This window comes from Brevundimonas sp. GW822-FHT03E11, assembly GCF_058801445.1.
The window spans coordinates 1-45,652 of the sequence record NZ_JBXANG010000008.1 but is presented as its reverse complement, the minus strand read 5'-3'; the positions used below and the strand labels follow the sequence as shown (position 1 = coordinate 45,652).

The 45,652-nt window shown below is 68.5% G+C and carries 50 protein-coding genes; 34 read left to right on the top strand and 16 right to left on the bottom strand.

The window, feature by feature from the left end:
• Window positions 1-90 precede the first annotated feature (90 nt).
• Both AC1RKE_RS12880 and AC1RKE_RS12875 read left to right on the top strand, forming a co-directional pair.
• Entirely contained in the window at window positions 91-429 is a 339-nt protein-coding gene (locus AC1RKE_RS12880) for a hypothetical protein (protein ID WP_191558619.1), read from the top strand.
• Window positions 429-1,010, top strand: coding sequence for a DUF805 domain-containing protein (locus AC1RKE_RS12875; RefSeq protein WP_152949755.1), 582 nt, complete (start codon window positions 429-431; stop codon window positions 1,008-1,010). The genes AC1RKE_RS12880 and AC1RKE_RS12875 overlap by 1 nt, the downstream gene beginning before the upstream one ends.
• Here the strand turns inward: AC1RKE_RS12875 and AC1RKE_RS12870 are convergent.
• Both AC1RKE_RS12870 and AC1RKE_RS12865 read right to left on the bottom strand, forming a co-directional pair.
• On the bottom strand, window positions 1,007-2,455 hold the full coding sequence (locus AC1RKE_RS12870; RefSeq protein WP_348683493.1) for a sigma-54-dependent transcriptional regulator: 1,449 nt from the start codon (window positions 2,453-2,455) through the stop codon (window positions 1,007-1,009). The two genes, AC1RKE_RS12875 and AC1RKE_RS12870, sit on opposite strands and share 4 nt — an antisense overlap.
• Window positions 2,456-2,569: 114 nt before the next feature.
• Window positions 2,570-4,339 carry an FG-GAP repeat domain-containing protein gene (locus tag AC1RKE_RS12865; RefSeq protein ID WP_348683492.1) on the bottom strand — a complete coding sequence of 590 codons (1,770 nt, stop codon included), beginning with the start codon at window positions 4,337-4,339 and terminating at the stop codon, window positions 2,570-2,572.
• Window positions 4,340-4,439: 100 nt separating this feature from the next.
• Here AC1RKE_RS12865 and AC1RKE_RS12860 point away from each other — a divergent pair, with 100 nt between their 5' ends.
• The 7 genes from AC1RKE_RS12860 (at window position 4,440) to AC1RKE_RS12830 (ending at window position 10,063) form a co-directional block, all read left to right on the top strand.
• A complete protein-coding gene (locus AC1RKE_RS12860) occupies window positions 4,440-6,236 on the top strand; it encodes a M3 family oligoendopeptidase (RefSeq protein WP_348683491.1) in 1,797 nt (598 codons plus the stop codon).
• A 68-nt stretch (window positions 6,237-6,304) separates the two neighbouring features.
• Window positions 6,305-6,577 carry an aa3-type cytochrome c oxidase subunit IV gene (locus tag AC1RKE_RS12855; protein ID WP_182714700.1) on the top strand — a complete coding sequence of 91 codons (273 nt, stop codon included), beginning with the start codon at window positions 6,305-6,307 and terminating at the stop codon, window positions 6,575-6,577.
• 83 nt (window positions 6,578-6,660) lie between these two features.
• The gene (locus AC1RKE_RS12850; protein ID WP_348683490.1) at window positions 6,661-7,794 is read left to right on the top strand and encodes a Re/Si-specific NAD(P)(+) transhydrogenase subunit alpha; all 1,134 of its coding nucleotides are present in this window, start codon (window positions 6,661-6,663) and stop codon (window positions 7,792-7,794) included.
• Window positions 7,791-8,030 (top strand): hypothetical protein, encoded by a 240-nt coding sequence (locus tag AC1RKE_RS12845; protein WP_191555357.1) that lies wholly within the window; start codon window positions 7,791-7,793, stop codon window positions 8,028-8,030. Before AC1RKE_RS12850 ends, AC1RKE_RS12845 begins: the two co-directional genes overlap by 4 nt.
• Window positions 8,030-8,365, top strand: coding sequence for an NAD(P) transhydrogenase subunit alpha part 2 (locus AC1RKE_RS12840; RefSeq protein ID WP_182714697.1), 336 nt, complete (start codon window positions 8,030-8,032; stop codon window positions 8,363-8,365). Before AC1RKE_RS12845 ends, AC1RKE_RS12840 begins: the two co-directional genes overlap by 1 nt.
• Window positions 8,362-8,628, top strand: coding sequence for a hypothetical protein (locus AC1RKE_RS12835; RefSeq protein ID WP_054765066.1), 267 nt, complete (start codon window positions 8,362-8,364; stop codon window positions 8,626-8,628). The genes AC1RKE_RS12840 and AC1RKE_RS12835 overlap by 4 nt, the downstream gene beginning before the upstream one ends.
• 13 nt (window positions 8,629-8,641) lie before the next feature.
• Window positions 8,642-10,063 (top strand): NAD(P)(+) transhydrogenase (Re/Si-specific) subunit beta, encoded by a 1,422-nt coding sequence (locus tag AC1RKE_RS12830; protein ID WP_348683488.1) that lies wholly within the window; start codon window positions 8,642-8,644, stop codon window positions 10,061-10,063.
• A gap of 147 nt (window positions 10,064-10,210) precedes the next feature.
• Here the strand turns inward: AC1RKE_RS12830 and AC1RKE_RS12825 are convergent, their stop codons facing one another.
• Entirely contained in the window at window positions 10,211-10,492 is a 282-nt protein-coding gene (locus tag AC1RKE_RS12825; protein ID WP_228186297.1) for a DUF2442 domain-containing protein, read from the bottom strand.
• Between the two features lie 90 nt (window positions 10,493-10,582).
• The gene (locus AC1RKE_RS12820; RefSeq protein WP_348683486.1) at window positions 10,583-10,750 is read right to left on the bottom strand and encodes a DUF4160 domain-containing protein; all 168 of its coding nucleotides are present in this window, start codon (window positions 10,748-10,750) and stop codon (window positions 10,583-10,585) included.
• An 82-nt stretch (window positions 10,751-10,832) separates the two neighbouring features.
• Here AC1RKE_RS12820 and AC1RKE_RS12815 point away from each other — a divergent pair, with 82 nt between their 5' ends.
• Window positions 10,833-11,942 (top strand): acyltransferase family protein, encoded by a 1,110-nt coding sequence (locus AC1RKE_RS12815; RefSeq protein WP_348683484.1) that lies wholly within the window; start codon window positions 10,833-10,835, stop codon window positions 11,940-11,942.
• A gap of 16 nt (window positions 11,943-11,958) precedes the next feature.
• Here AC1RKE_RS12815 and AC1RKE_RS12810 read toward each other — a convergent pair whose 3' ends face one another.
• On the bottom strand, window positions 11,959-12,198 hold the full coding sequence (locus AC1RKE_RS12810) for a hypothetical protein (RefSeq protein WP_054765069.1): 240 nt from the start codon (window positions 12,196-12,198) through the stop codon (window positions 11,959-11,961).
• Between the two features lie 94 nt (window positions 12,199-12,292).
• On the opposite strand from AC1RKE_RS12810, the gene AC1RKE_RS12805 reads away from it, so the two are divergent.
• The 3 genes from AC1RKE_RS12805 to AC1RKE_RS12795 all read left to right on the top strand — a co-directional run bounded on the left by AC1RKE_RS12805 (window position 12,293) and on the right by AC1RKE_RS12795 (window position 15,698).
• A complete protein-coding gene (locus tag AC1RKE_RS12805) occupies window positions 12,293-13,282 on the top strand; it encodes a helix-turn-helix transcriptional regulator (RefSeq protein ID WP_395942057.1) in 990 nt (329 codons plus the stop codon).
• 65 nt (window positions 13,283-13,347) lie between these two features.
• Window positions 13,348-14,796 (top strand): hypothetical protein, encoded by a 1,449-nt coding sequence (locus tag AC1RKE_RS12800; RefSeq protein WP_287396741.1) that lies wholly within the window; start codon window positions 13,348-13,350, stop codon window positions 14,794-14,796.
• A gap of 71 nt (window positions 14,797-14,867) precedes the next feature.
• Window positions 14,868-15,698, top strand: a complete 831-nt coding sequence (locus AC1RKE_RS12795; protein ID WP_492897202.1) for a universal stress protein — start codon at window positions 14,868-14,870, stop codon at window positions 15,696-15,698.
• A gap of 4 nt (window positions 15,699-15,702) precedes the next feature.
• On the opposite strand, the gene AC1RKE_RS12790 is transcribed toward AC1RKE_RS12795, so the two are convergent.
• From AC1RKE_RS12790 to AC1RKE_RS12780, 3 genes are read right to left on the bottom strand one after another with little or no spacing between them, the layout of a single operon-like run.
• The gene (locus tag AC1RKE_RS12790) at window positions 15,703-15,975 is read right to left on the bottom strand and encodes a type II toxin-antitoxin system RelE/ParE family toxin (RefSeq protein ID WP_348685352.1); all 273 of its coding nucleotides are present in this window, start codon (window positions 15,973-15,975) and stop codon (window positions 15,703-15,705) included.
• A complete protein-coding gene (locus AC1RKE_RS12785) occupies window positions 15,972-16,319 on the bottom strand; it encodes a hypothetical protein (protein WP_348685354.1) in 348 nt (115 codons plus the stop codon). The genes AC1RKE_RS12790 and AC1RKE_RS12785 overlap by 4 nt, the downstream gene beginning before the upstream one ends.
• 36 nt (window positions 16,320-16,355) lie before the next feature.
• Window positions 16,356-17,801, bottom strand: a complete 1,446-nt coding sequence (locus tag AC1RKE_RS12780; RefSeq protein ID WP_395942086.1) for a helix-turn-helix domain-containing protein — start codon at window positions 17,799-17,801, stop codon at window positions 16,356-16,358.
• A gap of 157 nt (window positions 17,802-17,958) precedes the next feature.
• Here AC1RKE_RS12780 and aceA point away from each other — a divergent pair, with 157 nt between their 5' ends.
• Both aceA and AC1RKE_RS12770 read left to right on the top strand, forming a co-directional pair.
• Entirely contained in the window at window positions 17,959-19,239 is a 1,281-nt protein-coding gene (aceA, locus tag AC1RKE_RS12775; protein ID WP_054765076.1) for an isocitrate lyase, read from the top strand.
• Window positions 19,240-19,253: 14 nt separating this feature from the next.
• Window positions 19,254-19,463, top strand: a complete 210-nt coding sequence (locus AC1RKE_RS12770; RefSeq protein ID WP_054765077.1) for a hypothetical protein — start codon at window positions 19,254-19,256, stop codon at window positions 19,461-19,463.
• A gap of 90 nt (window positions 19,464-19,553) precedes the next feature.
• On the opposite strand, the gene AC1RKE_RS12765 is transcribed toward AC1RKE_RS12770, so the two are convergent.
• Together AC1RKE_RS12765 and AC1RKE_RS12760 are read right to left on the bottom strand one after the other, a co-directional pair.
• The gene (locus AC1RKE_RS12765; RefSeq protein ID WP_395942085.1) at window positions 19,554-20,663 is read right to left on the bottom strand and encodes a hypothetical protein; all 1,110 of its coding nucleotides are present in this window, start codon (window positions 20,661-20,663) and stop codon (window positions 19,554-19,556) included.
• 88 nt (window positions 20,664-20,751) lie between these two features.
• Entirely contained in the window at window positions 20,752-21,687 is a 936-nt protein-coding gene (locus tag AC1RKE_RS12760) for a ribose-phosphate pyrophosphokinase (RefSeq protein ID WP_054765079.1), read from the bottom strand.
• A gap of 192 nt (window positions 21,688-21,879) precedes the next feature.
• Between AC1RKE_RS12760 and AC1RKE_RS12755 the strand changes: the two genes are divergently transcribed.
• Both AC1RKE_RS12755 and recN read left to right on the top strand, forming a co-directional pair.
• Entirely contained in the window at window positions 21,880-22,734 is an 855-nt protein-coding gene (locus AC1RKE_RS12755) for an outer membrane protein assembly factor BamD (protein WP_348683372.1), read from the top strand.
• Window positions 22,735-22,831: 97 nt separating this feature from the next.
• On the top strand, window positions 22,832-24,529 hold the full coding sequence (recN, locus tag AC1RKE_RS12750; protein WP_348683371.1) for a DNA repair protein RecN: 1,698 nt from the start codon (window positions 22,832-22,834) through the stop codon (window positions 24,527-24,529).
• A gap of 18 nt (window positions 24,530-24,547) precedes the next feature.
• On the opposite strand, the gene AC1RKE_RS12745 is transcribed toward recN, so the two are convergent.
• The gene (locus AC1RKE_RS12745; protein WP_333895975.1) at window positions 24,548-26,629 is read right to left on the bottom strand and encodes a glycoside hydrolase family 65 protein; all 2,082 of its coding nucleotides are present in this window, start codon (window positions 26,627-26,629) and stop codon (window positions 24,548-24,550) included.
• A gap of 254 nt (window positions 26,630-26,883) precedes the next feature.
• Here AC1RKE_RS12745 and AC1RKE_RS12740 point away from each other — a divergent pair, with 254 nt between their 5' ends.
• Window positions 26,884-28,089 carry a saccharopine dehydrogenase family protein gene (locus AC1RKE_RS12740; RefSeq protein ID WP_152949769.1) on the top strand — a complete coding sequence of 402 codons (1,206 nt, stop codon included), beginning with the start codon at window positions 26,884-26,886 and terminating at the stop codon, window positions 28,087-28,089.
• Between the two features lie 11 nt (window positions 28,090-28,100).
• Window positions 28,101-29,279: a carboxynorspermidine decarboxylase gene (locus AC1RKE_RS12735; RefSeq protein WP_321208151.1), complete on the top strand. Its 1,179-nt coding sequence runs from the start codon at window positions 28,101-28,103 to the stop codon at window positions 29,277-29,279.
• A 12-nt stretch (window positions 29,280-29,291) separates the two neighbouring features.
• Here the strand turns inward: AC1RKE_RS12735 and AC1RKE_RS12730 are convergent, their stop codons facing one another.
• The 4 genes from AC1RKE_RS12730 to AC1RKE_RS12715 form a co-directional block, all read right to left on the bottom strand.
• Window positions 29,292-30,197: a cobalamin biosynthesis protein CbiG gene (locus AC1RKE_RS12730; RefSeq protein WP_348683369.1), complete on the bottom strand. Its 906-nt coding sequence runs from the start codon at window positions 30,195-30,197 to the stop codon at window positions 29,292-29,294.
• 80 nt (window positions 30,198-30,277) lie between these two features.
• Window positions 30,278-30,793: a hypothetical protein gene (locus AC1RKE_RS12725; protein WP_348683367.1), complete on the bottom strand. Its 516-nt coding sequence runs from the start codon at window positions 30,791-30,793 to the stop codon at window positions 30,278-30,280.
• Window positions 30,794-30,796: 3 nt separating this feature from the next.
• Window positions 30,797-31,594 (bottom strand): exodeoxyribonuclease III, encoded by a 798-nt coding sequence (gene xth, locus AC1RKE_RS12720; protein WP_348683366.1) that lies wholly within the window; start codon window positions 31,592-31,594, stop codon window positions 30,797-30,799.
• 101 nt (window positions 31,595-31,695) lie between these two features.
• Window positions 31,696-32,625: a hypothetical protein gene (locus AC1RKE_RS12715; RefSeq protein WP_348683365.1), complete on the bottom strand. Its 930-nt coding sequence runs from the start codon at window positions 32,623-32,625 to the stop codon at window positions 31,696-31,698.
• Between the two features lie 125 nt (window positions 32,626-32,750).
• Between AC1RKE_RS12715 and AC1RKE_RS12710 the strand changes: the two genes are divergently transcribed.
• The 6 genes from AC1RKE_RS12710 to AC1RKE_RS12685 all read left to right on the top strand — a co-directional run bounded on the left by AC1RKE_RS12710 (window position 32,751) and on the right by AC1RKE_RS12685 (window position 38,218).
• A complete protein-coding gene (locus AC1RKE_RS12710; RefSeq protein ID WP_348683364.1) occupies window positions 32,751-33,836 on the top strand; it encodes an MBL fold metallo-hydrolase in 1,086 nt (361 codons plus the stop codon).
• Window positions 33,833-34,606, top strand: coding sequence for an enoyl-CoA hydratase (locus tag AC1RKE_RS12705; RefSeq protein ID WP_348683363.1), 774 nt, complete (start codon window positions 33,833-33,835; stop codon window positions 34,604-34,606). Before AC1RKE_RS12710 ends, AC1RKE_RS12705 begins: the two co-directional genes overlap by 4 nt.
• A 72-nt stretch (window positions 34,607-34,678) precedes the next feature.
• Window positions 34,679-35,185, top strand: coding sequence for a GNAT family N-acetyltransferase (locus AC1RKE_RS12700; protein WP_348683362.1), 507 nt, complete (start codon window positions 34,679-34,681; stop codon window positions 35,183-35,185).
• Between the two features lie 608 nt (window positions 35,186-35,793).
• Window positions 35,794-36,348 (top strand): DUF1285 domain-containing protein, encoded by a 555-nt coding sequence (locus tag AC1RKE_RS12695; RefSeq protein WP_054765090.1) that lies wholly within the window; start codon window positions 35,794-35,796, stop codon window positions 36,346-36,348.
• Complete coding sequence (locus AC1RKE_RS12690) at window positions 36,345-37,019, top strand: CoA pyrophosphatase (protein WP_348683360.1); 675 nt, start codon at window positions 36,345-36,347, stop codon at window positions 37,017-37,019. The genes AC1RKE_RS12695 and AC1RKE_RS12690 overlap by 4 nt, the downstream gene beginning before the upstream one ends.
• The gene (locus AC1RKE_RS12685; protein WP_395942083.1) at window positions 37,016-38,218 is read left to right on the top strand and encodes a CCA tRNA nucleotidyltransferase; all 1,203 of its coding nucleotides are present in this window, start codon (window positions 37,016-37,018) and stop codon (window positions 38,216-38,218) included. The genes AC1RKE_RS12690 and AC1RKE_RS12685 overlap by 4 nt, the downstream gene beginning before the upstream one ends.
• A gap of 9 nt (window positions 38,219-38,227) precedes the next feature.
• Here AC1RKE_RS12685 and AC1RKE_RS12680 read toward each other — a convergent pair whose 3' ends face one another.
• On the bottom strand, window positions 38,228-39,181 hold the full coding sequence (locus AC1RKE_RS12680) for an endonuclease/exonuclease/phosphatase family protein (RefSeq protein ID WP_395942082.1): 954 nt from the start codon (window positions 39,179-39,181) through the stop codon (window positions 38,228-38,230).
• A 67-nt stretch (window positions 39,182-39,248) separates the two neighbouring features.
• On the opposite strand from AC1RKE_RS12680, the gene AC1RKE_RS12675 reads away from it, so the two are divergent.
• The 9 genes from AC1RKE_RS12675 to AC1RKE_RS12635 form a co-directional block, all read left to right on the top strand.
• A complete protein-coding gene (locus tag AC1RKE_RS12675; protein WP_287396315.1) occupies window positions 39,249-39,710 on the top strand; it encodes a DUF4112 domain-containing protein in 462 nt (153 codons plus the stop codon).
• 142 nt (window positions 39,711-39,852) lie between these two features.
• Window positions 39,853-41,334 (top strand): DUF2793 domain-containing protein, encoded by a 1,482-nt coding sequence (locus AC1RKE_RS12670; RefSeq protein ID WP_492897193.1) that lies wholly within the window; start codon window positions 39,853-39,855, stop codon window positions 41,332-41,334.
• Complete coding sequence (locus tag AC1RKE_RS12665; protein WP_152949778.1) at window positions 41,331-41,486, top strand: hypothetical protein; 156 nt, start codon at window positions 41,331-41,333, stop codon at window positions 41,484-41,486. Before AC1RKE_RS12670 ends, AC1RKE_RS12665 begins: the two co-directional genes overlap by 4 nt.
• Window positions 41,483-41,770, top strand: coding sequence for a hypothetical protein (locus AC1RKE_RS12660; RefSeq protein ID WP_152949779.1), 288 nt, complete (start codon window positions 41,483-41,485; stop codon window positions 41,768-41,770). The genes AC1RKE_RS12665 and AC1RKE_RS12660 overlap by 4 nt, the downstream gene beginning before the upstream one ends.
• Window positions 41,767-42,150, top strand: a complete 384-nt coding sequence (locus AC1RKE_RS12655; RefSeq protein WP_228186262.1) for a M15 family metallopeptidase — start codon at window positions 41,767-41,769, stop codon at window positions 42,148-42,150. The genes AC1RKE_RS12660 and AC1RKE_RS12655 overlap by 4 nt, the downstream gene beginning before the upstream one ends.
• Complete coding sequence (locus AC1RKE_RS12650) at window positions 42,147-42,641, top strand: hypothetical protein (RefSeq protein ID WP_348685180.1); 495 nt, start codon at window positions 42,147-42,149, stop codon at window positions 42,639-42,641. Before AC1RKE_RS12655 ends, AC1RKE_RS12650 begins: the two co-directional genes overlap by 4 nt.
• 357 nt (window positions 42,642-42,998) lie before the next feature.
• A complete protein-coding gene (locus AC1RKE_RS12645; protein WP_054765098.1) occupies window positions 42,999-43,811 on the top strand; it encodes a flagellin in 813 nt (270 codons plus the stop codon).
• Window positions 43,812-44,109: 298 nt separating this feature from the next.
• Window positions 44,110-44,853, top strand: a complete 744-nt coding sequence (locus AC1RKE_RS12640; protein WP_054765099.1) for a flagellin — start codon at window positions 44,110-44,112, stop codon at window positions 44,851-44,853.
• A 110-nt stretch (window positions 44,854-44,963) separates the two neighbouring features.
• A partial coding sequence (locus tag AC1RKE_RS12635) for a flagellin (RefSeq protein WP_492897189.1) occupies window positions 44,964-45,652 on the top strand: 689 nt, incomplete at its 3' end.

Below are 45,652 nucleotides of genomic sequence, written 5' to 3'. Positions count from 1 at the left end.
CCTCTGTCGCGCTCAAGCAGCCCGAAGGGCGGTAGCGCCCCTCTGTCGCGCTCAAGCAGCCCGAAGGGCGGTAGCGCCCCAAAAAAGGAGCTGCTGAGCCCTTGGGATCAGCAGCGCAAGGCCGCCCAGCGGTCTGCGCTCAATGCTCTCAAACGCGCCCGCCGCTCGGCCGAGAAGGCGGGCGTTTCCTTGTCGGAATGGGAGGGGGAGTTCCTCGATTCGGTCAGCGAGCGGGTCAAAACCCACGGCCGCGCCTTCGCCGACCCCGAAAAGGGCGCGCCGGGCCAGGCTTTGTCGGCCATGCAGGGCCGCAAGCTGAAGGAGATCGCCGCCAAGGCGAAGGGCGAAGAGCCGAAACGTTGGGGACGCAGCAAGACGTCTGGCTCGAATCGACCTCAGGATTACGGCAACACAACGGGGGAAGACTGATGTACGCTATCCTGGCCGGCTTTCGCCGCTTGGCGGATTTCAAAGGGCGGGACAGGCGATCGCAGTTCTGGCCGTATGCCCTGACCGTTGTCGGACTGTCTTTCGTCGGGCTTTGGTTGGGTATGATCCCGACGATGGCCGCCGTGTTTGAACAGGCGTCTGCGGCCGCAGCGACAAACCCCGAGGCGGCGACCGTTGTCAGCGGCCCGGGGCACTACTCGGTCGAAATCCACGATCCGACGTTCATGCCGGATATGGGCCCGTTTTTCCTGGTTCTGAGGATCGGCGTGGCAGCGGTTGTGATCCTTTTGGCCGCCGCCGTGACGCGCCGTCTGCATGACACCGGCCGGGCGGGCTATTGGGGTCTGCCGCCTGTGGTGTTTCTGACGATCGGCCTGACGGCGTTTCCCACTGTAATGACCAGCTTCATGCGGGAGAATGCGCCGGACATAGGCCTGTTCATGCTGCTGTTTCTCAACAACGTCCTCTACATGGCCAGCCTGATCGGTCTTGTTATCCTGCTTGTGCTGGACGGCAAGAAGACGGTGAACCGCTACGGTCCTCCGCCGGCTGGATCTTAGCCCGCCTCTTTCAGCTGCCCCTCCAGCCCCTGTTCGCGAACCTTGCGGTACAGGGTCGAGCGGCCGATGCCCAGGCGGCGGGCGATTTCGCTCATGTGGCCGGCGTAGACCTCGATGGCGTGCTGGATCAGGTCGCGTTCGATGTCTTCCAGCGTCCGCAGATGGCCGCGGTCGTCCAGGATGCGGATCGGTTGTTCCGGCAGGGGCGGCAGGTCGGCGTAGGACGGCGCGGCGGCGGGCGGCGTGGGCGTCGCATCGGGCAGGGGCGCGGCCACGCCCGAGATGGACGGGAAGTCATAGGGCTGGAGGAAGGGCGAGTCGGCCAGGACGATGGCGCGGAACACCGCATTCTCCAGCTGGCGCACATTGCCGGGCCAGTCATAGGCCTGGAGCAGGGCCAGGGTCTCAGGCGCGCAGCCGACGATCCGCCGGCCTTCCTCGGCGTTGAAGCGGGCGATGAAATGATCGACCAGGGCCGGAATGTCCTCGCGCCGGTCGCGTAAGGAAGGCGCCTCGATCGGGAAGACGTTCAGCCGATAGAACAGATCCTCGCGGAAGGCGCCGTCCTTAACCTGCTGAGCGGGGTCGCGATTGGTGGCCGAGACGATGCGGACGTCGATCTTGACCGGGCGCTTGCCGCCGACGGGGTCGATCTCGCCTTCCTGCAGGGCGCGCAGCAGCTTGACCTGAAGATCCAGCGGCAGTTCGCCGATCTCGTCCAGAAACAGGGTGCCGCCGTCGGCCTCGCGGAACTTGCCCAGGGTCTTGTCGACGGCCCCGGTGAAGGCGCCCTTCTCATGGCCGAACAGGATGGATTCCGCCAGATTGGCCGGCAGGGCGCCGCAGTTGACGGCGACGAAGGGCTTGCCGGCCCGCTCGCCGGCGCCGTGCAGGGCGCGGGCGATGACCTCCTTGCCGACGCCGCTCTCGCCGGTGATCAGGACGGGGATGGAGGACTTGGCCGCCCGGGCGCCGAGGGCCTTGACCATCCGCATGGGGGCGCTGTCGCCGATGATGTCGTCGAAGCTGGCGCGGCCTTGGACCCGCTTGGTCAGACGACCGACCTCGGTGGTCAGCTGCTCCAGCTTGAGGGCGTTGCGCACCCCGACCAGCAGGCGTTCGGGCCCGACCGGCTTGACGAAGAAGTCCTGGGCGCCGGCCTGCATGGCCTTGACCACGGTGTCGATGCCGCCGTTGGCCGTGAGCACGATGACCGGCGTGGTCAAGCCCCCGCTGCGCAGCTCGGCCAGACACTCCAGACCCGACATCTCGGGCATGATCATGTCCAGCAGGATGACGTCGGCGCCGCCGCCGCGCGTCATCCGGTCGATGGCCTCGCCGCCGCTTGCGGCATGGACCACGGCGTGACCGTCGCGTTCGAGCACAGCCTGCAACAGGCGGCGCTGGGTCGGATCGTCGTCGACCACCAGAACGGTCTTGGCCATGGGCGTCCCTTGTCATCACCGATGGGCCGCCCGTGGATCGGACTGGCCCGTTTCGGGACGACTTCTAAGGGCGACGAGGTGAAAAACGGGTGAGGGGGCGTGGTGACCGGGGGGTTAACGGGTGTTTGGCTCTTCGCATCGGATCTGCGGCTGGGCTTTCAGCGTCCGACCGCCCACGACCAGGTTGGGCAGGCTGGCGGGGGCGACCGTCACAGCCTCGGCGAAGGCGTTCAGCAGATCCTTCGGCGCCGCCGTCCCGCATACGGCGCTGTAGGACCCGGTTTGCGACCATTGTCCCCCGGCGTCCTGGGCGAAGGCCATGATGCTCCCCGGCGCCGCCAGCAGAACCTCGACCCGGCCGTCGCCGTCCAGGTCCAGGGTGCGCAGACGGCAGGGAGCCTCATTGTTGCAGGCGTACATGAGACTGTCTTGCCGGCTCAGTTGTGCGGTGAAGCTGGACGGCGTCGTCTGGCCGGCGACAGGTTGGATGCGGACGGCCGCCGCCCGTTCATTCCGGTCCTGGATGGAATAGGCCTCGCGATTTACGCGCACCCTGGCCTCGCGCGCCAATTCGGCGGTCTTCGCATCCGACGACCGCATAAGCCGGTCCAGAGCCGCCAGACCGGCCTTGCCGCTGTCAAAGCGCAGGAAGTCGAAGTCGAAATCCTGAGGTTTCACCGCCCCGCGCTCCAGCCGCGCCACCTGGTCCGCGACCGACAGGCGCGCGGGGTCCAGCAGGGGGCTGAACAGGGCCAGGACGGCGGCGACGGCCAGAACGCCTGCGGCGACATTGGTCGTCTCCAGCGGGCGCATCCAGCCGCCGGGCCGCACGGCCGCGATCAGATAGCCGACCGCATAGACGGCGCCGACGACCGCGCAGGCCAGGGCGATGATCCGATCCGGCGTCAGGCCGTGCTGGCCGATCCGCAGCGCCAGACCCCAGAAGGCCAAGCCAATCAGGGGCGCGACCAGAACCCCGGCGATCCGGGTGGCGATCCGCAGGGCCGCCGGCGGCAGATTGTCGGGCCGTCCGTCCTGATAGGCGGTGTTGATCAGGATGATGAGGGCGGCGGCCGCGGCCAGCACCAGGGCCGTGGCGCTGCCCGTGTCCCACAGGCGCTCCAGGCCGGTGAAGGGCAGGGCGGCCAGGAAGCCCGCCGTCAGCAGGGCGATGACGGGCAGCAGCCAGGACAGCAGCATCAGGGCCACGGTCCGCACGCCCCGGATCAGTCCGTCGCGCACATCGGTCAGCTGGACCGCCAGGGCGAAGGCCAGGCAGGTGACGGGTATGGCGAACCAGGCCTCGCCGATCAGGGAGCTGAGGGCCTTGACGCCGATGACGTGGAACAGGGCAGCGCCCAGTTGCAGCAGGAGCCAGAAGGCCAGGGTGAAGCCCAGGGACAGCGCCAGCTGCACGCCCGCTTTCCAGGCCACGTCGAAATAGGCGTGATAATCGGCCCGCCAGCGCCGTTCGCGGATCGCCGGCAGGATCAGGTGGTGGGCCACGAAGAGGGCGGCGGCGCTGAAGGCCAGGACGGGAACCTCAAGATAGGGGGCCTGGTCGTTTTCGGGGATCACCCGCCGCGCCACGTCGTGCCAGCCCATCAGGAACAGGGCCGTCGCCGCTGCGGCCGTCCACAGAGCCAGCGGCAGGGGCTTCAGCCGTCCAACCGCCGCCAGAAGCACGGCGGGCGCATAGCCGAAGGCCAGGGCCAGCCCGCCGAACACCTCGGGCCGGGTGTCGGGCCACATCCCGACCTCGGCCGCCCGGTACAGCAGATACAGGGCGCCGCCCTGAATCAAACCGGTCGCCAGGCGCGCGGCGAACAGCCGACCTTGCCCGTCCAGCCCCTTGCGTCCGCCGTCCTGCATCCACTCGTTCATGACGCTCGCCCCCGTGTTGCGGCCCAGTATGAGGCAGCTGGATACGGCAAGATAGCGGCGCGCGGTTGCGGCACGGCCGAACCTTCCCCAAAACAGGGGTATGAACGCCCCCTTCAAGACCCCCGACATCGACGCCCCCCTGTGGGACCTGTCCGACCTCTACGCCTCGCGGGACGACGCCCGGCTCGCCGACGACCTGACGCGGGCGCGCGCCCTGGTGGACGAGATGAACGGCCTGCGCGGGCGGCTGGCGGGGGCGTCGGGCGATCCGGCCGCCCTGGGGGCGGTGCTGGATCAGGCCATCAGCCTCTATGAGCAGGCCTCCGACATCCTGGGCGCGCTCGGCGCCTACGCCTTCCTGTCGGCCTCGACGGCGCGGGACGACGCGGGGGCGCAGGGGTTCGAGGCGGATGTGCGCGAAAAGATCACCGTCATCGCCACCCCGACCGTCTGGCTGACGCTGGAGATCAACCAGATCGACGACGCCGCCCTGGAGGCCGCGCTTCAGGCCCACGCGGGGGCCGCGCGCTGGCGGCCGTGGCTGCGGCGGGTGCGGGCCATGAAGCCGCATGAACTGTCCAGCGAGCTGGAGACCTTCATCGCCGAACGCGGGCCGATCACGGCCCAGTGGCCGCGCCTGTTCGACGAACAGCTGGCGGCGCTGCGCGCCAAGGCAGGGAATGAGAGCCTGACCCTGGCCGAGGCGCTGAACCGCCTGTCCGATCCCAAGCCCGCGCGGCGCAAGGCCGCCGCCGAGGGCCTGTCGGAGGCTTTAGCCGCCCGCGCCCCGACCCTGGCCCTGGTGCTGAACACCGTCGCCGCCGACAAGGCGATGGAGGATCGCTGGCGCGGCTTCAAACGCCCCGCCGACAGCCGACACCTGGCCAATGAGGTCGACGGCGAGGCGGTGGACGCCATGGCCGAGGCCGTCGCCGAAGCCTATCCGCGCCTGTCCCACCGCTATTACGCCCTGAAGGCCAAGGCCATGGGCAAGGCGCGGCTGGATCACTGGGACCGCAACGCCCCGATCGAGACCACCGCCCCGCGCGCCTTCACCTGGAGCCAGGGCCGGGAGATCGTTCTGGACAGTTTCTCGGACCTGGGGGCCGAGTTCGCCGAACGCGCCGCCGGCTTCTTCGACCGGCCCTGGATCGACGGCCGCGCCCGGCCGGGCAAACAATCGGGCGCCTATGCCCATCCGGTCACCGCCGACCGCCACCCCTATGTCTTTCTGAATTGGATGGGCGAGCGGCGCGACGTCCTGACCCTGGCCCACGAACTGGGCCACGGGGTGCACCAGACCCTGGCGGCGGACCAGGGCACGCTTCTGGCCGACACCCCTCTGACCCTGGCCGAGACCGCCTCCATCTTCGCCGAGGGCCTGACCTTCGACCGTCTGCTGGCGACGGCGCCCAGGCGCGAGCAGCGCGGCCTCTTGGCCGGGCGGATCGAGGACGGGCTGAACACCGTGGTGCGACAGATCGCCTTCCACCGGTTCGAGACCCGTTTCCACGACGAGCGGCAGAAGGGCGAGGTCTCGCAGCAGCGGATCAATGAACTGTGGCTGACCGAGATGGGCGCGTCCCTGGGGCCGGCCGTCAGCCTGAACCCCGGCTATGAGCACTGGTGGTCCTATGTCAGCCACTTCGTCCACTCGCCCTTCTATGTCTACGCCTACGCCTTCGGCGACCTGCTGGTGGCGGCCCTGATGGAGGCGCGGCGGGCCGATCCAAAGGGCTTCACCCCCCTGTACCGCGACCTGCTGGCTGGGGGCGGGGCCAAGACCTATGTCGAGGCCCTGAAGCCCTTCGGCCTCAATCCGCGCGACCCGGCCTTCTGGAGCGTGGGCTGCAAGCGTCTGGAGCGGCTGGTGGATCAGTTCGAGGCGCTGGGGTGAGGGTGTGTGCTTGAGCGGCGTCGAACCCGCGCTATAGTCGCGCCAACGACAAGACCGAGGGAGCTCTCATGGCCAAGGCCAAAAACCCCGCCACCGCCCAGGCCGACGCCGATGCGAGCGCCTATGTCCGAGGCGGGATGCAGATCAATGAACAGGTCTCGACCTTCCACCTGTTCATGGGCCTGACCAAATGGGGCGCCCTGGCCGTGGCCTGCGTGCTCGTGTTCCTGACCCTGTGGTTCCATCCGGGCGGAACCTTCGTCGCGGGCTTCATAGGGGCTGCGGCTCTGGCCGTCGTCGGCTTTTGGGCTCTCAAGCCCAAGGGCGGCGCAGGCCACTGATCCGTTCGCCCGACACGGGTCTTTGACGGCGTCGGTGGAACCGGCCTAGGCTCGTCTCCCAGCTTCAATGAGAGGGGATTCGCTTGGCCGTCGTTATCGCCGCCACCCGTGAACGTCGCGAAGGCGAGACGCGCTGCGCCGTCACGCCTGAAACGGTCAAGAAGCTGATCGCGCTCGGCGCCGCCGTCTCGGTCGAGGCTGGGACCGGCCTGGGCTCGTCCATTCCCGACGCCGACTACGCCGCCGCCGGCGCCACGGTGAAGCCTGACACCCGCGCCGTGCTGGACGGCGCCGACGTCGTGCTGAAGGTGCGCGGCCCCACGGCCCAGGAAATCAGCGCGCTCAAGCCCGGTGCGATCGTGATCGCCATGCTGGACGCCTGGCGCGACAAGGCCACGGTCGAGGCCCTGAAGGGGGCGAACGCCACCGCCTTCGCCATGGAGTTCGTGCCCCGCATCACCCGCGCCCAGGTGATGGACGTCCTGTCGTCCCAGGCCAATCTGGCCGGCTACCGGGCGGTGATCGAGGCGGCCTACGCCTATGGCAAGGGCTTCCCGATGATGATGACGGCGGCCGGCACGGTCGCCGCCGCCAAATGTTTCGTCATGGGCGTGGGCGTCGCCGGGCTTCAGGCCATCGCCACGGCGCGGCGTCTGGGCGCCGTCGTCACCGCCACCGACGTCCGCCCCGCCACCAAGGAACAGGTCGAAAGCCTGGGCGCCAAATTCCTGGCCGTCGAGGACGAGGAGTTCAGGAACGCCCAGACCGCCGGCGGCTACGCCAAGGAGATGTCGGCGGAGTACCAGGCCAAACAGGCCGAACTGACCGCATCTCACATCGTCAAACAGGATGTGGTGATCACCACCGCCCTGATCCCCGGCCGCCCGGCGCCGCGGCTGCTGACGGCGGCCCATGTGGCCTCGATGAAGCCGGGCTCGGTCATCGTCGATCTGGCGGTCGAGGCGGGCGGCAACGTCGAGGGCTCGAAGCTCAACGAGGTCGTGACCACCGCGAACGGCGTCACCATCGTCAGCTGGTCCAACCTGCCCGGCCGCATCGCCGCCGACGCCAGCGCCCTGTACGCCCGCAATCTGACGGCCTTTGTGGGGCTGATGATCAAGGACGGGGCTCTGGCGGTCGATCTCGAGGACGAGATTCTGAAGGCGGCCGTTGTGACGCACGGCGGGGCCGTGGTGCATGAAGGGGTGCGGGGATGATTACCGTCAAAGCCAGAAACGTTTTGAGGAAGTTCGCCCTCCTCGTCCTGCTGGCAGGACCGGTGTTTCACTCGGGCTTGGTCCTTAGCCTCGGCGTATCGCGTGGATTTTCGCAGGGGACCTTGATCCTGGGCGTGCTGAACGAAGTTCCCGCGATCCTCGTCAATATGGCGATAGCAGGCGTTCTTCTCGTTGCGCTCAGCATTGACGAACGCATTGAAAATAGAGGCGCTTGATGGAACACGTCGATCCCACCGTCTTCCGCCTGGCCATCTTCGTCCTGGCCATCTTCGTCGGCTATTACGTGGTCTGGAGCGTCACCCCGGCCCTGCACACGCCTCTGATGGCCGTGACCAATGCGGTGTCCAGCGTCATCATCGTCGGCGGCCTGATCGCGGCGGCGGCCGTGTCGGGCGATGCGACCGGCCCCAGCGCCTGGATCGCCAAGGGCGCGGGCGTGGCGGCCGTGACCCTGGCCAGCGTCAACATCTTCGGCGGCTTTATGGTCACCCGACGGATGCTGGCCATGTACAAGAAGAAGGAGCGGCCGGCTCAGAAGGGCGCGGCATGATCGACCCCGCCCAGATCGCCATAACCGGCTCCTGGATCGCCACCGGCGTCGGTTTCGGCCTGTGGCTTTACGGCTGGTTCGGGACCAAGGTTCCGATCAAGCGCCAGCGGCTGCACGACTGCGGCATCGCCCTGGTGTTTTCGGCCATTCTGGTCCGGGTCGTGACCCAGGACCGGCAGCTGGGCGTTTTCGAATGGGCCCTGTTCTTTATCGGTCCGTTGTTCATCGCCGCCGCCCTGTGGCGGCTGGCGCGCACATCTTGAGGGGAGGGGCGGGATGAACGCATCCTTGGCCGCGCTGGCCTATCTGGTTTCCGGCGTTCTGTTCATCCTGTCGCTGCGCGGCCTGTCCAGTCCCGAGACCAGCCGCCAGGGCAATACCTTCGGCATGATCGGCATGGCGCTGGCCATCGGCGTGACCCTGCTGACGCTCGGCGCCACGCGGGCCCTGGACCCCCTGACCCTGGGGCTGATCGCGGGCGGGGTCGTGGTCGGCGGCGGGATCGGCGCCCTGATCGCCCGGCGCGTGGCCATGACCGACATGCCCCAGCTGGTCGCGGCCTTCCACAGCCTGGTCGGCATGGCCGCCTGCCTGGTCGCCATCGGAGCGATCTATGCGCCCGAGGCCTTCGGCATCCTGGCCGAGGATGGGGCGGGCATCAAAACCCTGTCGATCGTCGAGCTCAGCCTGGGCGTCGCCATCGGGGCCATCACCTTCACCGGCTCGGTCATCGCCTTCGCCAAGCTGAACGGCAACATGTCGGGCGCGCCCATCCTCCTGCCGGCGCGGCACCTGATCAACGTCGGCCTGGGCCTGGCCCTGGTCTTCCTGATCGGGATTCTGATCGGCACGGGCGGCTCGGCCGTCTGGGCCTTCTGGGGCGTCTTCATCCTCAGCCTGGTGCTGGGCGCGACCCTGATCATCCCCATCGGCGGCGCCGACATGCCCGTGGTGGTGTCGATGCTGAACTCCTACTCCGGCTGGGCGGCGGCGGCCCTGGGCTTCACCCTGGAGAACATCGCCCTGATCATTACCGGCGCCCTGGTCGGCAGTTCCGGCGCCATCCTGAGCTACATCATGTGCAAAGGCATGAACCGCAGCTTCGTCAGCGTCATCCTGGGCGGCTTCGGCGGGGATGCGGCGGCGGCCGGCGCGGGCGGGGCCAGGGAGACGCGGCCGGTCAAACAGGGCTCGGCCGAGGACGCCGCCTTCATCATGAAGAATGCGTCCAAGGTCATCATCGTGCCCGGCTACGGCATGGCCGTGGCCCAGGCCCAGCACGCCCTGCGCGAAATGGCCGACAAGCTGAAGGAGGAAGGGGTCGAGGTGAAATACGCCATCCACCCCGTCGCCGGCCGCATGCCGGGCCATATGAACGTCCTGCTGGCCGAGGCCAACGTCCCCTATGACGAGGTGTTCGAGCTGGAGGACATCAACGCCGAGTTCGCCACCGCCGACGTCGCCTTCGTCATCGGCGCCAATGACGTCACCAACCCCGCCGCCAAGACCGACCCCCAGTCGCCGATCTACGGCATGCCGATCCTGGACGTGGAGAAGGCCGGTACGGTGCTGTTCATCAAGCGCGGCATGGGCTCGGGCTATGCGGGCGTCGAGAACGAGCTCTTCTTCCGCGACAACACCATGATGCTGTTCGCGGATGCGAAGAAGATGGTCGAGGGGATCGTGAAGGGGCTGTGAAGCCCCACGTTCGTCATCCTAGGGCTTGTCCCTAGGATCCAGACTCCCGGTGTTACGGGGTGCGACGGCTTTCGATACCGGGAGTCTGGATCCTGGGCACAAGGCCCAGGATGACGGGGTGGGAAAAGTGCGCGCCGACTTGAAGTGTCAGGCCGCCTCGCTCACCGGTCGCAGCGTCCCCGCCTCCCGCATCAGCCTGTGCGCATTGATCGGATCGATGTCGCAGCCGTTGGGCCAGGTCGGGACGCCCATCTCGACAAAGACGCGGGCGAAGAAGGCGGCGTCTTTCAAGGGCTCGGTCATCGGGCCCAGCGCCGTGAACTCGCTTAGATCGGTGACGCCCTGGGTGTCGTCATCGAACACGATCTCCAGTCGGTGGTCGGCCAACGCCCGAACGCGGCGGGCCCGGACCATCTTGATCTCAGTCATCCGACAGACCCTCGATCCTGAACGTCGGTTGTCCCGACACCGCTAAATCCCAATTTCGCATCAGATCGACGCGGTTCTTCACCAACCACTCTACCACATAACGGGTTCGCGTCGCGGCAGGCGACCCGCGATGGTCTTGCCGGCTCGAATATCGAACAAGGCTTCGTCATCTCCATAGGCGGCATGGAGATGTGGCGGCGCGTGGTCGAAGAAGTTGATGCGGATCACGATGCCGAAGAAGATCGAGATGATGGGCATGATGACGGCCTAGCCGGCCTCGCGCTTGTGCGGATCGCTGAAACCTCTATCGCGCAACCTTGACCGGCGCTATCACGCGACCGTGAACGTCCTGTCCAAACCCGCCCCCGCCGCCCATCGCCGGTTCGAAGCCCTGGATTCCCTGCGTGGGGTGTGCGCCGTTCTGGTGGTGATGTTCCACATGCCCGTGGCCAGCCATTGGCGGACCTGGGACTTCATCCAGCACGCCTATCTGTTCGTCGATTATTTCTTCGTCCTGTCGGGCTTCGTCATCGCCCACGCCTATGCCGAGCGGCTGAAGACGGCGCAGGACGCGGGCCGGTTCATGGTGCGGCGGTTCGGGCGGATCTGGCCGATGCACGTGCTGATGCTGGCCGCCTTCATCGGGCTGGAGGTGGCGCGGCTGGTCTTCCACTTCGATGGGGCCGAGCCCTTCACGCGCGATCGGTCGGTGGGGGCGATCTTCACCAATCTGGCCCTGGTTCAGGCCTGGCATGTCCATCCCTATCTGACCTGGAACGGGCCGTCGTGGACGCTCAGCGCCGAATGGGCCTGTTATCTGATCTTCGCCGGCCTGGTGCTGGTCGCACCCAAGCGATTCCGCTGGATCGGCCTGGTGCTGGCGATTATCGGCGGGGTTCTGGTGGTCAGCTACGCCCGGCGTTGGATGAACACCACCTATGACTTCGCCGTGCCGCGCGCGGTCTACGGCTTCTTCCTGGGCTGTCTGCTCCAGGGCCTATGGCTGAACATCCCCCGCTTGAAGGGGCTGGCCGCCACGGGGCTGGAGGTCGCCGCCGTCGCGGCCGTCTGCCTCTTCGTGGCCTGGGCCCAGGGACCGGTGACGGTGGCCGTCACCGTGGTCTTCGTCGTCCTGGTCTGGGTGTTTGCGGGCGAGGAGGGACGGGTGTCGCGCCTGCTGGACCATCCGGCCCTGGTCACGCTGGGTCGATGGTCCTTCTCCATCTACATGGTCCACATGTTCATCCTGACCGTGATGCTGATCATCGCGCGCAAGCTGGACTGGATGCCCGGCGGGCGGCGCGTCGATTTCGGCTCGGTCTGGCTGAACGACCTGTTCGCGCTCGGCCTGTTCGGCCTCATCGTCGGGGTCGCGGTGGTGGCGCACAATCGGGTCGAACGCCCGGCCCAGCGCCTGATCGACCGCTGGACCAAGCCGAAAGCCGCCTGATGAAGCCGGCCTGAGATCAGGCCGCCATCCGCCATTCCGGGGCGTCCCATTCCGACCGGGCCTCGTCCCACAGCATGTCCTCGTCCGAATAGCGGCTGCTGGCGGCGGCGGAGATGACGTCCACCACCTGCTCCTCCAGCCGATCCCAGATGACGGCCAGGTCCGACGATCCGTCGGCCTCGCACGGCACGATGATGTAGCGGTTGGCGTTGACGGCCTTGTGGGCCAGGGGGGCGGTCGGTTGGAACTGAGCCATCTGATGATCTCCTGAAGCGGTCGGCCTCTTGTCGATGATTGTGTTATGGCGCACTGACGCGTCAGAAACGGACGTATCATTTTCGAGGGCGACGGTGAGACACGACAAGGCGGCCATGGTGATCGACCTGGCGCGGCGCCTGGCCGCCAGCGCCGAGGGCCTGACCCTGGACGAGATGGCGCGCGACATGGGCGTCAGCCGCCGCACCGCCGAGCGGATGCGCGACGCCGTCTTCATGCTGTTCCCAACGGTTGAGGAGGTGTCAGACCCGCCGTCGAAACGCTGGCGCATTCGCGGCGGCCTGTCGGCCTTCGAACAGGCGCCGACCGCCACGGAGATGCTGGAGCTGACCAAGGCGGCGACGGCCCTGCGGGCGGCGGGCGAACCGGCGCGGGCGGCGGCGCTGGAGGCGCTCGAACGGAAACTGAAGGCGGCGATGCGCTCCACCACCCTGAACCGGATGGCGCCGGACCTGGAGGCCCTGGTCCGGGCCGAGACCATCGCCGTCCAGGCCGGGCCGCGCCCCTCGGCCGACGAGGCCATGCTGACCGCCATTCGCGGCGCCATATTGGCGCAACAGCCGCTGGGCTTCACCTATTCCCGGCCGGGCGCCGAGCCGCGCCGCCGCAGCGTCGCCCCTTGCGGGGTCATGTTCGGCCGCGCCAACTATCTGGTCGCCGCCGACCGCGAGACCGGCCGCATCCAGACCTTCCGCCTGGACCGGATGAGCCACGTCGCCGCTCAGGAGGGGGTGGCGATCCCGCCGCCCGACTTCGACCTGAACGTCTTCGCCAGCCAGTCCTTCGGCATCTATCAGGACGAGATCGAGGAGGTGGTGCTGCGCATCGCCCCGGAAGGCGCGGCCGAGGCCAGGGGCTGGCGCTGGCACCCGACCCAGACGTTCGAGGACCAGGCGGACGGCGGCGTGATCGTGCGGTTCCGGGCGTCCGGCATGCGCGAACTGGCCTGGCACCTGTTCACCTGGGGCGAACAGGCGGTGATTCTGGCGCCCGAACGGCTGAAGGCGGTCATGGCCGGGGAACTGGCGGCGGCCGGACGCGCTCTGGACGCGGCCCGCGGATGAACGAAGCTTAAGGTGACGCTGTCGCCGGCCGTCGCTATGGCCGCCATGACCTATCGGAGAGCTTCATGCGTCTGAAGACGGCCCTCATCTGTGCAGGCTTGATCGGACTTTCGGCCGTCACAGCCTGCGCCTCGCCCACCGTCGTTGCGGTTCAAGCTCCGGTCACGGCCGAGGACGGCCGCGTGGCCGTCACCGTCCAGCGCGACGGTGACCGGTGGACCGCCGACTATGTGCTGGACCGCGACGCGCCGGTCTGGGCCTTCTTCCGGTCGGCCCTGCTGCGCGAGAGCCGCCGGCCCTGGCGGCCGGACTGGTGGCGGGTGGAGACGCCGGGCGTCGTGCTGGAGCGGGTGGGGGACTATGACGTGCTGCGCTCGACCGACGGCGGTCCTGTGCCGCGCGACGTGCGCATAGTCATGACGCCGCGCCCCGGCGATCTTGAGGCCGAATATGATCCGGCTCTCGTCTTTTCGGACGGCACGGTGGCGCTGTTTTCCGGCCAGTTCGACGTCATTCCGCTGGAGTCCGTCGCCGCCGCCCGCGCCCTGCCGCGCGATCTGAACGGCGTCGAGGTGCCGGGCGGCCCGGCGGCCGTGACCTGGCGCGACCGGTCCGGGCCGATCCTGTTCAAGGGCGAGCGCAAGCCGGAGGCGACCGCCGTGGACGCCCAGACCTATGTCCTGTTCGGCGACGCCACGACGCGCCGGGGCGACGGGATCACCACCGTCATCGACCCTGGTCTGCCGCGCTGGCTGGGCGACCAACTGGCCGGTTTCACGCCCCAGGTCATGGCCTATTACGCCCGCCGTCTGGGCCCGGCCCAGGGCGAGCCCCCGACCCTGATGGTCAGCTGGACCGGCCCGACCAAATCCCTGTCCAGCATGGGCGGCAGCGTCCTGCCGGGTCTGATCTCGATGAATTTTGAAGGCGAGGGGGTGCTGGACCCCGACGCCCAGGCCCTGGCCCGCGCCCGCTGGTTCATCGGCCATGAGGCGGCGCATTTCTGGCTGGGCTCGCAGGGGCTCAGATATCAGTACGCCCGCGAAGCCTGGATCACCGAGGGCGGCGCCGACCTGATGGCCGTGCGCGCCCTGAAGGCCATCGACCCCGTCTATGACGATCGGGCCGAGCTTCAGCGCGAGGTGGACGACTGCGTTCGGCTGGCGGCGGGCAGGCCCCTGGCCTCGGCGGGCGATCGGGGCGACAACCGCGCCTATTACGCCTGCGGCGCAGTGTTCGGCCTGGTCATCGAAGGGGCCGAGCGGCGCGCGGGCGGGGGAGACTTCTTCGACGTGGTGGCGGACTTCCAGCGGCGGGACAATGACGACGGGATCCTCAGCCGCGACGAATGGCTGGGCGCCCTGACCCGCCTGTCGCGCGACCCCACCCTGGCCAATGACATCTCCACCCTGCTGGACCGGGGCGTGGCCGATCCGTCCGCCGTCATCGCCCGCCTGTTCCAGCGCACCGGCGTCGCCTTCCGCCTCGAGAACGGCCGGGTGGTGCTCAGTTGAAGGTTTGACGCGGATCAAGGCGGGACCGGCCCGGCGGGCGCATCCAGGCTCCGGAAACAAGGAGCATCGCCATGACCTATTCGAGCCTGATGGTCTATGTGGACGACGAGGCCGACAATGTCGCCCGGATTGGTTTTGCGCGCGATCTCGCGGTCGTCTTCGACGCGACCCTGATCGGCATATCCGTCAGCGAGCCGGAGCCGCCTTTGGTGGACGCCTATGTCGCCGGCGGCATGGCCGGCGAGATCCTGACCCTGAGGCGGGACCAGGCGGACGGCGAACTGTCCGCCGCCAAGGCCCGCTTTCTGGACGCGATGAAGGACACCGGCATCGCCCATGAATGGCGGGCCGAGACCGGCTATCCCGCCGCCTGCGTTTCGCACCAGGCGCGTGCGGCGGACCTGATCCTGGTGGGACGCGACGCCGGCCGTCTGCCCTATCGCGCGCCGGACGCGGGCGACCTGATCATGAATGTCGGCCGGCCCGTTCTGGTCGCTCCGCCGCGCGCCCAGGCCGCTCCGGTCGACGGCGTCGCCCTGGTGGCCTGGAAGGAGGGGCGCGAGGCCCAGCGCGCCGTCGCCGCCGCCCTGCCGCTGCTGAAACAGGCGCGCGAGGTCCAGGTGGTCGAGATCTGCGCCTCGGCCGACGCCGCGGCTGCGGCCGCCCGCGTCGCCGACGTCGCCGCCTGGCTGCGTCGCCACGGGGTGGTCGCCGAAAGCGAGGCGCGGGTCCGCGACGAACGTCCCGCCGGCGACCGCATCCTGGCCCTGGTCGAACAAACGGGCGCCAATCTGATCGTCGCCGGCGCCTGGGGCCATTCGCGGATGCGCGAATGGGTCCTGGGCGGCGTCACCCAGGCCCTGTTGAACCGCAGCCAGTCCTGGCTGCTGTTCAGCCACTGAGGCCTCAGCGGTCCTCGCGGGCGTGGAAGATGCGGGCGACGACGACGGCGTCCGCATCGACGCGGTACTGGACCACATAGCCGCTGTCGCCGAAGGGGATGTAGAGGTGGCGCAGACCGTCCAGGTCGATCCCGATCATCGGGGTGTCCGCCAGCCGGCCTATGGACCTGGTGATGATATGGCCTGCTCTTCGGGCGGCGTTTGGATTGACGCCCCGCAGAAATCCGATGACCCGTCGGCGATCCTGAACCGCATCGGGCGACAGCCGTATCTTCAAGCCTTGGCCTTCAACATGGCCTCGATCTCAGCTTCGAAATCCGCCGCCCAGTCCTCGAAATCGACGAACTTGCCGGTGCGGTCATACTCAGCCAGCCGACGTTTGGCCTCGGTGGCGTCATAGGGCGTGGTCGGAGGCCAAGGCTCTGGGTTGTCCACGATGAAGGCGGCGTCCGTCTCCCGAACTTCGAAGTCGCCGGAAGCGGCGTCACGCCCGCTTGCGAGCGCTCGATCCAGAACCGCGACGGCATAGGCTTCCGGCTCCATGCCCGCTGCGCGCGCAGCGGCCTTGAGCCGCTCAAGCGCCTCTTCGGTCAGGGGAAGGGTCAGGACGTGATCGGCCATAACCGCATCATCTCACAACTATGAGTGGTTGTGAACTCAAATCGCTGCGAACGGATAGGGGCTGACCGACTTGGCCCAGTCGTCCACGGCCAGGGGCCGGTCGATGGGGGCGGCGGCGCGCTCGGCGCAGGGGTGGCGGTGACACAGGCGGCAGGCGGGGCCGATGGGGGTGACCTCGGGCCGCTCCAGATCCAGACCGTGGGCATAGGCCAGCCGGTGCGCATGGCGCAGTTCGCAGCCCAGGCCGACGGCCAGGTCTTGGGCCTCGCCATAGCCGTCCCGGCCCTGGCGTTCGACGGTGCGGGCGAAGGTGAACCAGCGGCCGCCAGCCTTCCCGTCCTGGGCGGGCGTCTCGATGATCTGGGTGATGATCCGGCCCGGCGTGCGAAAGGCGCTGTGCAGGCGCCAACGCGGACAGGCGCCGCCGAAGCGCGAGAAGGGAAAGGCGCCCGCCGCATAGCGTTTGGAGATATTGCCCGCCTGATCGACCCGCATCAGGAAGAAGGGCACGCCCCGCGCCGTCGGCCGCGACAGGGTGGTCAGCCGGTGCGCCGCCTGTTCGTAGCTGACCCCGAACCGGGCCTGGAGCCGCGCCAGGTCATAGCCGGTCTCCTCGGCCGTCCGCTGGAAGGCGGCGTAGGGCATCAGGATCGCGGCGGCCAGGGTGTTGGTCAGGGCCACCTTCAGCAGGGAGCGCGTCGGTCCGTCCGGGGCGTTTGCGGCCTGGACCATGTCGTGAAGCGCCTGTCCGTGCTCGGCCAGGGCCAGCTGATAGGCGATGGCGAAGGCGCGAGACGACGGGCCCAGGGTCTCGGACAGCAGCAGACGGCGGCGGTGCAGATCATAGCGCCTGGTCCATTCCACCATGACCTCGGCCGGCAGGGTGCGGACCCCCAGGTCGTGTTTGGCCGCCAGCCGCTGGCGCGCGGCCGGTTCGAAACCGTCGGCATGGGCCGGCGCCTCGGCCGCCAGGACCTCGGCCAGGGCCTCGCCCATCTGGTCCAGTTCGGGAAAGTGGTTGCCGCGCGACTGGATATATTCGCGCACCCATTCGGCGGGACTGGCCTCGACCAGGCCTTCGCCGGTCTCGGCGGCGGCGCGGGCCTTGGCGCGGCCGTCGTCAAAGGCCCGATACAGGCGCAGCAGGGCGTCGGCCACGCCCGGCGCCTCTTCCAGCACCTGCACCAGTTCGTGACGGGGCAGGGCCAAGCCCTTGAACAGAGGATCGGCCAAGACTTCGCCCAGCCGCGCCTCATCGACGGCCCCGCCCTGGTTCAGGCTGCGCAGATCGACGTCATAGGTTTCGGCCAGACGCAGCAGCAACTGGGCCGACACCGGTCGCTGATTGCGCTCTATGTGGTTGAGATAGCTGGGGGAAACCCCCAGGTCGGCCGCCATGGCCGTCTGGGTCAGGGAAAGGTCGCGCCTCAGCCGCTTCAGCCGGGCCCCCAGAAACAGCTTGCGATCGGCGGCGGTGTCCATGGCTGAAGAATGTCACACTATGACTGGCTATGCAAAGTCATGATGTGACAAACTGACTTCATTGATCGGCGCGATCCTGTGTCATTCGTGACTTCTACGTGTTCTTGTCCCTGAGACGGCGGCTGCGGCCGCGCCCTTTCAGAAGACGAGTTCGACCATGACCACCTTCGCCGACCTGGTTCCTTCGCCCGCCGGCCGTTTCGACGGCATCGAGCGCCCCTATACGCCCGAAGACGTCCTGCGCCTGCGCGGCTCGGTGCCGATCACCCACACCCTGGCCGAGCGGGGCGCCAATCGCCTGTGGCAGCTGCTGCACGACGAGCCCTTCATCAACGCCCTGGGCGCCGTCACCGGCAACCAGGCCATGCAGATGGTCCGCGCCGGGTTGAAGGCCATCTATCTGTCGGGCTGGCAGGTCGCGGCCGACGCCAATACGGCCGGCGCCATGTATCCCGACCAGTCCCTGTACCCGGCCAACGCCGCGCCGGAACTGTGCCGCCGCATCAACCGCACCCTTCAGCGCGCCGATCAGATCGAGCACGCCGAGGGCGGCGCCAAGCGTGACTGGTTCGTCCCCATCGTCGCTGACGCCGAGGCCGGCTTCGGCGGGCCGCTGAACAGCTTCGAGATCATGAAGGCCTTCATCGAGGCGGGCGCCGCCGGCGTCCACTTCGAGGACCAGCTGGCCTCGGAGAAGAAGTGCGGCCACCTGGGCGGCAAGGTGCTGATCCCGACCCAGGCGCATGAACGCAATCTGGTCGCCGCGCGTCTGGCCGCCGACGTCATGGGCACGCCGACCATCACGGTCGCCCGCACCGACGCCGAAAGCGCGCAGCTGATCACCTCGGACATCGACGAGCGCGACCAGCCCTTCATCGACCGCGACAACCGGACGCCGGAGGGCTTCTTCCGCCTGAAGGAAGGCACGGGTCTGGACCACTGCATCGCGCGCGGCCTGTCCTACGCCAACATCGCCGACCTGCTGTGGTGGGAGACCTCGCATCCGGATCTGGACGACGCCAAGAAGTTCGCGGAAGCCGTCCAGAAGAAATATCCGGGCAAGCTGATGGCCTACAACTGCTCGCCCTCCTTCAACTGGAAGGCCAAGTTGGACGACGCCACCATCGCCAAGTTCCAGCGAGAGCTGGGGGCCATGGGCTACAAGTTCCAGTTCGTGACCCTGGCCGGCTTCCACGCCCTGAACAACTCGATGTTCGAGCTGGCGGACGGCTATCGCGACAACGGCATGGCGGCCTATTCCGAGCTGCAACAGCGCGAGTTCGCCAATGAGGCGCGCGGCTACACCGCCACCCGCCACCAGCGCGAAGTCGGCACCGGCTATTTCGACCAGGTCGCCACGGTCATCTCCAACGGCACGTCCTCGACCACGGCGCTGAAGGACTCGACCGAGACCGCCCAGTTCACCCACGCGGCTTAAGAAAGGGAACCGCCATGGAACCTCTGACCCAAACCGAAGCCATCATCGACTTCTGCCTGGCGCCCCTGGCGCTCGACGCCGGGACCGAGGCCGAACGCGAGGTGCGCCGCCGCCTGACTCACGTCCTGCGGACCTATCAGGCCAAGGTCGCCAGGCCGATCGCCGTGGACTTCTCGTCCATGCCGTCCCAGGTGATCAACGAGGCCGCCCACGGCTACGAATAGGCCGCGCACCTACCGCAAAGACAAGAGGCCCGCCCCGATCGCTCGGGGCGGGCCTTTTTATCGGGTCGTATCGGCGGGGGCTGCGGGGGCTCAGCGAGCGCCCGACGGCGGGGGCGCGGACGCCTGGGCTGAGGCGGCCGTCGGCGTCGGGGTCAGGGTGACGGGCACCGGCGTCTGGGCCGGGGGCGGGGGCGTGCCGGTCTCTTCCGGGGCGCCGACGGTGATGGTGGTGTTCAGCACCGCCTGGGTGGTGCAGGTGGCCAGGTCGCGGGTGATGTGGCGGCCCAGGCAGAACATGTCCTCATAGCTGGGGCGCGAGGCCGCCAGGCACTGGAACAGCATCAGCTTGGACATGTTCAGGCAGAATTCGTTGTTCGGCTCCACCACCAGGGCGTCCGTATTGGCCCGCGCCTCTTCGCCGGCGGCGCCCAGGGCGGCCAGGGCGGCGATGGCCAGGGACCGCACGACCGGCGGCGTATAGGGCGGCGCCTTGCGCGACGCCTCGACCCCTTCCAGGCCCGAACCCGAGTTGGCGGCGGCGAACAGTTTGGCCGATTCATCCGCCGAGGGCAGCATGGCGGCCGCCGACAGGGTCTTGGCGGTTTCCAGTCGAACCTCGCGGTTGGGGATGTGGGTGACGGCCCAGCGGCGGCGCGGGTCGTTGCGCTCCTGGATCGTATAGGCGTCGGCCTCGACCGCCTCGGCGATGCCGCGAATGACGACCGCGTCCTTGGCGATGGTCGCCGAGATCAGGCCGGCGGCCGCATCGGCGCCGGGCAGGGTGGCGGCGTAGGCCGGATCGGCGACGATGCGGGCGACCATCTCCTGGCGCTGGACCGGATCGACGGCGAACTGACGCACCCCGGCGACGAACTCGGGCGACTGAAGCGCGATGATCGAACCATAGGCGATCAGGCCGCGCGACAGCTGGGCGGGCTCAAAGGCGACGCCCTTGCGGATGGCGGCCTGAACCGCCTCGGCGTCGGTGAAACCGCCCGGCTGGATGGTTTCGGCCTCGCGCAGGAAGGCCACATAGATGGAGGCGGCCTGGGCCACGCCCTCGTTCAGCGAGACGGGCGGGGGCGGCGGGGGCGGAGGCGGCGCGGCCGGTTCGGCCTCTTTCGTCGAACAGCTGGCCAGAAGGGCGGCGGCGGCGATGGCGGCGATCGAAAGGCCGCGGGTCATGAAGGCCTTGGGCATAGGGCGCGTCCACAGAACTGAAAGGAGGCCCCGGCGGGGGCGCGTACTGGAAGGCGCTTATAACGTGTCGAAAGTGGTTTGCCGAAGATTAATCGAACAGCTTCGACACCGATTCCTCGTTGGCGATCCGACGGATAGCTTCACCGATCAGCGGAGCCACGGAAACCCTGCGAATTTTCGCGCAGTTCAAAACTTCGTGGGGCTGTTCGATGGAGTCGGTGATCACCAGTTCCTTCAGCGGCCCGTCGGTGATCCGCTGCACGGCCGGACCGGACAGGACCCCGTGGCTGATATAGGCCGAGACCTCGGTCGCCCCCTGGTCGATCAGGGCCTTGGCGGCGTTGACCAGGGTGCCGCCCGAATCGACGATGTCGTCGAACAGGATGCAGCGACGGCCTTCGACGTCGCCGATGATGTTCATCACCTCGCTCTCGCCCGCCTTGGGCCGGCGTTTGTCGACGATGGCCAGGTCGGCGTTCAGTCGGCTGGCCAGGGCGCGGGCCCGCACCACCCCGCCCACGTCGGGCGAGACGATCATCAGGTCGTCGCCACGGGCGTAGTTTTCCTTCACGTCCTGGGCCAGGACCGGAATGGCGACCAGATTGTCGGTCGGAATATCGAAAAAGCCCTGAATCTGGCCGGCGTGCAGATCCATGGTCAGCACCCGGTCGGCGCCGGCGCGGGTGATCAGATTGGCCACCAGCTTGGCCGAGATGGGCGTGCGGCCGCCGGTCTTCCGGTCCTGACGGGCATAGCCGAAATAGGGCATGACGGCCGTGATCCGCTTGGCGGACGCCCGCACCAAGGCGTCCGTGATGATCAGCAGCTCCATCAGATTGTCGTTGGCCGGATAGGAGGTCGACTGAAGGATGAAGACGTCCTCGCCCCGGACGTTCTCCTCGATGACGGCGAAGACCTCATTGTCCGCAAACCGCTTGACCTGGGCCTTGGTCAGGGGCGCGTCCAGATGGTCGGCGATGGCCTGAGACAGGCCTCGGTTGGAGTTGCCTGAGAGCAGCTTCATCGGCTGGTCATCCTTTCGCCGTCATCCGCCCCCCAATGAACGGGTGTCGGTTGGCGCGCTCTTTACCAGCGGGGCCGGTCAGGGCAAGTCGTGCACGGAGATTTCCTCGGCATGGCGCGCCCCGGTCGCGGGTGCTAGAGATCGCCGCGTTGGTTTTTGGAAGCTGGGCTTGGGGCCCCGCTTTCGCTCGTCATGGGGTCGTCCTTGTCCGTTTCCAAGTTCCGTTCCGGCCTGGTGCTGATGGCCGCAGCGGCCGCCGCTCTGACGATTTCCGGCTGCGCCGGGAACAAGCGGCCCAGGCTCGCCTATGAAGAACGCCCGGTCGAGGCGCTGTACAACACCGGCTATCAGCGGCTGGAACAGCGCCGTTGGGCCGACGCCGTCGACTATTTCCAGGAGGTGGAACGCCAGCACCCCTATTCGGACTGGGCGCGCCGCTCGATCCTGATGCAGATCTACGCCTATTATCAGAACAACAACTATACGGACGCCATCGCCGCGGCTGACCGCTATATCCAGCTGTTCCCCGGCAATCCGTCGGCCGCCTACGCCTTCTATATGAAGGCCGTCTGCAACTTCGAACAGATCACCGACGTGGGCCGCGACCAGGGCTACGCCAACGCCGCCCTGACCGGGCTGAAGGACGTGGCCCGCCGCTATCCGGGCACCCCCTACGCCACCGACGCCGCCGTCAAGATCGACATGGTCAATGACCAGCTGGCCGGCAAGGAAATGAACATCGGCCGCTACTATCAGCGCGCCAACCAGCCCCTGGCGGCGCTGAACCGCTACAAGGCCGTCATCGCCAATCCCGAGTTCCAGCAAACCTCCCACACGCCCGAGGCCCTGTACCGCCTGGTCGAGGTCAATCTGCAGCTGGGGCTGAAGGAAGAGGCGACCCGCAACGGCGCCGTCCTGGGCTACAACTTCCCCGGCAGCCCCTGGTACGCCGAGGCCTACGCCCTGCTGACCGAAAACGGCCAGACCCCGGACAAGGCGCCCGAAGCCAAGCGCGAGAGCTGGCTGCAACGGATCATCCCGGGCTGACCCGCCGAAGACCGTCGGCGGAAAGCCTTGTGCATTTCGGCGCATCTCCCGATTCTGTCGGCGTGATCCTGATTCGTTCCATCGGCGACCGACTGCCATGCTGACCGCCCTTTCCATCCGCGACGTCGTCCTGGTCGACGCCCTGGATCTCGACGTCGAGACCGGCCTGACCGTGCTGACGGGCGAGACGGGGGCGGGCAAGTCGATCATTCTGGACGCCCTGGGCCTGGCCCTGGGCGGACGCGGCGACGCCGGCCTGGTGCGCAACGGCGCCAAACAGGCCGTGGCCACCGCCGTCTTCAGCGCCCCCGACGATCCCGACCTGCTGGCCCTGATCGCCGACAAGGGGTTCGAGGTGCAGCCGGGCGAGGAGCTGATCCTGCGCCGGGTCCTGAACGCCGACGGCCGCAGCCGGGCCTATGTTAACGACCAGCCCGCCGGGGTCACGGCGCTTCGCGAGATCGGCGCCGCCCTGGTCGAGGTGCACGGACAGCACGAAACCGTGGGCTTGCTGGACTGGCGCACCCACCGGGGACTGCTGGACGCCTATGGCGGGCTTCAGCCGCAGTTGCAGGCCGTCGCCGCCGCCTCGACAAAGCTGAAGGCCGCCGAGGCCAAACTGGCCGAGCTGAAGGCCCAGGCGGCCGACGCCGCCGCCCGCGCCGAGGAGATCAGCCTGAACCTGGCCGAGCTGGACGCGCTCGACCCCCGCCCCGACGAGGAGACGGAACTGGCCGGCGAACGCGCCCTCTTGGGCGCCGCCGAAAAGGCCATCGCCGATCTGGCCGACGCCCGCACCCAGCTGGGCGGCGACAAGCTGAGCCAGAAGCTGGGCGCCGCCCTGCGCGCCGTCGAACACGCTCGCCAGCGTGCGGGTCAGGCCGGGGCCGAGGGCGACCATCCGGTCATTGTCAAACTGTCGGCCGCCGTCGAGGCCATCGACCGCACCCTGGTCGAGGCGGCCGAGGCCATCGCCGCCGTGGACGCCGCCGCCGACGCCTTCGACTATGAGCCCGGCCGTCTGGACAAGGCCGAGGAACGGCTGTTCGCCCTGCGCGCCGCCGCCCGGAAACTGCACACCACCGTCGACGCCCTGCCGTCCTTACGCATTCGCCTGCGCGAACAGCTGCGCCTGATCGAGGACGGGGAGGAGGCCTTGGCCGCCGCCGGGCGCGAGGCCGCCCAGGCCGCCGAAGCCTATGACCTGGCCGCCGAATTCCTGACCTCGGCGCGCGAGGCGGCGGCCGACCGCCTGACCGCCGCCGTCATGGACGAGCTGGGTCCGCTGAAGCTGGAGCGCGCCCGGTTCCGCGTGGCGCTGGAGCCGATCGAGGGCCGGCGCGGCCCCGACGGGGTTGAGACCGTCCGCTTCCAGATCGCCACCAACGCCGGAACCGACTTCGGCCCGCTGGACGCCATTGCGTCGGGCGGCGAACTGGCCCGGTTCGCCCTGGCCATGAAGGCGGCGCTCGCCAGCCGCGAGGACATGCGCCAGCCGGTCATGATCTTCGACGAGGTGGACCAGGGCGTCGGCGGCGCCGTGGCCGAGGCCGTCGGCTCGCGCCTGAAACGCCTGTCCACCGGCGCCCAGGTCCTGGTCGTCACCCACAGCCCCCAGGTCGCCGCCCGCGGCCACGCCCACTGGAAGGTGCTGAAAGCCGACCGCGACGGCCTGACCACCACCACCGTCCTCGCCCTGGACGCCGCGAGGCGTCAGGAAGAGATCGCGCGGATGCTGGCGGGGGCGGAGATCACGGATGAGGCGCGGGCGGCGGCAAGGGCGTTGATCGGGTAGAGTATAAGCAGCCGGTCGTCAGGGCGCGTCGAACGTCAACCTCGCCCGGGCTTCGCCGTGAACCGCCTCGAGCCGGGCCGGCCGGCCGCGCACCCAGATTCGCTCGACCTCGATGGCGGTCCAGCCGGCGGGCAGGACGACCGGGCGCCGAGGCCAATCTTCCGGGTCGCCGCCGTCGATGACCAGCCCCGTCAATCCCATGAGCAGGCCCAGCAGCATGCCGGACAGATTGGCGAAGAAGGGGCCGGCCGCGACCTGGCTGTCCGGGTGGTCCGGGCGATATTCCAGACACTGGTGGAAACGTCCGTGATCGTAGCGGGCGTAGCCCTCTACAAACAGTTTCAGCGCCAGGTCCCGATCTCCGGCCATGGCGGCCCAGGTGGTGTAGAGGGCCGGCAGCATGGGCGCCCCGACATAGTCGGTCCAGTGCGCCAGGTAGAAGTCCAGGGTGCGGCGTCGCACCGCGTCGGGGGCGGGATAGTCGTAGGGAAAGAAGCCCGCGAGCGGCGAAGGGGTCGCGCCCTTCGGCTCGCTGACGCGAAAATCGTCGTGGGCGGCGATGACGTCGTCGCTGCGGATCGGCAGGTGCAGCCCGTCGGCGACCTCGCCCCAGGCCTTGGGCGGCTCCCGTCCGATCTCCTGCGCCGCTCGGATCGCGCGCTTCAGCACCTCGCTCGCGGCCATCAGGGTGAAGGCGTCGTTGTCCGGGGGTTCGGGCACCTCGGCCGGGCCGGTCGACCGTAGAAACTCGAAACCGCGCTCGGTTCGCGTCACCCGGCTGACGATCCAGTCCGCCACCCCTGACAGCACCGGCCAGGCTTGAGCCTCCAGAAACAGCCGGTCGCCGGTGGCGTCGGCATGGAGGCCGAAGGCTCGGGCCGTGTGCAGAGAGCCGTGATCCTCGTGGGCGGCGCCGTCGCCCCCGCCCGGAGAGGCTTCCTGACCCGTCAAGGGCGCGGCCTCCCAGGGAAACTGCACCCCGGCCCGCCCGGACAGTTTGGCGATGTCCCTCGCCGCGTCGAGATGGCGCGTCCGGAACTCCAGCAGGGCCAGGGCGGCGTCCGGTTGCAGCAGGGTCAGCGGCGGCGCGCAAAAGGCGTCCACGTCCCACATCACATGGCCGAAATAATAGCTGTAGTCGTGCCAGGTCGCGAGGCCGAAGATCGAGGTCGCAGCCGGGCTGGCGGGGTGGGACGAGCTGTTCAGATAGAAGAAGGCGGCGTCGATCAGGGCCTGATGCTCGGTCGAGGCGCCCCGCACCACGATCCGGCCCTTCCACAGATCCGCCCAGAGGGCGCGGTTGCGACGGCTCAGTTCGTCGAAACCCGTGCTCTTGCCCCGCGCCACGCGACGGGCGGCTTCCTCGTCCGGCCGGTCGTGCATGACGGAAGGAACCATGGCCGTCATTTGCCGGAGGCGGACCGGCCGACCGGCGCGCGCCCTCAGCGAATAACCGCTGACCAAGGGCCCGGACTGGTCCCAAGGGGTCGTGGTCGGCGCCTCCGGCGCCCCCTCGCCCAGCAGTTCGGTGGCCACGGCGTAGCCGCAGCGGCTCAGTCCGCCCTCGGTCTCCCAGAGCAGGAAACCGTCGCAAACCGGCTCCGGCTCGCCCGGCGTATCGACACGCCGACCAATGACGCGACCCCGAAGGCCCGCCGTTTCGACGACGGCCCGGACGGTCAGGTCGCACGCGCCGTCCACCTCGATGCGCACCTCCTGCTGCACCAGAGCGGCGGCGTCGCGATTGGCGAAGGTGACGACCGTCACCTGGGCGACGCGGCCGCCGCCCTCGAACCGGAAGCGCGACGTCAGCTCGCCCGTGGCGAAATCATAAGCCTGGACCAGGTCGGAGACGGCCGAAGGTTGATCGCTGATCCAGACGCCGTTCAGGGCGATGTCGGCCGCCAGAGGATAGGGGGACGGGGCCGCCGCCTCGATCCGCCGCTCCGCATGTTCGCCCGCGACCCCGCTGACCAGGCACATCCCCGCCTGCAGCGGCTGTTCCCGCACCCGCAGACCGATCAGGCCGTTGCTGACATAGGCCGGCAGTTCGCCGTTGCGGACGCCGCGCGCCACGGGAGGATTGATGGGGCTGGACATGAACACGCCTCGACAGCGGAGCGCGTCGGCACGCGCCGGCTTCCTCTCCCAATGCCGACCGTTTGGAATGGTTTCGATCCGTCGGGCTGATCACCTCATGCGGGGCGGAAGCATGGTCGCTGGGGCGGAAATTTCCTCAAATTCGCCTCCGACCCCCGCCCATTAGCGATCCTGTCATCATCGTGCTATGAGCCCCGCCCTTTATACGGGCGGCGATGTCGCCGAGGCCTTTCAAGACTTCAGGAGAAGCACAGATGAGCAGGGTGCTGGTCATTGGCGCCGGCGGCGTCAGTTCGGTCGCCGTCCATAAGATGGCGATGAATTCGGACATCTTCTCGCACATCACCCTGGCCAGCCGCACCAAGGCCAAGTGCGACGCCATCGCCGAATCGGTGAAGTCGCGCTTCGGCGTGACCATCGACACGGCGGCGATCGACGCCGACGACGTGGCCGCGACCACCGCCCTGATCCAGTCGGTCAAGCCGGCCCTGGTGGTCAACCTGGCCCTGCCGTACCAGGACCTGTCGATCATGGACGCCTGCCTGGCCGCAGGGGTCAACTACCTCGACACCGCCAATTACGAGCCGCGCGACGAGGCCAAGTTCGAATACAAGTGGCAGTGGGCCTATCAGGACCGCTTCAAGGCGGCCGGTCTGATGGCGCTCCTGGGCTCGGGCTTCGACCCCGGCGTGACCTCGGTCTTCACCACCTACACCAAGAAGCACCTGCTGGATTCGATCGAGACCCTCGACATCCTGGACTGCAACGGCGGCGACACCGGCCTGCCGTTCGCGACCAACTTCAACCCCGAGATCAATCTGCGCGAAGTGACCGCCAATTCGCGTCACTGGGAGAACGGCCAGTGGGTCGAGGGCCCGGCGCTGAGCCACAAACAGACCTTCGACTTCGAGGGGGTGGGGCCCAAGAACATGTACCTCATGTACCATGAGGAACTGGAGTCGCTGGCCAAATTCTATCCGGAAATCAAGCGTATCCGCTTCTGGATGACCTTCGGCGACTCCTATCTGAAGCATCTGGAGGTGCTGGAGAACGTGGGCATGACCTCGATCGAGCCGATGATGTTCCAGGGCCGCGAGATCATTCCGATCGAGTTCCTGAAGGCCCTGCTGCCCGAGCCCGCGTCGCTCGGCCCGATCACCAAGGGCAAGACCAATATCGGCACCATCGCCACCGGCCTGAAGGACGGGGCGCAGAAGACGATCTACGTCAAGAACATCTGCGACCACGAAGCCGCCTATGCCGAGACCGGCAACCAGGCCGTCAGCTACACCACCGGCGTCCCCGCCATGATCGGCGCGGCCCTGATGCTGACCGGCCAGTGGAAGGGGGAGGGGGTGTTCAACATGGAGCAACTGGATCCCGATCCCTTCATGGACATGCTGAACAAGCACGGCCTGCCCTGGACGGTCGAGGAACTGTCCGCTCCGCTGGACTTCTGAGGATAAGCCCCATGGTCATGCAGACCCAGGCCGGCGGACCGGGCGCCTTCGCCCGGTTCGATCTGAACCGCGTCCCGTCGCCCGCCTTCGTGGTCGACGAGGTCGCGGTGCGTCGCAACTTGGCCGTCCTTCAGGACGTCGGGGCGCGGGCGGACGCCCGGGTGCTGCTGGCCCTGAAGGCCTTCTCCATGTGGTCTCTGGCCGACGTCGTCGGGGAATATCTCGACGGCGTCTGCGCCTCGGGCCTGTGGGAAGCCCGGCTGGCGCGGGAGTTCTACAAGGGCCACCTGACCACCTATTCCCCCGCCTACAAGCCCGCCGACCTGCCCGAGATCCTGCGGCTGTCGGATACGGTCATCTTCAACGCCCCGGACCAGATCGCCCGCTTCGCCGACCTGATCGCCGCCGCCCGCGCCGAGGGCGAGACGTTCGACATCGGCCTGCGACTGAACCCGGAACATTCGGAGGGCGAGGTCGCCAAGTACGACCCCTGCCAGCTGGGTTCGCGCCTGGGCTTTCCGGTGTCGCAGCTGAAGCCGGAACACTTGAACGGCGTCGACGGCCTGCACATCCACGCCCTGTGCGAACAGGGGTTCGAGCCGCTGGAGCGGATCTGGGCCGCCGTGGAACCGAAGCTGGCGCCCCTGCTGCCCGACCTGAAATGGATCAACCTGGGCGGCGGCCACCATGTGACCCGCGCCGACTATCGGATCGACGCCCTGGTCGCCTTCATGAAGGACCTGGGCGAGCGTTACGGACTTCAGGTCTATATCGAGCCGGGCGAGGCCATCGCGCTGGACGCCGGCATATTGGTGGGGGAGGTGCTGGACACCTTCCACAACGGCCTGCCCATCGCCATCACCGACATCTCGGCGACCTGCCACATGCCGGACGTGATCGAGGCCCCCTACCGTCCAGCCATGCTGAACGAGGCGGAAGGCGGGGTGACCTATCGCCTGGGCGGTCCGTCCTGCCTGGCCGGCGACATCATCGGCGACTATGGCTTCGCCACGGCGCCGACCGCCGGAACCCGCATCGCCTTTCTGGACCAGGCCCACTATTCGATGGTGAAGACCAACACCTTCAACGGAGTGCCGCTGCCGGCCATCGCCCTTTGGAACAGCGACACCGACGCGCTGAAGCTGGTTCGCGAATTCGACTGGTCAGAGTTCCGCGACCGCCTGTCCTGACGGACCTGGGGGTCAGACTCCCAGGATCCAGCCTTCTTCCTGCTCGACCTGGGCGATCAGTTCGGGCGTGGCGTCCTTGGGCGGGCCGAAGGCCTTGGCTAGTTCGCCGGCCTCGTCCATATGGGCAAGGGCTTCGGCGGTGGCGCGGACCTGGGCCTGATCCTTGAACTCGCCCTCATGGGGTTTGCCGTCGAACATGGACGGCCAGACCTCGACCACCAAGGCCGACAGGGGCTCGACGTCGTCGGGCGTCAGTTCGCGCCAGCCGGTGCCGAACGGCCAGACAGCGCCCGAAGATCCCAGAGATTCCAACAGCCTGCGCACCGCCGGGATGCCCACCAGGGTCTGGCCGCCCACGGCGCCGGCCCCGTGCATCTGCCACACGCTCTTGGGCTGCAGCTTGCCTTTGCGCGCCGCATTCTCGGTCGCCCGGAATTCGGGGATGTCGGCGCCGGCGCCGGCGGGCGGCTTGGTGGTCGTCAGCCAGCGCTGCGCTTGTTTCGCAGGCGCGCCCCACAGGGGCCAGGCCTCGTCCGTCATCAGACGGTTCATCTTGGCCGCCACCTGATAGCGGTTGTTGGTGTTGTCGGCCTTGTCCACGACATTGGCGGCGATGAATTTCCACATGGCCTGCCAGGGGGTTCCCTCCAGCTTCAGCCGCGCGGCCGTGCCGACCGGATAGCCGAAGTTGAAGTCCAGCCCGACCAGAACCCGGTCGCCGCGCTTTCGGTGGTCCGCCAGGATCGAGGCCAGCAGGGCCTCGCCCTCGGCCCGGGTCGCGACATTGTGCGTCTCGGTATAGAGGCGGAAGCGCACGTCGCGCTTGGCCACCCCGATCCACAGCGAGCTGTCGCCCAGCTTCTTGGTCTCGGCGGCGGTCCAGTCGGCGACGACATAGGCGTCGAATAGGCGGGCCAAGGCGGCCTCCCGTAAAAAGGCGTGTCGTTAGGAATGAGCGGGGGTTCTAGACCGCTCGCCGCCCAATCGGAAGGGGGCGATCAGCTCTTCAACAGGGCTTCCAGGTGCGACAGCCACCGCCGACCCAGCCGCAGCGCCTCGCCGGGCGAGCCGGTTCCGCCGGCCAGGGCGGCGTCCCACAGGGCCAGTTCGAACTCGGGATGACGGGCGTCTGCGAACATAAGCCGCAGCACCACCTGTTCGGCGTCCGGCGCCATGACGTCCAGCGACTTGCGGGGCTCGCCGCGCCGGATGCGGGCCACCACATGGCCGTCGACGATGATCTCGCCGCCCTCGACCTCCTCGAAGGCGTAGGCCAGGCCGTGGGCGCCGTTGGCCCACAGGACCACCACCTGTTCCACGTCGAAGTTCAGGGCGCAGGCCCGGCCCTCGCGGGGGGAAACGGCCTCGACCTCAGGCGGGGCGCCGAGGGCTTTCAGAAGGGCCCGGCGTATCCGGCGCGGCGGCTCCATCCACCAGGACAGGGCGAGGGCCAGGGTCGTCAGCAGGGCCGCCGCTAAGGCGGTCAGCAGGACCACCCGAACGACCTCGGCCATGGGTCAGCCCTCCGATCCGGCCGACAGGTCCAGATCGACCACCACCGGCACATGGTCGCTGGGCTTGTCCATCTCGCGGGCCTCGCGATGGGTTTCGATGCCCCGCAGCCGGTCGGCGGCCTGGGGCGACAGCAGGGCGAAGTCGATGCGGATGCCGTGGTTCCTCTGCCAGGCGCCGGCCTGATAGTCCCAGAAGCTGTAGGTGCCGGCGGGTTCGTTGGCGACTTCGTGCGCATCGGCCAGGCCCAGGTTCTTCAGGGCGCGAAACGCCCGGCGGCTCTCGGGCTGGAACAGGGCGTCATCGGTCCAGGCGGCGGGGTTCTTGGCGTCTTCCGGCTCGGGAATGACGTTATAGTCGCCGCACAGGGCCAGGGGCTCCTCGAAGGCCAGCAGGTCGCGGGCGTGGCGGTTCAGCCGATCGAACCAGGCCAGCTTGTAGTCGAACTTCTCGGTGCCGATCGGATTGCCGTTCGGCAGATAGATGGAGGCCACCCGGATCGGCCGGGGCGCCTCGACCACCGCCTCCAGATAGCGGGCCTGTTCGTCGGTCTCGTCGCCCGGCAGGCCGCGCCGGATGTCCGACAGCGGGTGTTTCGACAGCAGGGCCACGCCGTTGTAGCTCTTCTGGCCGTGGGTCTCGACGTTGTAGCCCAGGCTCTCGAATGCCTCGCGCGGAAACTTCTCGTCCACGCATTTGATCTCCTGGAAGCAGGCGACGTCGGGGGCGGCCTGTTCCAGCCAGGCCAGCACGGTGGGCAGGCGAGCGTTGACCGAGTTCACGTTCCAGGTGGCGATGCGCATGACGGGGACGCTAGGCTGCGTCTCGGTTTCGGGAAAGAGGCGCCGCAAACAAAAGGGCCGCCGGATCGCTCCGGCGGCCCCTTGCCGTCAATCGGTCTGTCTTAGGGGCGGCCGCCGGCCGGGGCGGGGGCCGCAGCAGGGGCCGGCGTCAAGGTGCAGCCGCCGCCGATCCGCTGAGCGGTGGCGCAAGGGTAGATCTGCTGCACGACGTTCTCGGCGTTCACGCGGGCGATGACGCCGTCGGCGCCGGCGCATTTGGCTTCATAGAACATGCCGTTGGCGTTCTGGCCCATCAGGCGCGCCTCGGTGACGTCGCAGCCCGCCGCTTCCGATCCCGCCAGCAGTTGCTTCACCTGGGCCGCATTCTCGGCGGCGGTGGTGAAGGCGCAGGCGCCGCCTTCAGCCAGAACCTGGATACAGGGCGTCTTGGTCCAGTTGTCGTTCAACGCCTTGACCCAGAAGCCCGAGGCATCGGCGCAGCCGATCTCATACATGACGCCGCCGTCGTTGGACTGGCCCAGGACCTTGGCTTCGTCGACGGTGCAGGGGACGCCCGCCTTCACGGCGTATTCGCGCAGGACCTTGAGAGTGTCGGTGTTGGCGGGAAGGGTGCATTGCGAGCCGACATCGGCCGCAGGATCGCGCGCCCGCATGACCGACGCCGAATGGGCGAGAAGAACGCAGTCCATCGCCGAGGGCGGCGTTTTGGATTCGATCAGGTAACCAGGACCGGCGGCGCAGGCGACTTCATAGACGGAGGTCTTGGCCGGGGTTTCGCCCAGCAGCTTGGCTTCGGTGACCTGGCATTTGGTGTTGGCCAGGGTGGCCTGTTCCTGAGCCGCCGCCATGATCTGCTCAGGCGTCGGCGCCGCAGGGCGGCGTTCGCGCCGTTGGCGCGCTGCGGCGGCTCGTGAAGAGCCTTCTGCAACAGCCTGGCGGTCGTCATTGGGGCGGGTCTGGGCCGCGGCGGGAGCGACCGTAACGGCGCTGAACATCAGCGCCGCGAGGACGGCGGCGAAGCGGGCTTTCATGGAACACCTTGGAGATCTGAAAGGACTGAACGCTTCGTGGCCTTCTAATCGGGCAGGGTCAAGGCGGCTGTGGACGATGGAGGTCTGACGGGATTAAGGTCTGCGCGTTTTGATTGGAGACCCACTTGGCGGACGATGCGACGGCGGTGAAGACGGGGATGGACGCAAGAGGGCTGACCTACCCCATGCCCCAGACGCCCGCGGGAGGAGAGGCGATCGAAGTCGCCCCCGGCGTCCTGTGGATGCGGCTGACCCTGCCGTTCCAGCTGAACCACGTGAACGTCTACGCCCTGCAGGACGGCGACGGATGGACGGTGGTCGATACCGGCCTGCGCACGCCTGACAGTATTGCGGCCTGGGAAGCAGCGCTGGCCGGCGCGCTGGAAGGGCGCCCGATCCGCCGCCTGGTCTGCACCCACATGCACCCCGATCACATCGGCCTGGCCGGCTGGCTGTGCGAGCGGAGCGGCGCGCCGCTGCTGATGTCGCGGCTGGAATATGTCACCGCCCGGATGCTGATGGCCGAAGAGGCCGGGGACGCCCCCGAAGACGGCGAACGCTACTATCGGGCCGCCGGATGGAGCGAGGCCCAGATCGACCGCTGGCGCAAGGATTACGGCGGATTCGCCAGGGGGGTGGCGGCGATGCCGCGCAGCTATCTGCGGCTGTCGGATGAGGATGTGATCCAGATCGACGGCGACGACTGGACCGTGGTGGTCGGGTCCGGGCACAGCCCTGAACATGTGTGCCTGTGGCGACGCTCGGACGACGTCTTCATCGCCGGCGACCAGATCCTGCCCCGGATTTCGTCGAACGTCTCGGTCTGGCCCACCGAGCCCGAAGCCGATCCGCTGGGCGACTGGATGGACTCCCTGGCCAGGCTGAGAGCCTTGCTGCCGGACGGGGCTTTCATTCTGCCGTCGCACGGCGAGCCCTTCCACGGCGTTCAGGCCCGGCTCGACGCTCTGAAGCGCGGTCATGAAGGGGCGCTGAAACGGCTTGAGCGGACCTTGCGTCAACCGTCTAGGGTGATCGACGGCTTCCCGGCCGTGTTCGGTCGGGCGGTCGGAGACGGGGTGCTGGGCATGGCCACGGGCGAGGCCCAGGCGCACCTGAACTATCTGGCAAAGCGCGGCCGCGCCGAACGGACGCGCGATGAGAACGGCGTCGATTGGTGGACGGCCGTCAAACGGGACGAGGAAACGACGTGAGCGAACATATCCGCGCAAAACTGGCCGACGGCGTCCTGACCCTGACGCTGGACCGGGCCGACAAGAAGAACGCCATCACCCAGACCATGTACGCCGCATTGGCGGAGGCGGTCGAACAGGCGCGGACCGACGAGGCCGTGCGGGTTCTGCTGCTGCGGGCCGAAGGCGACAGCTTTTCGGCCGGCAATGACATCGGGGACTTCATCGCCATCGGCTCCCAGACAGAACAGCCGTTCGACATGCCGGTGTTCCGCTTCCTGAAGTCCCTGGCCGATCTGGACAAGCCGCTGGTGGCCGCGGTGAAGGGGCGGGCGGTCGGCATCGGCCTGACCATGCTGCTGCACTGCGACCTGGTGGTGGTGGCCGAGGACGCCCTGCTGTCGGTTCCGTTCGTCAATCTGGCCCTGGCGCCGGAGGCGGCGTCCAGCCTGCTGCTGCCCGCCGTGGTCGGTCATCAGCGGGCGTTCGAACTGTTCGCCCTGGGCGAGCCGGTCGACGGACGGACGGCGGCGGCCTGGGGCCTGGCCAATCGCGTCGTTCCGGCGGAGGCGGTCGAGGCGACGGCGGCGGAGCTGGCGGCCAAGGTGGCGGGCCGTGCGCCCAATTCGATCCGCAAGACCAAGCGGCTGATGCGCGATGCGGAAGGTCTGTGGGCCCTGATGCAGCGCGAGGGCGAAGCTTTCGGATCCCAGATGCGGAGCCCCGAGGCCATGGAGGCCTTCATGGCCTTCACCCAGAAGCGGGCGCCCGACTTTTCGAAGGCAGGCTGAAGGCGTCGCAAGACCGCGCCTTGATTCAGCGCAGCTTTGGTTCTAGGTGCGCGCGCCCCCGTCGGAGCGCCCATGTCGCACGCCTCTATCCAGATTTCGGCCCCTGACCCGGTCGCCGAGCCCATCGACCTTGAAACGCCTGCCGACGCGCCGGGCGTCGAGGCCTTGATTATGGCCGCCTTCGGTCCGGGCCGTTTCGCCAAGACGGCCGAGCGGCTGCGCGAGGGGACGCGACCCGCCGTGGGCTTCGTCGCCCATCGGCAGGGCCGGGTCGTCGGGTCTGTCCGGCTATGGCCCGTGGTGATCGGCGCGACGCCCGGCCTGTTTTTAGGCCCCATCGCGGTCGAGGCGGCGGTTCGCAGCGAAGGGTTGGGGGCGCGTCTGGTTCAGGCCTGCGTCGATCACGCCCGCTCGACGGCGACCGGCGGGATTCTGCTGGTCGGAGACCGGGCCTATTTCGAGCGGTTCGGCTTCGTCGCCGCGCCCGACGCCCGCCTGCCGGGACCGGTCGATCAGCGGCGCGTGCTGTGGCTGGCGGTCGGGAAGGAAACGGCGGCCGGCGGCGTCCGCATCGGCTGACCTTCTCCCGGCGGGCTCATTGAACGCGAAAACAGTGTCCGATGTGTCCGATGTGTCCGACAAAAAAGGTGTCCGATGTGTCCGATCTGTCCGACGCCCCTTGTTTTTCAAGCGGAATCTCACCGGCCCTGATCGGGCTGTCCGATGATGGGGTCCGCGACGGCTGTGGGCTGACCGTCGCGTCGGCGAGGGTCAGACAAGGCCGAGGGATCGGACCAGAAAAAAGGTGTCCGATGTGTCCGATCTGTCCGACGGCCTTTGATCTTATTGCTAAAACAGCTGGACACTGATCGGACTGTCCGGCGGCGGCCCCGCCTTGCTCTCTCTCTCTCTGCGATGTCAAAGACCGGGCGTCATTATAGGGGCGTCGGGCGGGGCGCCGGATCGTTCGGCGGCTGAGGCCGCAAGCCGTTGAAACAGAGGGCGTGTTCTGGCCACATCGCGCGGGCGTTCGAGGTCAGGCCCTGGGACGCCGGGGGAGGGAGAGGGCGGGGGATGAAGGCGGGCGACGCCTCGCCCGGATCGGACGGGAGGGCCGGCCGGATCGGCTGAAGAAGAATCGCTTCGCGGTTCCGTCCAGGACGATCAGCCACTAAGTCAGGGGCGTCATGACAGAACCGGATGAAACGCCCAAAGGTCTGAACGCGGTCGCAGAGGCGGCGAAACAGGCGCCCGGCCGGGGACTGCCCCCGGTTCATCTGTGGAACCCGGCCCATTGCGGCGAGATCGACATCGTGATCCGCCGCGACGGCGTCTGGATGCACGAAGGATCGCCGATCGGGCGCGAGGCCCTGGTGCGGCTGTTCTCCACCGTTCTGCGTCTGGACCCGGACGGCTATCATCTGGTCACGCCGGTCGAGAAGATGAAGATCGAGGTCGAGGACCTGCCGTTTCGCGCCGTGGCGGTGCGGCGCGAGGGGGAGGACCTGATCTTCACCACCGACGTCGGCGACGAGGTGCGGGCCGGGGCTGATGATCCCCTGGTGGTGGACGAAGATCCCGAGACCGGCGAGCCGGCGCCGCGCGTTCATGTGCGCCGGGACCTGTGGGCGCGGATCACGCGGGCGGTCTTCTATGAATTGGTCGAGGCGGCCGAGGAGGCGGACGGGCGGCTGGTGGTCCGGTCCGGCGGGCAGGTGTTTCCGCTGGGGGCCGTGGCGTGAGCCTTAAGACCCTAAGGCGCAGACTTTCGGAGCGGCTTGCGCCGATCGGGGCCTGGCGGGCGGAGGCGGCGCCGGCGCGTTCCGATTTCGATCTCAATCCCCAGGCGGCGCGGCCTGTACGGGAGTTGAGGCCAGCCGCCGTCCTGATCCCGGTCGTGGCGCGACCCGAGGGGGCGACGGTCCTTTTGACCCGTCGGGCCGACACCCTGGCCCGGCACACCGGACAGATCGCCTTTCCGGGCGGTCGGCTGGACCCTGGTGAAACCGCCGTCCAGGCCGCCCTGCGCGAGGCCGACGAAGAGGTGGCGCTGAACCCCGCTGCGGTCGAGGTTCTGGGTTTGTCGGACGCCTATGAGACCGGCACGGGATTTCTGGTGACGCCGGTGATCGGATGGCTGGACCAGCCGCCCCTGACCCGGCCGTCGCCGGACGAGGTGGCGGAGGTGTTCGAGACGCCCTGGGACTTTCTGATGGACGCGGCCAATCACCGGCGGGACTTTTATGATCTGGAAGACGGTCTGCGGCGGTGGTTCTGGGCCATGCCCTGGCAGGAGCGCTACATCTGGGGCGTCACGGCCGGCATTCTGAAGGGACTTCACGCGCGTCTTTACGGCGACGATGTCGACCCGGAACGCGCGGCCGAGCGGGACGCCGCCGAGGTTGAGGCATGACGGCCTCGGTGCAAGGCCAGCCCTGGCTGGAGGCGACGGCCACCCGCGCCGTCATGGCGGCGCTGGAAGCGGCGGGCGGCGCCGACTGCGCCCGCTTCGTCGGGGGCTGCGTCCGCAACAGCCTGATGGGCCGTGCGGTGGACGACATCGACATCGCCACGCGGCTGACGCCCGAACAGACGATGGCGGCGCTGAAGGCGGCAGGGCTGAAGGCTGTGCCGACGGGTGTTGAGCACGGCACGGTCACGGCGGTTTCAGAGCGGGCGCCCTATGAGATCACCACCCTGCGCCGCGACGTGGAGACCGACGGCCGGCGCGCCGTGGTGGCCTTCACCCAGGATTGGGCGGAGGATGCCGCGCGGCGGGACTTCCGCCTCAACGCCCTCTATGCCGATGCGACCGGCGTGGTGTTCGATCCGACGGGCGGGGGGCTGGCGGACGCCGCCGAGGGGCGGATCGTCTTCGTCGGCGAGGCCGAAACGCGCATCCGCGAAGACTATCTGCGCATCCTCCGCTTCTTCCGGTTTCAAGCCTGGTATGGGCGGGGCGCGCCGGACGCGACGGGACTGGCCGCCTGCGCCGCTCTGAAAAGCGGCATGGCGCGGCTCTCGGCCGAGCGGGTGTCCAAGGAACTGTTGAAGCTGCTGGCGGCGCCGGACCCGATCGCCAGCGTGCGCGTCATGGAGAGGACGGGCGTGCTGAGCCAGGTCTTGCCGGAGGTCCGACCCCTGGCGATGTTCGAGGCCCTGAGCCGACGCAGCGGCGATCCTATCCTGCGGCTGTCGGCGCTTCTGCCCGTCGATGAGGCGGCGGTGCGGAGGATTGCGGAAGGCTTGCGACTGTCCAACGCCGTGCGCGACCGGCTGGCGGCGGCGGTCGCCGAGGGGGCTGTGGTGAGGCCCGACATGGGCGCGGCCGAGGCGCGGGCCGCCCTCTATCGGCTGGGGCGCCGCGCCTTCGAAGACCGGCTGGCGCGGGCGGAAGCGGCGGAAGGGAGCGACGGCGGCCCGCTGCGGCGCCTGGCCGAGGACTGGACGCCCCCCAGGCTGCCGGTCGGCGGCCGCGACCTGGCGCGGCTGGGGCTTCAGCCGGGACCGGATACGGGACGCATCCTCAAGGCGTTCGAGGACGGCTGGATCGCCGACGATTTTCCGACGGACGGCCATGAGGCCCGGCTGAAGGCCCTGATCGGCGGCTGAACCCGGAAGTCAGGGCGTGGCGCGGGTGAACTCGGTCACGACCGGATAGTGGTCCGAGCCGGTCGGTTCGCCGATGCGGCGGCTGAGCAGGGCCAGGTCCGGCGAGCGATAGACCTGGTCGATGGCGATACCCGCAAAGGCGGGCAGGGCCGAGGGCCAGGTGCCGGGGAAGCCGGGGGCGGGCAGGAGCCCCATGTCCGTCTTGATCTGGCGGCCGATCCGGGCGCTCGATACGCTGTTGAAGTCGCCGGCGGCGATGACCGGATGGGGCGGCGCGGCGCGTCGGCGCGCGTCCAGGGCCATGGCCTGGGTGATCTGGCCCCACTGATACTGATAGGGCCACGGCCGGGTCAGGTGGACGCCGAAGACGTTGATCGGACCCAGGGGCGTCTCGACCACGGCGCCCACGGCCGACAGGCCGTCGCGAGAGGCGGGCAGGCGGCGCAGGATCGGATAGCGGGACGCGACGACCGAGAGGGCCCGGCCGCCCGGCGCCTCCGCCGCCCCCATGACCGCGCGGTGCGGATAGCCCGCCAGGAGGTCGTCCAGACGATCCGACGCCGCATCGCCCACCTCGATCAGCACCAGAATGTCGGCGTCCGCCGCTGCGATCGATCGCTTCATGGCGGCGACGTCGGTGTTTTCCACCCAGAGGTTGGCGGAATACAGTCGAACCACAGGCTGGTCAGGCGCAGCGTGGCCCTGGGACGGCGCCCACTGCGGCCAGACGGCGATCGCCAGGACAAGAACCGAAGCGACGCCTGCGCCGGCGGCGGGCCAGAGGCGCAGGATCAGGCAGGCCAGGGTCACGCCGGACGCCGCCAGCAGGGCCGGCGCCGTGAACTGGGCCAGGATGTCCACCCAGCGATGTCCGACGCCGCTGAGCGCCGCCGCGCCGACGGTCGCTAGGCCGAGCAGGGCCAGACCGGCGGCGGCGTTGGCTGCGGTCTTCAGCAACGACATCCCTTATTGCCTTTCTCGATGAACGCTGTTGGCTGTGTCGCGTTGAAGCGCTGCGGTGGGGGGCGACATGGCCAGACGGTCGATCAAGGATATCGAGAAGATCTGGTCCAATGTCGAGGGCGTCAAGAAACTGTCGGACCGGGTCATCGGCATAGGTCCGGTCGGCTTCGGCATGGACGCCCTCCTGACCTGGGTGCCAGTGGTCGGCACGGCCTATACGGCGGGCACGGGCGCCTGGCTGCTGTTGCAGGCGATTCGGGCCAAGGCGGCGCCTGGGACGCTGGCCAGAATGGCGGCCTATATGGCGCTGGATACGGCGACCGGGACGGTGCCGCTCGCCGGCGATCTGGTCGATACCTTCTTCCCCGGCCAGCTGCTGGCGGCCAAGGCCCTGCAAAAGGACATCGAGACCAGCCACTGGGTCGAGGACTCCGAAGCCAACGCCCGGGCCAGCGGCGAGCATGAACGCCATCTGGAGACGGTCCGGAACCACAAGTCCCTGCGTCGCGTGGTCTATCTGCACGACTGAGCCTGGGGGCGACGGGACGAAACTCCGCCGGTCGCGACGAACTTTTGACGTGAAAACAAGCCTGTGATCGCCGCTCCGTCCGTCTGACGCGCCTGGGTTCGCGGTGGCGGCAGATTGGTCTCCGACAAGAACGGAGACGGCGATGAGCGAAGATTTCACGGCACGCCTGGGCCTGCCCTATCTGGCGGCGGGGCAGATGCAGAAGCATGTGACCCTGAACGCCGCCCTGAGCCGATTGGACGCCCTGGTGCAGACGGCGGTGATCAGCCGGTCGGTTTCGAACCAACCGGCCAAGCCCGCGGACGGCGACCTCTACATCCTGCCGCAGCAGCCGGTCGGCCCGGCCTGGAGCGGGCGTCCGGCCGGCGCCCTGATGCGGTTCGAGGCGGGCGGCTGGACCGAGGTCGCTGCGCCCGCGGGATTGATCGCCCTGGTCCTGGATGCGGGCGTGATCGTGGTTCGCAGCGTCGCCGGCTGGCGGCCGCTGGGCGAGTGTCTGGGCGAGGCCCAGGGTCTGTCCCGCCTGGGCGTGGGAACGACGGCGGACGCCGCAAACCCCCTGGCGATCAAGAGCAACGCCGCCCTGTTCACCGCGCGCGGGGCGGGCGAGGGCGGCGACGGCGATCTGCGCCTGACCCTGAACAAGGAGGCGGCGGGCGACGTGCTGTCGCTGCTGTTCCAGAGCGGATACGGCGGTCGGGCGGAACTGGGTCTGGTCGGCGACGAGGACCTGAGCCTGAAGGTCAGCGCCGACGGCGGCGGTTGGCGCCGCGCCTTCGCCGTGGATCGCACCACGGGCCGGGTCGCCTTCGACCAAGGCGCCACGCGGCGCGAAACGACCGTCTTCACAGCGGACGGCGCCTATACGCCGCCGCCCTGGGCCCGGTGGATCGAGGCGGTCTGCGTCGGCGGAGGCGGCGGCGGCGGTTCAGGCATGGCGGGCGCTTCGGGAACCGCGCGGTTCGGCGGCGGCGGCGGAGGCGCGGGCGGCCTGAGCGAAGGACGCTGGGCGGTCGAGGATCTGGCGGGGACGCTGGTGCTGATGGTGGGGGCGGGCGGGACCGGCGGGGCGGCCGCTTCTGGGGCCGGGGCTGACGGCGCGTCCGGAGGCTGGACCGCTCTGGGCGAGGCCGGAGGAATGCTGCTGAGCGCGTCGGGCGGCGCCGGGGGGCGGGGCGGGAGTGCGGCCGCCGGCCTGGGCGGGATCGGCGGTCTGGGACTGCGCAGAGGCAATCCCGGCGGCGACAGTTCCGTCACGGCGGCGGCCCCGGGCGGAGGCGACATCACTTGTCCTGACGGGCCAGGGGGCGGCGGCGGGGGCGGCGGCCTGTCGACCGCCGATACGCCCCGCGCGGGCGGGCCGGGCGGGATCGGCGGCTGGACCGGCCGACAAAGCCCCGGCGGAGCGGCGGGCCAGCCAGGTCAAACGCCCTCGACGCCCAAACTGGCCTGGGTCGGGGGGGGCGGGGGCGGCGGCGCCGCCCAGGCCGCAGGTCCGGGCGGGGCGGGCGGCCCAGGCGGCGGTTTCGGCGGCGGGGGCGGCGGGGGCGGCGGGGGCCTGAACCTGTCCGGCGCCGGGGGCGCAGGCGCGGGAGGCGTGATCCGCATCACGGCGATCGGATGAGCCGTTCGCCCGATGCGCCTGAACCGATCGAGGTCTTGGACAGGGACGCCTGGGATGCGCCGGAGGCGCTGAACGACTGGGATCGCCGCGCGCAAACCGGCTGGGACGGCCGACACTTCAGCGCGCCTTTTGATGAAGAGGACGAAGAATGATCAGACGCAGACGGCCGGTTTCGGACCGGTCTTTCAGTCCGCCCCTGGCGGAGGCGCGCTGGCTGTGGCGCAGGCTCTACGCCTTCATGGTCAGCGCCGGCCTGTGGGTCCTGCTGATGCGGACGGTGGGGCGAACGCCCCCCGAAATGCTGCCCAAGATGACGGACGGGCTGATGGGGCTGCTGGCCCTGATCCTGGTGCTCTATCTGGTCGCGCCGACGGCGCAGCAGCTGGCCGCCATGATCGCAACCGCCCGTCCTCGCCTGCCGGGAGGTCGGCCATGAGTTTCGGACTGTCCCAAAGCTCGCGCCGACGGCTCCTGGGCGTGCATCCCGCCCTGGTCGCCGTGGTCGAGGCCGCCATCACGCGGAGCCCCGTCGATTTCATGATCACCGAGGGCGTTCGGACGGCGGAACGACAGGCCGCCTTGGTCGCCGCCGGCGCCAGCCGCACCCGGCGCTCGCGCCATCTGACCGGCCACGCGGTCGATGTGGCGGCCCTGGTGGACGGACAGGTCCGCTGGGACTGGCCGCTCTACGGTCGGATCGCGGCGGCCTTCAAGGCGGCGGCCCAGGAGCTTGAGACCCCGATCATCTGGGGCGGCGACTGGCGGACCCTGCGGGACGGCCCCCATTTCGAACTGGATCGCAGGGTCTTTCCATGACCCCGGACGCTCTGAGGAAAGGTCTGCGGGCCGGGGGCTGGACGGCGGCCGTCGTTGCGGTCGTGGCGTTGACGGTCGCCCTGTTGGGCGGGCTGGGCTTTCGCTGGGATCCGCTGAACCTGGAGCAGCGCCGACGGGTTCGGGCCGAAGCCCGGGCGTCCGAGGCCGCAGCCTCGGCGAAGGCGGAGGGCGAGGCTCGTCGCCATGAGCAGGCGGGGACCGTCGCGCAACTTCGTCGATTGGAGCATTTCAAACAGCAGGAGATCGAGGCCACGCGGGCGACCGCCGTCGCCGTCTCCGAGGCGAAAAGGGCCGATGATGCAAACACTCTTCTGGAAAGCCGCCGCGCCGATCGTCTGCGCGCTCACGACCGCGAGCTGTGCCGGCTCGCCCCGGACCTCGCCGGTTGCGCCCGCGCGTCTGATCCTGCCCGAGACGGCGAGCCGCCCCTGCGCCCTGGCGACGCTGCCGGCGGCGCCGACCCTGGCTGACCTTGAGGCCGCCTATATGTTGCGCGGCGCCCAGGTGCTGGCCTGTGACGGCGCTCGCCGGCTGGCGGTGGAGACGCTTCTGGCCGAGCGGGCGATGCAGGCGGCGGGACGGGCGTCCGTCCCGCAGCCTTAAGAAGGCATGGGGCAAAAACGACTCGGCAACTTCTGCCGCCGCGCGACAGAAGTTGCCGAGTTTTCCGCCTTTCCATCAACAACAAGGCAGAGAAATCAATGACTTGATGAAATGGGCTCGGCTCACCGGCTTGGCCCCGCCCTTGCTCTAGGGAGGGCGGAGCAAAATGCTCCCGACGCTAAAACGGCGTCGCACATGCACAGAAGTGAAAGAGGGCAGCCAAAATGGCGAGCATCAACACCAATTACGGCGCGTCCATCGCGCTGCAGAACCTGAACAAGACCAACGCCCAGTTGGAAATGACGCAAAACCGCGTCAACACGGGCATGAAGGTCTCCAGCGCCAAAGACAGCGGCGCCATCTACGCCATCGCCACCGGACAGCGCGCCAACATGGGCGCGATGGAGTCCGTGCGCGCCTCCCTGCAGCGCGGCCAGTCGATCGTCGATGTGGCCCTGGCCGCCGGCGATACGGTGACGGCCGCCCTGGAGGAGATGAAGGGGCTGGCGGTCAGCATCGCCGGTTCCACCGGGGCGACCCAGACCTCCTATCTGACGGACTTCCGCGCCCTGGGCGCCGAAATCACCTCGGCCCTGGCCGGGGCGGGCTTCGACGGGGTCAACCTGTGGACAGGCGCGACGGCGACCAATCTGATCAAGGACGTCAGCGGCGGCACGACGGCGATCGGCTTCACGGTCGCAGGCGGCATGGCCGCCGACACGGCCATCACCACCATCACCAACCAAGCCATCGCCGCCGGCGCCGCGACGACGGGCGCGGTCGACGCCGCCATCGCCAAGGTGACGGAAGCCCTTTCGACCCTGGGCACCCAGTCCAAGTCGGTCGGTCGGCAAGTGACCTTCCTGAACAAGCTGCAGGACGCGACCGAGGCGGGCATCGGCAATCTGGTGGATGCGGATCTGGCCAAGGAAAGCGCGCGCCTGACCGCCCTGCAGACCAAGCAACAGCTGGGCGTGCAGGCGCTGTCGATCGCCAACTCCTCCAGCCAGACCCTGCTGAGCCTCTTCCGCAACTAGGTCGGCCCTGAAGGCTGGCCCTGAAGGCCGCGTCTGAGGGCCGACGCCGCCCCGTTCGAGGGTCGTTCGTCGGGTCCTTTTGGGGCTCGGGTCGGCAAGATGTGCCCAGTGAACGGCGGGGGTCGGCAAATTCTGCCGGGCAAGAAGGAGGGTGAATCAATAGTAAACTAATGAAAACAGTGGCTTACCGTGACTTCTCGCCGTCGCCTCTGGCCCGGCAATTGCTTCTTACCCACTGAGCAAAAAGCTCCCTTCGCCAAAAGGGCGAAGGAATTCACGAAGTGAAAGGAACGCCAAAATGGCGAGCATCAATACGAACTACGGCGCGTCCATCGCGCTGCAGAACCTGAACAAGACCAACTCGGAGTTGGAGCGGACCCAAAACCGCATCAACACCGGCATGAAGGTCTCTTCGGCCAAGGACAGCGGGGCGATCTTCGCCATCGCCACGTCCCAACGCGCCAATGCGGCTTCGCAGGACGCGGTTCGCGCCGGCCTGCAACGGTCTCAGTCGATCACCGACGTGGCCCTGGCCGCCGGCGACACGATCACGGCCGCTCTGGAAGAAATGAAGAGCCTGGCCGTGTCCATCGCGGGCACGACGGCGGGTTCGGCCGCCGAAACCTCCTACCTGGCGGAATACAACGCCCTGGGTCTCGAAATCACCTCGGCGATTTCCGGCGCCTCGTTCGACGGCGTCAACAGCCTGACCACCCCCTTGGGCGTGGCCGGCGTGACCGACGTCAGCGGCGGCGGCAAGGCGCGCGCCGACGCCACGACCGCCAAGGTCGACACCGCCATCTCGACCGTGACCGCCGCCCTGTCGACCCTGGGCACCCAGTCCAAGTCGCTGGGTCGCCAGATCAGCTTCGTCAACAAGCTTCAGGACGCTCTTGAAGCCGGCGTGGGCAATCTGGTGGACGCCGACCTGGCCAAGGAAAGCGCCAAGCTGACCGCCCTGCAGACCAAGCAACAGCTGGGCGTGCAGGCGCTGTCGATCGCCAACTCCTCCAGCCAGACCCTGCTGAGCCTCTTCCGCTAAGGCCCGGAGGCCCGGTCGCCTCGGCGGCCGGGCCAAGGTCTTGAACCCCGAGCAAAACGCTCCCGTCGCCAAAACGGCGTCGGCCATCACGAAGTGAAAGGAACGCCAAAATGGCGAGTGTGAACACCAACTACGGCGCGTCCATCGCGCTGCAGAACCTGAACAAGACCAACTCAGAGTTGGAGCGGACCCAAAACCGCATCAACACCGGCATGAAGGTCTCGTCGGCCAAGGACAGCGGGGCGATCTTCGCCATCGCCACGTCTCAACGGGCGTCGGCCGCTTCGCAAGACGCGGTGAGGAGCTCGATCCAGCGCGGCCAATCCATCGTCGACGTGGCCCTGGCCGCCGGCGATACGATCACTTCCGCTCTGCAAGAGCAGAAGGCCCTGGCGGTCAGCATCGCCGGCTCCACCGGCGCGGCCCAGACCTCCTACCTGGCCGAATACAACGCCCTGGGGACTGAAATCGCCAGCGCCCTGTCCGGCGCGACGTTTGACGGCGTCAATCTGTTCTCCGCCAACGCCGCCGCGATCACGGTGCAGACCGGGCCGTCGACCACCTATACGCTGAAGGCCATCGCCGGCGCCGCGACCTCGGTCGCCACGACGACGACGGCGACGTCTGGCGATGCGGCGACCCTGGGGGCGACGGTGGACGGGGCCATCACGGCCTTCACCGCCATCCTGTCGGACTTCGGCACCAAGTCGAAGTCGCTGGGTCGTCAGATCAGCTTCGTCAACAAGCTTCAGGACGCTCTTGAAGCCGGCGTGGGCAATCTGGTGGACGCCGACCTGGC

Excerpts from the sequence above, each read along its gene's own strand:
- AC1RKE_RS12875 (WP_152949755.1), top strand. The coding sequence starts at position 429 with ATGTACGCTATCCTGGCCGGCTTTCGCCGCTTGGCGGATTTCAAAGGG.
- AC1RKE_RS12870 (WP_348683493.1), bottom strand. The coding sequence starts at position 2,455 with ATGGCCAAGACCGTTCTGGTGGTCGACGACGATCCGACCCAGCGCCGC.
- AC1RKE_RS12865 (WP_348683492.1), bottom strand. The coding sequence starts at position 4,339 with ATGAACGAGTGGATGCAGGACGGCGGACGCAAGGGGCTGGACGGGCAA.
- AC1RKE_RS12860 (WP_348683491.1), top strand. The coding sequence starts at position 4,440 with ATGAACGCCCCCTTCAAGACCCCCGACATCGACGCCCCCCTGTGGGAC.
- AC1RKE_RS12855 (WP_182714700.1), top strand. The coding sequence starts at position 6,305 with ATGGCCAAGGCCAAAAACCCCGCCACCGCCCAGGCCGACGCCGATGCG.
- AC1RKE_RS12845 (WP_191555357.1), top strand. The coding sequence starts at position 7,791 with ATGATTACCGTCAAAGCCAGAAACGTTTTGAGGAAGTTCGCCCTCCTC.
- AC1RKE_RS12840 (WP_182714697.1), top strand. The coding sequence starts at position 8,030 with ATGGAACACGTCGATCCCACCGTCTTCCGCCTGGCCATCTTCGTCCTG.
- AC1RKE_RS12835 (WP_054765066.1), top strand. The coding sequence starts at position 8,362 with ATGATCGACCCCGCCCAGATCGCCATAACCGGCTCCTGGATCGCCACC.
- AC1RKE_RS12830 (WP_348683488.1), top strand. The coding sequence starts at position 8,642 with ATGAACGCATCCTTGGCCGCGCTGGCCTATCTGGTTTCCGGCGTTCTG.
- AC1RKE_RS12825 (WP_228186297.1), bottom strand. The coding sequence starts at position 10,492 with ATGACTGAGATCAAGATGGTCCGGGCCCGCCGCGTTCGGGCGTTGGCC.
- AC1RKE_RS12820 (WP_348683486.1), bottom strand. The coding sequence starts at position 10,750 with ATGCCCATCATCTCGATCTTCTTCGGCATCGTGATCCGCATCAACTTC.
- AC1RKE_RS12810 (WP_054765069.1), bottom strand. The coding sequence starts at position 12,198 with ATGGCTCAGTTCCAACCGACCGCCCCCCTGGCCCACAAGGCCGTCAAC.
- AC1RKE_RS12800 (WP_287396741.1), top strand. The coding sequence starts at position 13,348 with ATGCGTCTGAAGACGGCCCTCATCTGTGCAGGCTTGATCGGACTTTCG.
- AC1RKE_RS12795 (WP_492897202.1), top strand. The coding sequence starts at position 14,868 with ATGACCTATTCGAGCCTGATGGTCTATGTGGACGACGAGGCCGACAAT.
- AC1RKE_RS12785 (WP_348685354.1), bottom strand. The coding sequence starts at position 16,319 with ATGGCCGATCACGTCCTGACCCTTCCCCTGACCGAAGAGGCGCTTGAG.
- AC1RKE_RS12780 (WP_395942086.1), bottom strand. The coding sequence starts at position 17,801 with ATGGACACCGCCGCCGATCGCAAGCTGTTTCTGGGGGCCCGGCTGAAG.
- aceA (WP_054765076.1), top strand. The coding sequence starts at position 17,959 with ATGACCACCTTCGCCGACCTGGTTCCTTCGCCCGCCGGCCGTTTCGAC.
- AC1RKE_RS12770 (WP_054765077.1), top strand. The coding sequence starts at position 19,254 with ATGGAACCTCTGACCCAAACCGAAGCCATCATCGACTTCTGCCTGGCG.
- AC1RKE_RS12765 (WP_395942085.1), bottom strand. The coding sequence starts at position 20,663 with ATGCCCAAGGCCTTCATGACCCGCGGCCTTTCGATCGCCGCCATCGCC.
- AC1RKE_RS12760 (WP_054765079.1), bottom strand. The coding sequence starts at position 21,687 with ATGAAGCTGCTCTCAGGCAACTCCAACCGAGGCCTGTCTCAGGCCATC.
- AC1RKE_RS12755 (WP_348683372.1), top strand. The coding sequence starts at position 21,880 with ATGGGGTCGTCCTTGTCCGTTTCCAAGTTCCGTTCCGGCCTGGTGCTG.
- recN (WP_348683371.1), top strand. The coding sequence starts at position 22,832 with ATGCTGACCGCCCTTTCCATCCGCGACGTCGTCCTGGTCGACGCCCTG.
- AC1RKE_RS12745 (WP_333895975.1), bottom strand. The coding sequence starts at position 26,629 with ATGTCCAGCCCCATCAATCCTCCCGTGGCGCGCGGCGTCCGCAACGGC.
- AC1RKE_RS12740 (WP_152949769.1), top strand. The coding sequence starts at position 26,884 with ATGAGCAGGGTGCTGGTCATTGGCGCCGGCGGCGTCAGTTCGGTCGCC.
- AC1RKE_RS12735 (WP_321208151.1), top strand. The coding sequence starts at position 28,101 with ATGGTCATGCAGACCCAGGCCGGCGGACCGGGCGCCTTCGCCCGGTTC.
- AC1RKE_RS12725 (WP_348683367.1), bottom strand. The coding sequence starts at position 30,793 with ATGGCCGAGGTCGTTCGGGTGGTCCTGCTGACCGCCTTAGCGGCGGCC.
- xth (WP_348683366.1), bottom strand. The coding sequence starts at position 31,594 with ATGCGCATCGCCACCTGGAACGTGAACTCGGTCAACGCTCGCCTGCCC.
- AC1RKE_RS12715 (WP_348683365.1), bottom strand. The coding sequence starts at position 32,625 with ATGAAAGCCCGCTTCGCCGCCGTCCTCGCGGCGCTGATGTTCAGCGCC.
- AC1RKE_RS12700 (WP_348683362.1), top strand. The coding sequence starts at position 34,679 with ATGTCGCACGCCTCTATCCAGATTTCGGCCCCTGACCCGGTCGCCGAG.
- AC1RKE_RS12695 (WP_054765090.1), top strand. The coding sequence starts at position 35,794 with ATGACAGAACCGGATGAAACGCCCAAAGGTCTGAACGCGGTCGCAGAG.
- AC1RKE_RS12685 (WP_395942083.1), top strand. The coding sequence starts at position 37,016 with ATGACGGCCTCGGTGCAAGGCCAGCCCTGGCTGGAGGCGACGGCCACC.
- AC1RKE_RS12680 (WP_395942082.1), bottom strand. The coding sequence starts at position 39,181 with ATGTCGTTGCTGAAGACCGCAGCCAACGCCGCCGCCGGTCTGGCCCTG.
- AC1RKE_RS12675 (WP_287396315.1), top strand. The coding sequence starts at position 39,249 with ATGGCCAGACGGTCGATCAAGGATATCGAGAAGATCTGGTCCAATGTC.
- AC1RKE_RS12670 (WP_492897193.1), top strand. The coding sequence starts at position 39,853 with ATGAGCGAAGATTTCACGGCACGCCTGGGCCTGCCCTATCTGGCGGCG.
- AC1RKE_RS12665 (WP_152949778.1), top strand. The coding sequence starts at position 41,331 with ATGAGCCGTTCGCCCGATGCGCCTGAACCGATCGAGGTCTTGGACAGG.
- AC1RKE_RS12660 (WP_152949779.1), top strand. The coding sequence starts at position 41,483 with ATGATCAGACGCAGACGGCCGGTTTCGGACCGGTCTTTCAGTCCGCCC.
- AC1RKE_RS12655 (WP_228186262.1), top strand. The coding sequence starts at position 41,767 with ATGAGTTTCGGACTGTCCCAAAGCTCGCGCCGACGGCTCCTGGGCGTG.
- AC1RKE_RS12650 (WP_348685180.1), top strand. The coding sequence starts at position 42,147 with ATGACCCCGGACGCTCTGAGGAAAGGTCTGCGGGCCGGGGGCTGGACG.
- AC1RKE_RS12645 (WP_054765098.1), top strand. The coding sequence starts at position 42,999 with ATGGCGAGCATCAACACCAATTACGGCGCGTCCATCGCGCTGCAGAAC.
- AC1RKE_RS12640 (WP_054765099.1), top strand. The coding sequence starts at position 44,110 with ATGGCGAGCATCAATACGAACTACGGCGCGTCCATCGCGCTGCAGAAC.